We start from the raw sequence: 57,103 nt of genomic DNA on the forward strand, positions 1-57,103 counted from the left end.
GGGGGCCGTCGCGACCGTCGTCATGACCCGCGGAGACCGTTGTTGCAGAAGCGGCCCGAAGCGGCGGAAGTCCGCGGGCGTGAACTGGATGTCCGCACCGCCGTCGCGCAGCATTCGCTCGAGCGGACCGAAGAATCCCGACAGATAACGGACTCCGTTCCGCGAGAACAGTTCTGTGCCGACACCGAGCAGCGCCCCGTACACCCGCAAGTCTGTCCAATCCGTGCGTTCGCCGAGCGCACGCAGAAACGCCGGCGGTTGGCCGGGGCCGAGCGGCATGCCCAGCGTGTCGGCGGTATCGAGCCGCGCGGCGGCCTCCTCGGGCGTCAACTCCACTGGCATAGCCGACACCCTGCCACGTGAGCCGGGGCGTTCAGTCGAGTTCGGCGACCGGCGCGCAGCGTGGCCGCCGTCGTCGATACGCCGGACCGCGGGTGCTGGCAGAATCGACACTCACCTGCAATATTCCGTTGAATCGTCCGCTGACCACCCCACATGGTTTACTGAGTTGCATAGCTGAGGTACAGGGAGTCGACCGTCAGGGAGGTGCAGTGGCTCGCAATACACCCTTGGCCCCGATGATCGGGCCCGACGCGATCACGCCGCACGCTCCGGTTCGTTCCCCCAAGACCGCGGAGCTCGTCGCAGGCACATTACGACGCATGGTTGTCGACGGGCAGCTCAAAGAGGGCGACTTCCTGCCCAACGAAGCCGAGCTCATGGAGCACTTCGGGGTCAGCAGGCCCACCCTGCGCGAGGCCGTGCGGGTACTGGAGTCCGAGCGTCTGGTCGAGGTCCGCCGCGGCTCCCGCACCGGCGCCCGGGTCCGGGTGCCCGGTCCGGAGATCGTCGCCCGCCCGGCGGGCCTGCTGCTCGAACTGTCCGGTGCCGACATCGCCGACCTCCTGGTGGGCCGCGCGGCGATCGAGCCGATGGCCGCCCGCCTGCTGGCCGAAAAGGGCGACGAGGCAGCGTTCGCCGAGCTGGAACGGATGCTCGACGAACACATCCCCACGGACTACCAGTCAGACCGACTGGCCGAGACCACCGGCGACTTTCACCGCCGCGTCGTCGAGCTGTCGGGCAATGCCACTCTCGGCATCATCGCCGGCATGCTGCACGAGATCACCGTGCGCCACCACGCCTTCCTGTTCAAGGAGCGCAGGCCGGTCTCGAAGTCCGATTACGACAAGCTGATGCGGTCCTACCGCAAGCTGATCCACCTGGTCCGCTCCGGCGACGGAGATGCCGCGGAAGCGCACTGGCGCAAGCACCTTGACACTGCTCGAATCCTCATGCTGCAGGACATCGAGAGCGTCAAGGTGCGCGACGTCATGCGCTGAGCCCGCCGCGACCGGCTCAGGTGACTGCGGCACCCCGCTGGACGTGGACCGGGAGCTCGTCGTCCCAGGGCTGCCGCGTCACCATGTCGGCCACCTCGACGTGTCCGCGCTCGAACTCTCCGGTGGCGGCGTCGACGAGGCGGTACTGCTGGGTCTGACGCTGGATCGGCTGGGCGTCGAGCATGACGATGCGCACCTCCCCCGGCTCGAAATGGCACCGCTTCTGCAGGGCCGCCACCAACTGCTCATTGCTCATGTGCCCGTCACCGAAGTTCCAGCCGATGGCCGTGGACACGATGCGCTCGCCGTCCGTCAGCACGTAGTCGTCCTCGTTCTGCCCGGCCATGGCGCGGTGCGCCAGGGTGAACAGCGCGCGGCCGTGAGAATTGAAGCCCCGGAACGCATATCCCATGTAGAGGTACATCTGGGCGGTTTCCGGACTGCCGTAGTACCGCTCCATCTGGGAGGCAGGCATGCTGGCGATCGCCACGATGTGCTTCTCGATCTTCTCGGCGGCCGACGGCTTGACGCACCACAGCGAGGTGTCCCAGTTCCCGGCGTAGTACCGCATGCCGGGCAGGAAGGAGATCTTGCGCGGGAACAGGTTTCCCAGCACCACGGTGCCCGCCGACACGGCGAACAACACGATCGGCCACGGGCTGCCGAGATCCGTCAGGCCCACCTCGGCATGCCCGACGAACAGCGCCAGTACCGAGAACATCATGAAGACGTTCCATTCCAGCGGCACGCCCATCGGGATGGAACTCAGGATGCCGAAGTGGAAGCACAGCATCACGAAAGCAGCGATCGCTGTCGGCCAGCCACCGTGGGAGAAGAACAGCACCAACGGCACCAAACCCTCGATGGCAGTGGAGAAGTGCGCCAGGAAGCGAGACGGCCGGCCGGGCCGGAGGTCATCGGGGAAGCGCTCGAAGAACCTCCGTTTGATCCAGCGCGGCCGGATCACCGGATTGTTGCTCATCATCGTCGAGATGACGAACGGGAAGTGCTTGGTCAGCTTGGAGGACGCCGCGCCGATCCAGATGGTCAGGCAGACGAGCTTGGCGGCGATGACGATATCGGCGCCGCTGAACAGGAAGCACACCGCCAACGCGCCGTACACCTCACCGCGGGCGGCCAGGAAGATCACCTTGTCCCGCAGGCCCATCACCGCCAGCAGGCCGACGATCGCCGCGGTCTGCCACACCGGCAGCACGCCGATCTGGCTGCCGAGAGCCGGGATGGGGCCGGTGCCCTGCGACGCCAGCGCCACCACGAGCATCACCAGCAGTGCCCCGTACAGCACGACATCGACGGCGCCGCGGCTGTCGCCCTTGGTCAGCGGCACCCGGTCCGGCCACGGTGGCAGCCGAATCGTCTTGGGCCGCAACCAGTACAGGATCGAACCCATGGGCGGGAAGAACCGGTTGTTGAGCGGGCCGAAGCCGCAGCCGAGGCCGACGACCTCGAACAGCATCGTGTAGAACACGACCTTCTGGTAGACGATCGGCTCGGCGTACCAGGAGGACACATTCGTGAAGCCGTCGATTCCGGTGGTGGTCAGCGCGATCAGCCAGGCACCCAGGATGTAGGCCAGGATCTTGACGACGTAGAACAGGTGCAGCACTACAGGGGTTCCGAAGCCGACCTCGGCCCAGTGCCGCGCCATCGGCCGGATCTTCTCGGCTCGATTGCCCTTGCTCCACTGCTCGAAGTCGATCTGGGGAGATTCTTGTTTGAGAAAACCCATGCCGGTCAGATTAGAACGTGTTCTAGTCGAGCTTCACGCGAACAGACACATATGTACCTGACACGCCGTGGCGAAAGGTACATATGCGTCTGCTCGGCGGGAAGTCAGGACTTCACCGGCGGCCGGTAGAAGATCACCAGTTGGCCGATGCCACCCGCCAGGCCGAGCACGATCGCGATCGCCATGCCGCACCAGCCGTGCAGCAGGTGGTAGAAGCTGCAATTGGAGAACAGCAGGTGATCCAGGCTGAAGCGGCCGGCCCCGGTCCCGGCGATCGCCACCGCGGACGCCGCCAGGATCAGGTTGTACTCCCAGCCTTCCTTGACGATGAAGAAGCCGTTGGCCCGGTGCACGGTCCAGGCCGCCACCAGCATCAGCGCCACGAATCCCGCGGCGGGCACCGGCGTGAGCAGGCCGAGGGCCAACCCGAGACCGGCGGCGATCTCGGTGCTGGCCGCCACCCGGGCGTGGAACATGCCCGGCTTCATGCCGATGCTGTCGAACCAACCCGCGGTGCCCGGGATGCGCCCGCCACCGAAGAACTTGTTGTAGCCATGGGCGGCCATGGTCAGGCCGAGCACCACGCGCAGGAGCAGGATCGCAGTGTCGTAAGCAGAGGAAGCCATGTAACAGAATGTAGGACATCTGTTAAGCCGCCGCCCAGCCCCCATCCACACTGAGGATCACCCCGTGGATGTTGCCTGCGTCCTCACCGGCCAGGAATGTCACCGCTGCGGCGACCTCTTCGGGTGTGCTCATGCGGCGGGACGGGATGCGGGCGAGCACCGGGGCGACGTGCTCAGCGGCCTCCAGCGCCCGTTCCGTGGCAATCGGCCCTGGTGCCACCGCGTTGACCCGTACCCCGCGCGGGCCGTACTCGACCGCCCACGACTTGGTCAGCGAGTGCACGGCCGCCTTGGTCGACGAGTACAGCGCCGACTGGTCCCCGCCGATCAATCCGGTGATCGACCCGACGTTCACCACCGCGCCGTGGCCACGCTCGGCCATGGCGGGCACCAGGGCGCCGGTCAGCAGAAAGGGTGCGACGACGTTGGTCTGGTACGACTCGAGCAGCGCCGGCTCGGACACCTCCCCGCTGGGTTCCGGCATCCCCCACACTCCGGCGTTGTTCACCAGGATGTCGATCTGCCCGCCGGCTGCTGCCGTGGCTTCTCGCGCCAGCCGTCGCACTTCGTCACCCCCGGCACCCAGGTCGGCGGCGACGAACTCGGCCCGCCCTCCGGCAGTACGGATCTCGTCGACGACGGCATCGCCGCGTTCCTTGTTGCGGCCGCTGACGATGACGAGGGCGCCCTGGGCCGCCAGCGCCTTGGCGATGGCGACACCCAGGCCGCCGGTGGATCCTGTGACAAGTGCAGTGCGGCCCTTCAGAAGGGTACTGCGCGTAATGTTTGGACTCATGAGTCCAGGTATAGGCAGATGAAAATGGACCTGCAAGTCCAGAAACTGACTGCCAAGGGTGAGGCCACCCGGCGCCGGATCATCGAGGGCGCCGCCGCCGTGATCCGCAGCCACGGCGTGGCCGCCACCACGCTCGACGACATCCGCGCCCACACCCAGACCTCCAAGAGCCAGCTTTTCCACTACTTCCCCGACGGCAAGGATCAGCTGTTGCTCGCCGTCGCCGAACACGAGGCCCAGATGGTGCTCGAGGATCAGCAGCCCTACCTCGGCGAGCTGACCTCGTGGGCAGCCTGGCAGCGCTGGCGCGACGCGGTGGTTGAGCGTTATCGCCGCCAAGGCCAGAGCTGCCCGCTGAGCCTGCTGATGTCAGAGATCGGCCGCACAACTCCCGGCGCCCAGGCGGTCACCAAAGCCCTACTGCAGCAATGGCATGACGAGATCGCCGCGGGCATCCGGCACATGCAGGCGCAGGGAAAGATGGCCGCCGACCTCGATGCCGACCGGACGGCCGCCGCTCTGCTGGCCGGAATCCAGGGCGGGGTCAGCGTGATGCTGGCTTCCGGCGACCTGAGCTACCTGGAGTCCGCGCTGGACGTCGGCATCGCCATGCTGCGCCGCGGTTAGCCTGCCAGCGCCACATCAAGCCGGGCGAGGTAGGCGTCGATGTCGCCCACCGCCGACTGCGCCGCATGCACGCTGACCGCGACGGTGTCACCGATGCCGTGTACCCCGTGGGTGAGACCCATCATGAGCGACAGCGAGGGATATCCGGCCGTCAGCACCACGTGCGCGGCGCCGAGCCTCAGGTCGGTCCCGCCCCGGTTGACGCTGGACACCACCGTGTTGCCGGTCACCATGGGAGCGCGCACCGTCGGATCGAATTGCTCTATCCCCCAACGCAGCAACGGAGCCGGCGTGGCGGCGAACGCCCGGCTGGACGCCAACATCGCCGGGTGTGCGGCGCGGCGGCGCCGGTCTGCGAAATCGGCGACGATGCACGCGACGCGGTCGGTGCCGGCAAGTTCCGGATACAGGCCGATACCGACGTTGCCGAAGTGGTTGTGCGCGTGGCGCACACCCGGATTGGCCATCGGCACCTCGGCGCCGAGCGCCGTCGTGTCATCCCCGAGCTCGCGCAGATGCTCGCCCAGCGCCGACGAGATGGCGGCCAGCACCCCGACAGTCACGGTCGGACCCGGTATCTGGGCACGGTGCCGCACTATCGTGCGCACCCAGCGCTGCCCGCTCGGTGCGGCATTGCTGTGCAGCACCGGGCGCGACGGCGCAGGCGGAGGGACCGCCCCAGATACGGTGTCGCGCACCAACTGCCGGTGAGTGCGCGCGGCCGCCACTGCACGCCACGGCAGCCGCGCGGCGCGAAGTCGCTGAGAGGACACCGGGGCGATCTCACCGGGCCGCCCCAGCAGCCAGGCGGCCAGCGCCGAGGCCCGAGTGCCGTCGGCAAGGGCGTGGGACATCTGCAGCACGACGACGGCGCCGGTGCCGGCTCCGGGTATCTCACGGACCCGGCCGAACACGTGCAGCCGCCAGGGCGTGACGGTGGCGTCGACCTGGTGGTCGGCCAGGCCGGCGACGCCGTCCAGGCATTCGTTCCAGCCCAATTCGTTGTCGTGCCTGACGAACTGGTCATCGCCCACTTGCCGCGGGACCCACGCCGGATACGTCAGCCGGCAGTCGTCACGGACCTGTACGGACAAATCGGGGCAGCGTTGAGCACGGGCGCGGACCTCGTCCAGAGCTGCGTCCAGATCGTCGGGCACACCGCCGAACGCGTACAGCAGGAACTGATCGTTGGGAAACTTGGCCGACATCCACCAGTTCTGGGCGTCGATCGCGGCCAGCCGGCGCACCGGTCAGCTCCTCGCAGGGCTGCCGATGAAATCGACGATGTGCTCGGCCACCACGTCGGGTTGCTCGAGCTGCAGAAAGTGGCCGGCCCGCTCGACGATGTTCACCGCGCTGTCCTCCGGCAGGATCTTCTGCACCCAGTGACCGTAATCCGCTGTGGCGCAGCCATCGTCGGTGCCGTGCAGGTACAACGTCGGGACCCTCGGTGGCGACAGCCAGTACTGGTGCAGCTCGGCGTACTGCGGCGGCGGCTTGCTGAGGCGAATCGTGGCCCGGTAGTACCCGAGCGCCGCGCGCCAGCGATCCCGCGCCCCGATCGCCGCGTCGACATGGCGCACGTCCTCGGCCGCGTCGTATCCCGGTGACCACAGCTTCCACAGCCGGGGCACCACCCAGGATGCGGAACGGTCCGGTAGCCAAGGCAATTGGAAGTACATCATGTACCAGCTGCGCAGCATCTGACGCGGCAACCGGGCCATCAGCTTGCCCGCCTCGGGTACCCGGCCCAGCGGCTGGAACGACGCAGGAGGGGGCACCGACATGATCACGGTCTTGGCGAACGCGTTGTCCGGCATGGCGGCCAGGCCCGCTGCGGCGATCGCCCCCCAATCGTGCCCGATGAGGACGTCGCGGCCGGTCGGCCCCGCGGCCTGCAGCACGCGCAACGCATCGTCCATCAATGCGCCGATGTGGTAACTCCCGTCGGCAGGTATCGACGAGGGCACGTAGCCGCGCATGAACGGCGCCACCACTTTCCAGCCCGCCTCTGCCAGCGCCGGCGCCACCTTGCGCCAACCGTAGGCGGTGTCGGGAAAGCCGTGGAGGCACAATGCGACCGGCCCGTCATCCGGGCCCCACACCAATGCCCGCAGTTGCACCGCGGGCGTGGCGACATCGATCCAGCGCGGCCCGGTCACAGCGGCACCGGCTCGTACTCGGACATCAGCCATTCGTCACCGACTTTGACCATGGTGACCCGTGCGACCGACGGAGTCTTCTGCGGCATGTTGTCGCCGACCTGAACGCTCTGGTTGACGAACAACACCAGTTCGGCGCGATCAGACTTCGCGCTCACCACGCCGGCACGCAACACCTCGGCGAAGGCCGCGATCCGCTGAGCATGTGCCGCCGGGATGACCTCGTTGGTCATCGCGGTGTAGGTACCGAGGAACTCCCCGGTCATCCGGTCGCGGGCGGCAGTGAGCTGCTGTTCAACGGTTTCGGTCTCGTACGAGAGCATCTGGCCGGTGATCTCCTTGGCCGCCTGCACCGATTCGTCTCTGGCCGTGGCGCTTTGATCCTGCGACACCGTCAGCCACCGCAGCACACCGCAGGTCAGTGCCAGCACCAGCGCGACGGCCGCCAGCACGATGCCCAGGCTGACCCGCGACCTGGCGGGCGATGGCGAGGCTTCGTCAGGCTCGGCGGCCTCGTCCGCAGCGTCGTCGGCTGCGTCATCCACCGCCGTCTCATCGGCTTCGTCGTCGGCGCTTTCCGTGTCCGCATCGACGTCGGTCCTGACGTCCGCGTCGACCGACTCGGGCTCGACCACCGACTCGGGCTCGGCCGGCGCCGTCGTTTCGACAGGTTCCGCGACGGGTTCCGCAGCCTCGACGGTCTCCGGCGCGGGGCTGATCTGCTCGGCGCTCTGGACGGGATCGGCCGCGGCCTTACGACGCCCGGCCGGCGGCATCTTGTGCCGGCCGCTCACTGGATGAACTCCACGTTCGAGACCTTCGCCTTGCCTTCAATTTCCTGCACTGTCAACACCATTCGCCACACCTGGGGCGCCTGCTCCGGCACGCCCGCATTCGTCGACCGAACGGTCACCGACACGAGAACATCCGCCTTGTCCTCCGAGTAGGACTCCAGCCCCGATGAGGTGACGGTGCCCACCGACTTCGACTTGATCTGCTTGACCACCTCGAGGAACGACTTCGAACGCTTGTCGAAGTCGTCGTAGAACCGTCCCGTCGAATTGTCGAGCACTCGCTGGACGTCGTCTTCGGCGTGCTCCCAGTCGATGCTGGTGAGGTTGATCGCGCCCTCCCGCGCGGTGTCCATGAACATCGAACGGCGCTGCTGATCGTCATGAACCTGATAGAAGCTGTAGCCCAGCCAACCGGTCAGCGCCACCAGCGCGACGACCAGCACGCCGCCGACGAGAGCTGCCGAAGGCGAGCGTAGGAACCCGCGCCGATTCGGTGCCGCGCCGTCATCCCCTGCGGGCGCGGGCTCTGTGCCCTCGGCCTCGGGTTCGGCGCGGGCGGTCGATTCTTTCTCGGCCTCGGGTTCTGGAACCTCTGCCTGTGGGGCGGACTGGCTCGACTCCGCGGTGTCGGTCGGCTCGACCGCGTCGGCGTCGGCACTGTCGTCTGCCATACATCTGCTCCTCGGTGGCCCTACGTGGTGCGTGCAACGGCACGCGTGCGGTCCAAAGTACGTGGCACCGGTCACACCGTCATCAGCGGTACCGGCAGTCCCGGATAGACCTACTCCGGGTGCGGCGGCTTCCCGTTCCCGGACTCCGCGCAGGTGATTCGTGCTCCCACGGCCCGCAGCGCGAAGTCCACCACCTCGGCCTGGGCGACCTCGCATTCCCCGTCGGAGCACAGTCTGGACATCGAATGGGTGACCACCGCGCCGATGGCGATCGCGTCCTGTTCCGGCTTGGCCATCGGAAACGACCCGTCGTCCAGACCGCGGCGCAGGATCGACGCCAGCGAGCGCTCGCGGTCGTCGTGCCACTGCTCACGGGCCGCGCGATACCCCTTGGCCGCGCGGACCTCGTCCGAATCGAGCACGGTCATGTGCATGCTCAACCGCGCGTCCTGCAGCAGGCCGAAAATCTGGCCGAGCCACACGCGAAGTTGCTCAGTGGAAGACCCGTCGAAATTCTCGGCGATCCGGTCGAGTCGGCGGGCCAGCGAGTCGCCCTCGCCCCGCATCATGGCCAGGAACAACGCATCCTTGGATTCGAAGTGCCGATAGAACGCGCGGGTCGACAAGCCCGCCCTGGCCAGCACGGCGGCCACCGGCACCGCACCGGTGTGGGGCTCGGACAGGCAGCTGAAGGCAGCCTCGATGATGGCGTCGCGCTCGCTGACGTCGGCGACCACCTCATCTGCCGCGGCGCCTCGCTCGATCTGCACGATTGACGATTCTAGGAACGGCACGCGGTGCGGGTCGCAGATGTGGAGAAAATGCACGTGGGTAACGTGACCTCCCGGGGCCTGCCGAGAGGAAAGTCCGTGAACACCGGGAAAACCGAGCACAGCGAATCGCGTACTGTCACGTTCCGCGGGGTCGATGACCTGAACCTGGTCGGCGACGAGTGGAACCGGGGCGCCCCGTCCGCCGCTGACCGGCCCACTGTCCTGCTGCTGCACGGCGGCGGGCAGAACCGGTTCTCCTGGAAGAACACCGGGCAGATCCTCGCCGATGGTGGTTTGCATGTGATTGCGCTCGATGCCCGAGGTCACGGCGACAGCGACCGCTCACCGAGCGCGAACTACTCGGTGGAAGCGCTTTCCGCGGATGTGCAGCACGTGCTGTACCAAATCGGACGCCCGGTGGTGCTGATCGGCGCCAGCATGGGCGGGCTCACCGGCATCCTGGCCGCGCACGAGGCCGGCCCGGAACTGGTCACCAAGCTGGTGCTGGTCGATGTGGTCCCGCGGTTCGAGAAGAGCGGGAGTGCCCGCATCCGCGACTTCATGTTCACCAACGTCGACGGTTTCGACTCCCTCGAAGAGGCCGCCGAGGCCGTCGCGGCCTATCTGCCCTACCGCACCAAGCCCCGCAGCCCCGAGGGTCTGAAGAAGAATCTGCGGCTGCGCGACGGACGCTGGTATTGGCACTGGGATCCGGCCTTCCTCACCAAACCCGAGGATGACCCGTTCGTGCGGGTGGAGAAGCTCGAACAAGCCGCGATGAACCTGACCGTCCCGATCCTGCTGATCCGCGGCAAGCTGTCCGACGTAGTCAGCCCCGAAGGTGTGCAGGACTTCTTGGACAAGGTTCCCGCCGCCGAGTTCGTCGAGTTGTCCGATGCGGGGCACACCGCCGCCGGTGACGACAACGACGCGTTCTCCCAGGTCGTCGTGGAGTTCGTCGCACGGTGAACGCCGCGCGTGACACTGTTGGCTTCAATTTCCTGCGCGAACCCGAACTGCCCGCCCCGCAGATCACCGATACGCAGGCCCGCGACATCCTGGCCGCCCACTTCGATCTGCACGGGAACGTCAAATCGCTTGGCAGTCAACAGGACAAGAACTTCCTCGTCAGCGCTGACGCCGGCATCGCCGGGGTGCTGAAGATCGCCAACCCGGCGTTCAACGAGACCGAACTGACCGCCCAGGAGCTGGCCGCAGAGCTGATCGCAACGGCCGAGCCGGATCTGCGGGTGGCACAGTCGTTGGCCAACCGGAACGGCGAGAAGCTCACTGCGGTAACCGGTCTGGGACCGTCCGACGGCACCGCCCATGTCCGGCTGCTGCGGCACCTGCCCGGCGGAACGCTCATCGAAACCGGGTATCTGCCGCCGGCCACGGTCGGCGAGCTCGGCGCGTTGGCCGGCCGCGTCAGCCGGGCGTTGGCCGGCTTCAGCCATCCCGGGCTGGACCGCGTCCTGCAGTGGGACCTGCGCTACGGGGCCGATGTGGTGCGCAGGCTGGTTTCCCACGTCGACGACGACGAGGCGCGCGCCCGTCTGCAGGCCGCCGCCGATGAGGCCTGGGCACACATCGAGCCGCTGGCAGAGACGTTGCCCGTACAGGCCGTGCACATGGACCTCACCGACGCGAATGTCGTTGTGTCCCATGACAGTGGCGGTGTGGTGCATCCCGACGGGATCATCGACTTCGGCGATCTCGCCGACAGCTGGGCGGTCAGTGAACTGGCCATCACGCTGTCCTGCGTACTGCAACATCCGGGCGGCGAGCCCAGCGCCGTGCTGCCGGGCATCCGCGCCTTCCACGCCATCCGGCCGCTCAGCGTTGCCGAGGCAGAAGCGTTGTGGCCGTTGCTGGTTCTGCGTACCGCGGTCCTGATCGTCAGCGGTGCACATCAGGCCGGATTCGATCCGGACAACGACTACCTCACCGAACAGGCCGACGGAGAGTGGCAGATGTTCGAGCGCGCCACCTCGGTGCCGATCGAGGTGATGACCGCCCTGATCAAGGCGGACCTCGGGCTGGCCGCGCCTCCCACGCCGGTGCACGTCGACCGGCCGATGATCGCTGCGCCCGGGGCAGTGGTGACGCTGGACCTCAGCGCGACGTCTGATGCCCTGGACGACGCGTTCGTTCCCGGCGGCTGGCTGAAAGCCGACGTCGAGGACGAGTTGGCCAGGGCCGCGGTCGGCGAGGGCGCGGACTTGGTGGTCACCCGGTTCGGGCAAGCTCGGATCTCGCGGGCTCCGGCATTGAGCCAGGACGAGCCGGCGGTGGTCTCGACCGGGGTCGGTGTGTGGCCGGCGGACCGGCTGGAGTTGGCCGCGCCGTTCGCCGGTGAGGTCATCGACCGTTCGGCGGATTCAGTGACATTCCGCGGTGCCGAGTACGAGCTGACCCTCACCGGGATCAGACATGTTCCACACGTCTCGGGCGCTCCGGGCGACGTTCTGGGCACGGCCGAGCCTGGCCGTTGGACCCACGTCACCCTGCGCCCCGTGGGTGCCCCTCACGCCCCTGAACTGGCCACGCCCGGCCTGGCGCCGGGCTGGCTGACCTGCGTGCGTGATCCGCGGCCGCTGCTGGGGCTCGCTCCGCTCGAAACCGAGCAGGCAGAGGCCGATCTGATGGCCCGGCGGGACCGGACGTTCGCGCCCGTCCAGGAGCACTACTACCGGCGGCCCCCGCGCATCGAACGGGGCTGGCGGCACTTCCTGATGTCCACCAGCGGGCGCTGCTACCTGGACATGGTCAACAACGTCACGGTGTTGGGGCATGCGCACCCCCGCGTCGCGGCGGCCGCGGCCCGTCAGCTCCGCAAGCTGAACACCAACTCGCGGTTCAACTACGCCTCCGTCGTCGAATTCAGCGAACGCCTCGCCGGGCTACTGCCGGATCCGCTCGACACGGTGTTTCTGGTCAACTCCGGATCCGAGGCCAGCGACCTGGCGCTGCGGTTGGCGATCGCGGCAGCGGGCCGGCCCGACGTCGTGGCGATGCGGGAGGCGTATCACGGCTGGACGTACGGCACCGACGCCGTGTCGACCTCCACCGCGGATAACCCGAATGCGCTCACCACCCGGCCGGATTGGGTGCACACCGTCGAATCGCCGAACAGCTTCCGCGGCAAGTACCGCGGCAGCGAGGTGAGCCGCTATGCCGCGGACGCGGTGGAACAGATCGAGGCTTTGATCGCGGACGGGCGGGCTCCGGCGGCGTTCATCTGCGAGACGGTCTACGGCAACGCCGGCGGCATGGCCCTACCCGACGGATACCTGCCGCAGGTCTACGCGGCGGTGCGCAGGGCGGGCGGATACGCGGTCGCGGATGAAGTGCAGGTCGGCTACGGCCGCCTCGGTGAGTGGTTTTGGGGTTTCCAGCAGCAGGGCGTGGTCCCCGACATCGTGTCGATGGCGAAATCGGTCGGAAACGGCTACCCCTTGGGCGCGGTGGTCACCACCCGCGAGGTGGCCGAGGCGTTCCGCAGCCAGGGTTACTTCTTCTCCTCCACCGGCGGCAGTCCCCTGTCGTGCACGATCGGGATGACGGTGCTCGATGTGTTGAACGACGAAGGGCTGCAGGCCAACGCGGCCCGCGTGGGCGCCCACCTGAAGTCACGGCTTGAGGAGCTGGCTGCGCGCCACCCGATCATCGGCACCGTTCATGGTGCCGGCCTGTATCTGGGTGTCGAGATGATCCGCGATCCCGACACTCTCGAGCCGGCCACCGAGGAAACGGCCCTCATCTGTGACCGGATGCTCGAACTCGGAGTGATCATCCAGCCGACCGGCGACCACCAGAACATCCTGAAAACCAAGCCGCCATTGTGCATCGACATCGAAGCGGCCGATTTCTACGCCGACACCCTGGAGCGGGTACTTACCGAAGGCTGGTGAGCGAGGCTGTCCGACATGCCCCGAAGTTGCCGACGAGAGGTAACCGAGAGCTTGACGAACACTTTCCGCAGGTGCCACTCGACGGTGTGGGTGCTGATGAACAGCTGCTCTCCGATCGCAGCGTTGGTCAGTCCGGCTGCTGCGAGCCGCGCGATCTGTGCCTCCTGAGCCGTCAGAACATCGCCGCCGGCAACCGGCTGTCGGCCCGCCCGCTCCCCCTTCGCGATCAACTCGCGCCCGGCACGATCGGCGAAAGCCCGGGCACCAAAGGCACAGAACATGTCGTGCGCGATGGTGAGCTGCTCCTTGGCCGCCGACCGGCGCTTCCGACGGCGCAGCCATTCCCCGTAGCGCAGATGGGCCCGGGCCAGGTGGACCCTGATGCGGGTACGTCCCAACCGGTCGATCGCCTCACGGTAGTGAGCCTCGGCGTCTCCATCGCCGGCCACCAGAGCCCGTGCGCTCGCCAAAGTCCCTAGGGCCCAATCCGTGTCGCGAACCGATATACGCTCGGTGAGGCGCCCGCAGGCCTCCTGCGCAGCGTCGATGTTGCCGATGCGGGTCGCCGCCTCGATCAGTTCGACCAGATACCATCCGTACAGTCCGAGGTCCTCATACTCGGCAGCCTGCCGGGCCGCGGCGAACGCCTCCTCATAGCGGCCCAGACCATTGCAGAGCACAGCGGTCGCATATCGGGCCAGACCCAGCACCCGGCCTTCCCCAGAGGCAGATGCCGTCTCGGCACCAGCCTTGAGCGCATCGAGATGGTCCGGATCACCCTTCCACGCATCCAGCGCAAGCGAGTGATAGCGCAGCGGTGAGTAGTAGCGGGTCGACAGGGAGGTCGAATCAGCCTCCGTCAGAAGGTCTTCGGCGGCAACGAGCTCGCCGGCCAACATGTGCACGACGGCCCGGTAGGCCAGGGTCTCCGGAAGCAGTGCCAACGCGTCGGACGCCCGGACTCGTCGCACTGCCGCCGTGGAGAGCCGGTGCACCAACCTGTCATCCCATAGTTCATAGGCCGTGGACTGCTGGATGAGAGGCAGCGCGGGCACCATCCACCGCGACGCCTGGGAATCGGCATCACGACGATGCGCACCCAGCTCCTCCACCGCCGCCGGCAATCCCTCCCCGGCATACGGAACACCGATGATCTGAGCCGTCATGCCCCGCAACACGGTGACCACCGGCCCAGAACCGGTGGATAGGCTTTCGATACCGCACCGCGCGGTCTCGGCCGTCCGCGCCACGTCCGGGATATCTCCGAGCCGGCCTGCGTACATCGCCGCAGCGAGAGCTTCAAGATGCGTCTCAAGGCTCACCTCAGCGTCGAAGTGCTCGAATTCGACTGCAGCATCACTCATCCGGGATGCGATCTCACTCAACGAAGCCGCCCTGCCGTCGCCGCTGCGCCGCTTGGCGAACTCCATCTGCGCGGACAACCGCGCGGCTCGCGCCCGCTGCAGGCCGGTCATCGTTGCGAGGCCCGCCATGGCGAGCAACTCGTCGGCATCGGAAAAGGCGCCGGCATCGAGCTTGGCCCGCGCTGCGGCCAGCGCGCGGTCACAGCGAAGTTCCGGAACCGATGTCAGGACCGCGGCCCGCTCGAGAAATGTTGCGGCAACCGCCACACCGTTCCTCGCGTACGCATGACCGGCAGCGACTTCCAGTTGCGCTGCCACCTCATCGTCGGGCCACGTCGCGGCGTTGGCGATATGCCAGATCCGGCGGTCCGGATCGATCTCGACATCGGTGACTTCGGCCAGTACACGGTGCATCTCGCGGCGTACGGACGGGGCGGCAGCGTGGTAAGCGGCCGACCGCGCGAGGGGGTGCAGAAACCGCACATCGGAGTCTATTTCGACCACTCGGGCGGCTACCGCGGGCGCCAGCACGTCGGCAGTGATTCCCAGGCTGTCCGCGACGCGACCCAACACAGCGGCATCGCCGACCGGCTCGGCCGCAGCGGCGAGGAGCAGCTGCCGAGTCGATCCGGGAAGCGCGCGGATCAACTCGACATAGTCGAGTTCGATTCTTTTGGCCCCCGAAGGGGTGTCGCCGGGGCGCAGCGCCCCGGCAAGTTCTGCGGCGGCACGATCACGCGGAAGTGAAACCAAAGCAAGCGGATTACCGTGGGTCTCGGCGATGATCCGATCGCTGACGCGCGGGTCGAGACGGGTCATCATCACCGTGCCCAGCAGGACTCGCGCGTGCTCATCCGACAACGGGCCGATCATGCGTTCGGGCAATCCGCTCAACACGTCTGCCCCGAGGTCACGAGTCGCGAACACCAACCCGGCCCGTTCGGTGGTCAATCGCCTCGCCACAGCAGCCAGAACCGCCAGCGTCACGGGGTCCAGCCAATGTGCGTCATCGACGACCCAGACCAGCGGCTCATCGCGGCAGGCAGCGGTCAGCAAATTCAAAACGGCTGAGTGCACCAATTTTTCGGTCGGCGGCGCACCGGATCCCAGTCCCAGAATCACCACCAGTGCGTCGCGTTGGGCAGTCGGCAGTTCGGCGAGGTGGCCGAGCAGCGGTCGGCACAACTGCTGTAGGCCGGCGAAGTCGAGATCCATGTCGAATGGCACTCCGGTCACCCGTACCGACCGGTAGTGCCCGACCCGCTCGAGAAGATGGTTCAGCAACTCGGTCTTCCCGACACCGACCTCCCCGCGCATCACCAGAACCCTGCCCCCGCTTCGCACTCCCGTGACCAGATCCTCCAGAACCCGGCATTCGGTATCGCGTCCGATCAGCACGCGCGCACCGGCATCGTGAAAAGTTCTCCGCCACATACACATATCGACCGCGCGGCAGCCGATTCTGTGACAGCCTCTAGTTCCCCAGCTTCGACGCGATATGCCGACGGGAACGGATACCCAACTTGCCGAACACTTTTCGCAGGTGCCACTCGACGGTGTGAGCGCTGATGAACAGTTGCGCGCCGATCTCCGAATTGGTCAGTCCGTCGGCGGCGAGCCGGGCGATCTGCATCTCCTGCGCGGTGAGCGACGCGGCGTCGACCGCCCGCCGGCCCGTTGCCCTGGCCGACGTCGCTGCCCCTGCGGCGGCGAGTTCTCGGCGGGCCCGCTCAGCGAACCCGTCGGCGCCCAAGTCGCTCAGCAGGGCGTATGCCTGGCGGAGGCGTTGCCGGGCTTCGTCCCGTCGCTGTTCGCTCCGCAGCCACTCGCCGTACACCAAATAGGCTCGTGCGGTGAGCATTCGGACGTCCGTACGCTCAAGGAACTCGATCGCCTCCCGATAGCGTTGTTCGGCGACGGGACCGTCAGCCACCAGCGCGCCGACGTAGGCCGCCGTGCCGCGCGCCCAGTCGGTCCCGCTCACCGCAGCCATGTTCTCGATATGTCGCACCGCCTCGGTCGCCTCGGCCGGCACCCCCGATCGTGCTGCCGCCTCGACCAATTCGACCATCGACCATGTCGACAGTCCAAGCTCCCGTGGATATGCCGATCCACGCCGAGCAGCCAGGAGCGCCTCGTCATACCGGCCGAGTCCGTTGTACAGTACCGCGGCTGCCCACTCCGTCGCCGTCAGTGCCTTGCCCTCGCCGCGCAACAACGGGTCGGAGGTGATCAGATCGATCGCTTGCATCGTGCGCGTCTCGTCGCCTCGCCACGGTTCGACGACCATGGCGCCGTAGTGCGCGAAGAAACTGCTTCCGGTGACCTCGCCCAACGTTGCGGCCTGAGCGACCAGCGCGTCGGACGCGGCCAGGTCGCCCGCATAAACGCGGTTCGACAACCGCAGCAGCAGCGCCGACGGCAGGACGGCAAGTGCGCCGGCGTCCACAGCAAGCTCGACCAACCTGGCCGACAGCGTGGACCAGGCGTCGAATTCCCAAGTGTTGTGCGCCAATCGGCACGCCAAGGGCAGCCAGCCCAACCCATCCGCTGGGGAGAACCCTCCTGTTCGATAGGCCGCGAGGGCACGGTGAACCAGCGGCGCCCCCTGCGCGTAACCCGCAACCGTGATCCGGGAAACGCCTTCCAGGAGCAGATCTGAGCAAGCCGGGTCCGCGGGCCGCCGCATCGCGAGGATCGCAGCCGCCACCTGCTCCACCCCGACCTCGTCAGGCAATCTGCCGGCGGTGAGGGCGGCGTAGAGGGCATCACGATAGGTCTCGGTTGCCAACGCCGAGTCAAGTGGCTCAAGCTGTTTGGCCGCGCCGAGGAGTGAGGGCAGACCCGCGCTCGCGCTCCGGAACGAGAAGAGACTTCGCCCACGCACGAGTTCGGCGAGGGCATGCTCACGCTTGGTCAACGGCAGCGCCGCGAGGTCGTCGAGAAGTTCGAGAGCCTCACCGAACTCGCCTGCCTCGCTCTTGGCCTGCGCTGCTGCCAGCGACCGGGAGCCACGACGACGCGGATCAGGCGTGAGTTCGGCGGAACGGTCGAGAAATGCGGCCGCCGCGGCAGCACCACCGCGTGCGCGGGCGCGGGCAGCCGCCAGCTCGAGGCCTGCGGCCACACCTTCATCGGGCTGACCTGCCGCACTTGCCAAGTGCCACGCACGTCGATCGGGGTCGTGTTCGGGGTCCGTCGCCTCAGCCAACGCCCGGTGCACCTGCCGGCGCTGCAGTGTCGTCGCCGATTTGTATACCGCCGAGCGCACCAGCGGATGCCGGAACCGGACCATCGTGCCGATGGTGAGTAGCTCGCCCGCCTGAGCTTCGGAGCCGGCGGCGACGGTGTCGATGTTCAACTCCACGGCCGCGCGGCGCAACAACGCAGCATCTCCCACCGGATCAGCCGCGGCGAGCAGCACCAGAAGCTGGGCCCCCGGTGACAACGAACGAAGGCGACGCAAGAAACCCTTCTCGATCTGGCCGGCCAGCGGTTGGTCGTCGATCCGGTCGGTCCACACGGCCACCTGCGCAGCCGTCACCTCACGTGGAAGTTCCAGGAGCGCAAGTGGATTCCCCCGGGATTCGGCCAGAATACGATCGAGCACCCGGTCGTCGACGCGGCCCGGGCAGCCCCGTGCCAGCAGAGTCCGGGCGTCGTGATCGCTCAGGCCCTCGATCCGCAGCGCGGGTAGATCCGCCAGGGCATCGCCCACTACGGGCTCGCGTACTGCGAAGAGCAGCACCACCCGCTCGGCCAGCAGCCGGCGACCGACAAACGACAAGGTCTGAGCGGAAATCCGGTCCAACCATTGCGCATCGTCGATCAAACACACCACGGGCTGCCGCGCCGCCGCTTCCGCCAACAGGCTCAGGACTGCCAGTCCGACGAGGAACCGGTCCGCGGGAGTGCCCGCGCTGAGCCCGAACGCCGTTTCGAGCGCCGACCGCTGTGGGACAGGTAGCCGGTCGAAATGTTTCCGGAAGGGCTCGCACAGCCGGTTCAACCCGCCGAAAGCCAGCTCTGCCTCCGCCTCGATCCCCGCGACGCGCACCACCTGGCATGCGGGCGCGTGGTCGCCCACGTAGTCGAGCAACGCGGTCTTGCCGATGCCGGCTTCTCCCCGCAGGACCAGTGCTGCACTGCGACCGCCCGCCACCGCCGTGACCATGTCGTCGAGGGCCGTGCGCTCCCATCGCCGGCCGACAAGCCGTCCCCGCGTTCCGTCGAGTCGCGCCATCTCCTCGACACGAGGCGTCTGGACGGTCCAGGCCAACCGGCCTGAGGTATCGGGACTCATGCGGCTCGGGAGGCGGCGTAGCCGCCGGCGAGGATGTGCTCCAGATCCCGCCGATCACCGGTGCGCGCGGCCTGCAGGAACGCGGTGGCAACACGGCGGTGCGCGGCAATCCGGACTGCTGAGACGCGCTCACCGGTGTCGAGGCGGGTCTGGGCCCGGCGAACCAGTTGCCGCGCGTTGGCGACACTGGTTCGCAGCAACGCGGCGATGTCCACATACGCATAGTCGAACCCTCTGCGCAGCACGTAGGCGCCCAGCTCCCCTGGCGTCAACCTGGCCATCAGCAGCGCCAGCAGCTCCTCGACCAGAGCGGTCTGTTCGGTCCGCGACACGGGCTCGTCGGCGCCGGTGTCGACCAGGTAGTCCAATGGCGACGCGGTCGGTGCTTCGTAGCGGTGCCGGGCCGACTGGATGACGTTGATCGCGAGGTTCGTCGTGGTGGTGGTCAGAAATGCGGCCGGGTTCTCCACGATCGCGCGGTCCGTGCGCTGCCACCGCAGCCAGGCCTCCTGGACCAGGTCTTCGGCGCCACAGGTCTCTCCGGTAACTCCGTAGGCGATACCGAACAGCCGCGTGCGATGGGTGAGAAAGGTGTCGAGAGCCAGGCCCAGTTCATCCGGTGTCGACATACCTCCACCCTGGATGCCACGGGGCCTCCGTCGCGCCACGGAACTGCGTGGTCGAGTCCGTGGGCTGTGCACCACGGGACTACGCGGGCCGGCTACGTAGCGGGGCTAGCCCGAAGGTGCCAGGGCACCCGGCAGCTCGCGGCGGGAGCTGATGCCGAGCTTCGTGTACACCTTGCGCAGGTGCCATTCCACGGTGTGTGGGCTGAGGAAGAGCTCCGCGCCGATCTTCGGGTTGGTCATTCCGGCGGCGGCCAACGCGGCGATCTGCGCCTCCTGCGGGGTCAGGCTGGTCGTCGGCCCGGCTTCCCGGCTTCGCACGTGCTCACCGGTGGCCAGCAGTTCGCGCCGCGCCCGTTCGGCGAACGCCGTGGCTCCCATGCCATCGAACATCTCGTGTGCGGTGCGGAGGTGTTCCCGCGCCAGTGCCCGCCGACGGTTCCGGCGCAACCACTCGCCGTAGAGCAGGTGGGTGCGTGCCACCTCGACGACCACGCGGTCGCGGGCAAGTTCCTCGATGGCCGTGCGGTACAGCGCGTCCGCCTCGTCATCGTCGGCGAGCAGGGCTCGGCTGCGCGCGCTGACGCCACGTGCCCAGCCGGAACCGGCCGCGCGCGTCAGTTCAACCAGACGATCGAGCGATGTCTGGGCCGCCCCGAGCTCGCCACACCGAACCGCGGCCTCGACATGCTCGACCAACGACAGCCCGGTGAAGTTGTAGCCGTCGTGCTCGATGCCCGCCCGGGCCACCGCGAGTGCCTCGTCGTACCGCGCCAGGCCGTTGTACAGCACTCCCTGGACATAGCCGGTGACCCCCAGGAGCGAGACCTCGCCGTGTTGGGCAGCACGGGCTTTGGCCTCCGCGATCGGGCCGGCAGCGGCATCCTCCTCACCGCGCCACGCGGCCAGCACCAGCGAGGCGTAGGCGTGTGGGGTTTGTCCGGTCGCGGTGGAGATCGCGTCGGCCTCGTCGATCATGCGGGCGGCCGTGGCGAAGTCGCCATGGTGGATGTAGACGCCACCCAGGTAGATCAGCGCCGGCGGCAACGCCCCGAGCGCACCGATGTCACGGGCGAGCCTCACCGCCCGGGTGGCGAAGGTGTCCCACGCGGGCAGATCCCACCCGTAGTGGATGAACGATTCCAGCGCGACCGGCACGAGCAGCAGCCATCGCATCGTCGCCTCACGGCTGTGCAGGTCCTCCTGCGCGAACGGTTCGAAGGCCCGGCGCAATGCCGGCACACCGGTCTCATAGCCGTCGGCCAGCAGGGTGGCGACGCCGTCCAACAGCAGGTCGGCGGCCTCGGAGTTCGACGGCGGAGCGCCGGAAGCCCGGGCGGCGACCGCCGCGGCCTTGGCGCCGGCGGCTCCGTGGACCCGGCCGGCGAAGACTGTCGCGCTGATCGCCTCCAGATAGGTCTCGCGGGCCAGTGGCGACCCGGCGGCCGTGAATTGCGCGGCGGCGTCGAGCAGCAATGGAGCCGCTTCGTCACTGCGACTGCGGCCGAACAGGATTCGGGCCCGCAGACGTGCCAGCCGGGCCTGGTCCAACGGGTCGAGCGGACACAAGCTGGCCAGGGTGGCCAACTCGGTCGCGCGATCCGGGGAGGCGGCCGAGAAATGTGCTTCGGCCGCCGCCAGCGCCCGGCGCCCGCGCTGCCAGAGGTCCGGGGTCAGCTCGGTGGCGCGCTCCAGCAGGACCGCCTCGGCCGCCATCCCACCGCGCTGCCGCGCCCGGCCCGCCGCGTGGTCCAAGCCCGCCGCGACCTCCTCGTCGGGCCCATCGGCGGCCTCCGCCGCGTGCCAGGCGCAGCGGTCCGGATCGAGAACCGGGTCGGTGACGGCCGCCAGGGCCCGGTGGACTGCCCGGCGCTCCTCGGGATCGGCCTGCCGGTACACCGCCGAGCGCACCAGCGGGTGGCGGAACCGGACGGACTCGCCGAATTCGATCAGACCGGCCGCCTTGGCGGGCGCGGCATCGGGCGCGATGTCCATCGCCTCGGCCGCGCGCACCAACAGCCGGGCCTCCCCGATCGGCTCTGCCGCCGCGATCAAAAGCAGCGTTCGGGTCGGCGCCGGCAGCATCTGGATCCGGTCGGCGAAGCCCTGTTCTATGCGACTCGACACCGATTCGCGGGCCGTCGCACTCCCCGCCTCCACGCCGTAGGCGAGCTCAGCGGCACTGCGGCCGCGGTAGAGCTCCAGCAGCGCGAGCGGATTGCCGGAGGTCTCGGCGACCAGCCGATCGCGTACGCGCTCCTCGAGCCGCCCCTCCACCGCGGCCTCCAGCAGTTCACCGGCCGCTGCCGGCTCGAGACCTCCCAGCCGCAGTTCAGGCAGGTTCTTGAGGACCGCCTGGCCCTCTGGATCGCGCACGGAGTAGACCATCGCGACGGCCTCGGCCAACAGCCGGCGCGCCACGAACTCCAACGTCAGCACGGACACCTGATCCAGCCACTGGGCGTCGTCGACGATGACCAGTACGGGCTTTGTCTCTGAGGCCCGGGTGAGCAGGGTCAGAACCGCCAGGCCGACCAGGAACCGATCCGGCGGATCACCGGCGGCCAACCCGAAGGCGACCCGCAGCGCATCCCGCTGCGGCTCGGGCAGCGCATCGACCGTGCCGAGGAACGGTGCGCACAGTTGGTGCAGGCCGGCATAGGCGAGTTCCATGTCCGCCTCGATCCCGCGGGCGGTGGTCACGGTCATCCCCGAGGCCTGGGCCGCCACGAACTCCAACAACACCGATTTCCCGATGCCGGCCTCGCCCCGGATCACCGCTACCGCCGATTCACCCCGGCGCAGCCCGCTGAGCAGGTCGGTCAACTGCGTGCACTCGCGTTGCCTGCCAACCAGGTTGGGCAACGGGCTGGCACTCATGCGTACGGCTCCTGGCAGGGCTGGGCGGCACGGATGTGCACGGCTGGCGAGAAATCTACCGGGATTGTCACAAACCGTGACGCCGCCCGGTCGGTACTTATAACCGGTCGTCTGCCCCAGGAGATTCCATGTCACCCCGCGAACATCAGCTCGCCACGTCTGTCCTGGTGGTGGGGGTCGGGGGTGCCGGGTTGCGAGTGGCCATCGAACTCGCCGAGGCCGGCGTGGCGGTCACGGCAGTGAGCAAGCACACACCGGATGACGATCACACCGGTCTGACCCTCAGCGGGATCAACGCGGCGCTGGACACCGGCAACGGCTGGGAACAGCACGCGGCCGACACCCTGCTGGAAAGCCGCCTGCTGGCCGATCCACGCACCGTGCAGCGGGTCGCCCAGGGCGCCGCCCAAGGCATCCACGACCTGGAGCGCTTCGGCATGCGCTTCGAGCGTCACGACGCAGGACGGGCCACCGGGACCCATCCATACCGGCGCAAGGCCGACGCCGGCGAAGTGCAACGCGTCCTGCGTGAACACGCGGTCCGGCTCGGGATCCCGATCCTCCCGACGGTTTATGTGACTCAGATCCTGGTGAACGACGGAGCGGTCTTCGGCGCCTACGGCTTCGATCTCGTCGACGGCGCACGGTATCTCGTGCATGCCGACGCGGTGGTCCTGGCGACAGGTGGCCACACCCGGATCTGGCGCCGGACATCGGCCCGCCGGGACGAGAACACCGGCGACTCGTTCCGCCTCGCCGCCGAGGCGGGCGCCGGATTGCGAGACGCCGAACTCGTGCAGTTCCGGCCATTCGGCTTACTCGGTCCCGAAAACGCGGCAGGGACACTGATCAGCGATTCGGTGTGCGAAGAGGGCGGTTTACTACTGAACACCGTCGGCGAACGGTTCATGACCCGATACGACCCCGAACACATGGAGCGCACCAGTCGGGACCGGGCCGCGATGGCGTCCTACGCCGAGATCACGGCGGGTCGCGGTACCCGGACCGGCGGGGTCTGGCTGGACCTGTCGCATCTGCCTGCCGAGAAGGTCATGACCCGACTGCCGCAGGTGTACCAGACCGTGTTGGAGCTCCAGGGGCGCGACGTCACCCGGGACCCGATCGAGGTGGCCCCGACCGCGCACTACTCATTGGGCGGGGTCGCGGTCCGGCCCCAGGACCACGGCACCGAGGTCGACGGGCTGTTCGTCACCGGCGAAGCCACCACCGGATTGCACGGCGCGGGGCTGCTGGACGGAAACTCCTTGATCGCGGTGATGGTCTACGGCCGGCTGACCGGGCAAGCCGCAGCCGACTACTCGGCGCGGCTCACCGCCCAGCGTCGCTCACTGGCGGCGGTCCGTGAAGCTGAGGCGCAAGTCGACCGACTGCTGGCCGCCGATGGCGGTGAGAACATCCGCGGGTTGCAGCGTGCGGTGCGCAACCTGATGACCGAGCACGCCGGAGTGGTCCGAGACGAGACCGGCCTGCTCTCCGGATTGGCAGCGCTCGGGGAGATCGAGGCGCGCATCGCCGACGTGGGTGTGCACACCGACATCAGCGGCTTCCTGGACCTGGCGCACGCCTTCGACCTCCGGTCCGCAGTGCTTTCCGCCCGCGCCACGCTCGAGTGTGCGCTGGAACGACGTGAGACCCGGGGCTGCCACATCCGTTCCGACTACCCCGATCTCGACCCGGCGCTGCGGGTGAACCTGGTGTGGTCACCGCACCACGGCGTGCGCCGCGAGCCGGTCGCACCGATACCCACCGACATTGCCGAGTTGATGCAGTAGGAGTCAGCGCTTCGGTTCGCCGTGCTCGGCCTCGGCCAACCGTTGGTGCAGCCGTTCCCGGATGTCCTGCGGGGTGTAGGCGTTGCGACGGCGTTGATCACGCGCCACCATCACGCCACCCGCGACTACACCGGCGACACCGGCCAGCCCGACCCACTTCCAGATACTGCGCATGCTCAGAGTGTGCCTAAGCTTCGGTGGTGAAAGCGAACACGGTGTCGTTGACCAAGGCGCTGGAGGAGACCCGTACCGGTGACATCTGGCTGTTTCGCGGCGGCTCCGGACCGGATCGGGCGATCCAGACGCTGACCAACAGTCCCGTCAACCATGTCGGGATGACCGTGGCGATCGACGATCTGCCACCGCTGATCTGGCACGCCGAGCTCGGCGACAAGCTGCTCGACATGTGGACCGCCACCAACCACCGCGGCGTGCAGCTCAACGATGCCCGCCAGGCCGTCGAACGCTGGGCGCACAGCTACGGGCAGCGCTGCTGGATCCGTCAGCTCACCCCGTTCGCGTCCCGCGAGCAGGAGGACAACCTCCTCAAGGTGATCGCCCGGATGGACGGCACGGCCTTCCCCACCACCGCGCGGCTCACCGGCCGCTGGCTTCGCGGGCGCATACCAGGCGTCGGCGATTTCACCCGCGGAATTCCCTTTGTGCACAGCAAGGTTCGCCAGTCGACCGAGCGCAAAAAGGCGCGCACCCGTCAGGTCGGGCTCGAGACCGCCTACTGTGCTGAAACCGTGGCCATCACCTATGAGGAGATGGGCCTGCTGAGCACCGAGAAGCACTACAACTGGTTCGATCCGGGCTCGTTCTGGAGCGGTGACGAGCTGCCGCTGGCCACCGGTTACCGGTTGGGCGACGAGATCTCAGTGATCGTCGACTAGGGGGCAGCCCGTCGGTCTCTGACGCCGTCACCTTCTGAGCCATGAACCAATCTGGCCCATAGCCACCCTCAGGTGTCAGCGATGTCCCGAGACATACACCTGTCAGCGATGTCCCGGATCAGAACATGTCAGTATTGAGCAGCAATCCTCGGTGTAGTGCTTCCCTCGATCGTTCAGCCGTGCAAATGCCTTCGAGGCACGACTCCGTCTAACTGGGCGGGGGCGGGCATTCGAGAACCGCGATCGAGTTGCCGGGGAACAGCCGGAGTTGCGGATGTTCGGCGAAGATCTTCACCGCCTCGTCATGTGAGTCCGCTTCCACGATCATGTACGCCGTCATGCTGTCGGTGAAGTCTTCGGTGCCCTGCGCTGTCACCGACTTCTTGGCGTTCAGCGGAGCGCCGGCGTCGACAATCGCGCTCTGGTGTGACTGCGCCCATGAGGCCCAAGCGCTCATGAACTCCGACTGCTGTTGCGCTGTGATTGAGGCTTTGTCCGCTTCACCTGCCGCGCCGTTGAAGATCGCGAGGAATCTGCCCATAGCCGAACCATAGTGGCGCACCACGTTGTGCGGCCTGCCGTGCCTTCCTGGGCCGCTGCGCGCGATCGGCGGACCGCTAGACCCCGAACTTGGCGCGTGCCTGGTCGGTGACCGGCGTGAACAGGTTGACGAGGTTTCCGTCGGGATCGCGGAACAACAGCGCCCGATTGCCCCACGGCATCGTTGTCGGCTCCGTGACGACGTCATGCAATCGGCCCCTGAGCCGCTCATAGTCTGCGTCCACGTCGTCGACGATGAACTCGACGATCGCGCTCCGATTGGCTGCGGCCTCGGCCGCCCCAACGCCGAAAAGCGGAACTGTCTTCTCGCTACCGATCGCCAACGTGCCTGCGGGCGTGGGAATCTCCGCGAAAAGTTCGTTGGCCCAGACAGCGTCGGCGGCGGTGACCACCTCGTAGAACGAGACGAGGCGCTTCACGTCGGCGGTGATGAGCCGGATCGAAACAAGCTTCATCCCGCACACGCTAGACACGGGCACCGACATCTTCGCGTCAGCGCATCAACTGCGGTTGACCCTGACAGCCTCTTGAATCAGTGCTTTGAACGCGTCCGCGTCCAACTCGTCGTCTTCGCGCAGGTCAATGGAACGCCCGACCGGCGCCTCGAGACTCGCGTTGAACAAATGGTCTGGATCCTTCACCGACGAGCCTTTGGCGAAATTCACCTTGACCTTGCCCTTGTACATCTCCAGCGTGCAGATCAGGCCGTCCAGTGAGAACGCCGGCACGCCATCGGGGTTCGATGGCTTGCGCCACTTGATCTCCTCGACGACGTCAGGTTCGGCTTGTTTGATCAACGACCGGATCTCATCGACCCGATCGACGCGCCAATCCTCACTCACAGCCGTCAATGTACTCCGCTCTGCGGCCCTTAGATGCGCGGCTTGAGTTCCGGCGCGGCAGCGACGATCACGTCGTGCATGCGTCGCATGACAGCCCGCGCAGGCTCATCCATTCCCGCGATCCTCTCGAGGACCTGCTTGAGGTTCTTGTCGTCCTTGGCAACCACTGCCATGTCCTTTCGCCTGCCGGTATCGATCCACCGGCACAATGGAATTGGCGCGCCAGAAGGCGCAGCACCCCATTCGGACATGTCCTGATCAGCTCAGGCCTCTCCGCAATGATTCAGGTGATCGTTCACCTGGAAGCGCAGAAAGTGGCGGCAGACATCGCCGCCACGCCAGGCACGTTAACACGCAGTTCCCACCTCCATAGGGAACTCCAGTGCATTCCGGCACCGATCAACGTCAGCCATCACTGCCAGTCAAAACGTCGGTGCGGTGGGATGCTCAATCGGAGTTCCGTGAAGCCTGGGAGAAACGATGCCAAACCGCTGGTCTGGAGTAACCATCGATTGCGTCGATCCCATTCGGATGTCGACTTTCTGGGCCGCGTTGCTCGGTATTCCAGCGTCGAGCGAGCATGGGGATGATCCCAACTGGGCGACTGTGGGCTCGCGCTCGGGACCGTTTCCCCGCCTCACCTTCCAGCGCGTACCCGAACCGAAGGCCACAAAGGTACGCATTCATCTGGACGTGCAAGTCGACGACATCGCCGAGGGTCTCGTTCAGGTCGAGGCCCTCGGCGGACGGTGGGCGGGCATCCGCAACGACTACGACGAGGGCGTGGTCGTTGTCATGCTCGATCCCGAAGGGCACGAATTCTGCTTGGTCCAATACTTCGAGGACCACGCATCAGAGGTTGACCAGGAATCGGTCAGACGTTGAACCGGAACTCCACCACGTCCCCGTCGGCCATGACGTAGTCCTTGCCCTCCATCCGGACCTTGCCCGCGGCCTTGGCCGCGGCCATCGACCCGGCCTCGACGAGGTCGTCGAACGACACCACCTCGGCTTTGATGAAGCCCTTCTCGAAGTCGGTGTGGATCACGCCGGCCGCCTTGGGCGCGGTGTCGCCCTGATGAATCGTCCAGGCCCGTGATTCCTTGGGCCCGGCCGTCAGATAGGTCTGCAACCGCAACGTGTGGAAACCGGCCCGGGCCAAGGCGTCCAGGCCGCGCTCGCTCTGCCCGATCGACTCCAACAGCTCGGCGGCCGACTCGTCGTCGAGCTCGATCAGCTCCGACTCGATCTTGGCGTCCAGGAACACCGCGTCGGCCGGGGCCACCAGCTCCCGCAACTCAGCCTGCTTGGCTTCATCAGTCAGCACCGACTCATCGGCGTTGAACACGTACAGGAACGGCTTGGTGGTCATCAGGTTCAGCTCGCGGAGCACCGACCAGTCCTTGCCGGTCGAGAACAGCGTTTTTCCGTCATCGAAAACCGCCTGCGCTGCGACCGCCGCTTCCAGCACCGGCTTGCGTTCTTTGTTGTTGCGGGCTTCCTTCTCCAGGCGCGGCACCGCCTTCTCCAGGGTCTGCATGTCGGCCAGGATCAGCTCGGTCTCGATCACCTCGATGTCCGAGCGCGGGTCCACCCGGCCGTCGACGTGGACCACGTCGTCGTCGGCGAACACGCGCACCACCTGACAGATGGCGTCGCATTCGCGGATGTTGGCGAGGAACTTGTTGCCAAGGCCTGCGCCCTCCGAGGCGCCTTTGACGATGCCTGCGATGTCGACGAAGGTCACCGGCGCCGGCACGGTCTTCTCCGAGCCGAAGATCTCGGCGAGCTTGTCGAGCCGGGGATCGGGCAGCGGAACCACGCCCTCGTTGGGCTCGATGGTCGCAAACGGATAGTTGGCCGCCAACACGTCGTTACGCGTCAGGGCGTTGAAGAGAGTCGACTTTCCGACGTTGGGCAAACCGACGATTCCCAGGTTCAGGCTCACAGGGACCACAGTCTAAGCCGGTGTGACGGGCACGCCAGCGCGAGCTGGCAGCACGCGGCCAGACAGAGCCGGTACGGTCTACGTGTGTCAGGACAGCGCGCACAGCCGGCAGTGCCGGCTGACCATCGCTCTGTACACCCGCGATTCGCCGGTGTGCCGTGGTGGGGTGCTGTGTTGGTCGCCGTCACGGCTACCGCGATCGGCTTTGCTTTCGACGCAGGTTCGGGTAGTCGCGAGCTCAGCGCGGTGTTCGGGTTCTGCTATTCCCTCGGTTGCATCGTGGCTGTTCTGCTGGTTCAGCAGGCCGGGCTGTTCACCGCGGTGATCCAGCCCCCACTCATCCTTTTCGTCGCTGTTCCCGGGTCCTATTTCCTGTTTCACGGTGGCCAGCTGGCAGGCGTGAAGGACCTGGCGATCAACTGCGGTTATCCCCTGATCGAACGCTTCCCGCTGATGCTGTTCCTCTCGGCGGCGGTACTGCTGATCGGACTGGGCCGGTGGTACGTCGGTCTGACGTCACATCGCGGAACCGACTCGGCGGAGGCATCCGATTCCGGAGCGGCCAAAACCGCCAAGGCATCGCCCGTGGCGGGAATTGTGTCATCTGTCACAGCCAAACTTTCCGGGCTGGTTCTCCGCAAACCCGCTACGGCGTCGACCCGCAGGGGTCGGACGGCCGCGCCGGAAGGCGCGACAGACGCCCCGCCGCGGCGGCGCCCCTCCGAACGGCCTCCCCGACGACGCCCGGCCGGCGCCGAGCCCGGCACGGCCGCAGCAGCGGCCTCCGGGCGACCCCGCGGCGAACGCAGGCCGACCAAGCGCACCGCGGCCGACCGGCCCCGCCCCGGCCGCGCCACCGACGCCGATCTCGGCAGCGAACTCGACGGCGCGATGCCCGAGCGGCCTCGTCGCCCCAGGCCTCCACGTTCTGCCGAGCCCGGAACCGGCGAGCCCCGCCGGCGGGTGCGGACCCAGCCGCGTAAACAGCCGCCGCCGGAGCGCCGCGACACAGGTGCGTTCGAGGCCCCACGCGAGCGCCCACAGCGGCCACGCCGACGATTCGACGACTATCAGCCGTTCGAGGAACCATTCGACCCGCCGACCGGCTCCGGCCGCTCTACGCACCATCCGGTGTCGCGGGTGCGCTACCGCGGCTCCGACGATGAGGACCACCGCGTGGAGCACCGGACCAAGCCCCGCTCACCCAAGGGTGCGGGCGCCAGGGGACGTCACTCGTGGGATTACGACGACTGAGCAGCCACTGACGAGCAGACGCCAAACCCCCCTTTTCACCATGGAAAAGGGGGGTTTGGCGTCTGCTCAGGAAACCTGGGAGCGCGGCGGGCGGATCTCACGCGGCAGCGCGAACACCAACGTCTCGTTGGCCGTGGTCACCGGCTGCACGGTGCCGTAGCCGTAGTCTGCAAGCCGCTCGAGCACACCGCGGACCAGCACCTCCGGCACCGATGCCCCGGACGTGACGCCGACTGTGGTGACGCCCTCCAACCAGGCCGGGTCGATGTCCTCGGCGTAGTCCACCAGGTGTGAAGCCTGCGAGCCGGCGCCGAGCGCCACTTCGACCAGCCGCACCGAGTTCGACGAGTTGCGCGAGCCCACCACGATCACCAGCTCGCATTCGGGAGCCATCGCCTTGACCGCCACCTGACGGTTCTGCGTCGCGTAGCAGATGTCGTCGCTCGGCGGATCCTGCAATGTCGGGAACTTGTCGCGGAGCCGACGCACCGTCTCCATGGTCTCGTCGACGCTCAGCGTCGTCTGCGAAAGCCAGATCACCTTGTTCGGGTCACGCACCGTGACCTTGTCGACCGCGTCCGGATTGTCGACCACCTGGACGTGGTCGGGCGCCTCACCGGCGGTGCCGACCACCTCTTCGTGGCCTTCGTGACCGATCAGCAGGATGTCGTAATCGTCACGGGCGAATCGCTTGGCCTCGTTGTGCACCTTGGTGACCAGGGGGCAGGTGGCGTCGATGACCTGCAGGCTGCGCTCGGCAGCGGTCTCGTGGACGGTCGGAGCGACGCCGTGCGCCGAGAACACCACGATGGCCCCTTCGGGAACCTCATCGGTCTCGTCGACGAAGACGGCGCCGGCCTTGGCCAGCGTCTCCACCACGTGCTTGTTGTGCACGATCTCGTGCCGCACGTAGACCGGCGCGCCGTGCTTCTCCAGGGCGCGCTCCACGGTCTCGACGGCGCGGTCCACCCCGGCGCAATATCCGCGGGGCTCGGCCAGCAGGACCCGTTTGCCCGAAGCTTGCGAACCACCGCCTGACCTCACCGAGCTGGTGGCACCCGGGATACCCATGTTGATTGTCGGCGGCATGTCTCCAGGGTACGGGGCGACAACGCAACGGAGCCAACCGTGGCTGTGGCTAGTCTGTGCACATGGGAACTGCACCGTATGGGGTCCGGCTGCTGGTTGGTGCGGCAGCGACCGCCCTGGAAGAAACCCGCAAGTTGCCTCAGACGATCCTGACCTATCCCATGACGATGGCCAGCCAGGCGGCCAACCTCGTCATGCACGTCCAGCAGAATTTGGCTGAGCTGGTGGTCAAGGGCGACGAGACACTCGAGCAGCTGTTTCCGCCCAAGGACGAGCAGCCCGAATGGGCCACGTTCGACGAAGATCTCGAGGCAGATGCCGGTGAGGACGCCGCGCCCGGCGCCGGTGACGGCGAGCGGCGCACCGAGGGACGGTTCGCGCTGTACAGCACCGGGGAACCCGAGGGGGCCGGCCCGACGAACGGCAAGGCCGGACGTACCACCACCGCAGGCGCCGCACCGGACATCGCCGCCGAGCTCGGCTACGACACGCTGACACTTGCGCAGCTGCGCGCCCGGTTGACCTCCCTGCGGGTGGCCGACCTTGAGGCGCTGCTGGCCTATGAAGAAGCCGGCCGGGCCCGTGCACCGTTCGTCACGCTGCTCGCCAACAGGATCACCCGCGCGACCGCGAAGTGACCGAACCGGGTCAGTCACCGGAGAACCCCTGGCCGGTCCGTGCCGTGGCGACCCGCGTCGCCAAATGGATCGACCGCCTCGGCACGGTCTGGGTCGAGGGGCAGCTGACCGAACTCAAGGTCCGCCCGGATTCCAAGACCGTGTTCATGGTGCTGCGGGATCCGGCTGCCGACATGTCGCTGACGCTGACCTGCCCGCGCGACCTGGTGCGCAACGCCCCGGTCAAGCTGACCGAGGGCACCCAGGTGATCATCTGCGGCAAACCGAATTTCTACACCGGTCGCGGCACATTCTCTTTGCGGGTCAACGAGATTCGCGCGGTCGGCATCGGTGAACTGCTGGCCCGGATCGAGCGGCTGCGTCGACTGCTGGAGGCCGAAGGGCTGTTCGATCCGCGGCTCAAGCGGCCAATCCCGTTCCTGCCCAACACTATCGGGCTCATCACGGGCCGCGCATCCGCCGCCGAGCGCGATGTGACCACAGTGGCCGGCAGCCGCTGGCCGGCGGTGCGTTTCGAGATCCGCAACACCATCGTGCAGGGACCCAACGCGGTGCCGCAGATCGTGGAAGCTATTGCAGCCCTGGATGCCATGCCCGAGGTCGACGTCATCGTCCTGGCCCGGGGCGGCGGCAGCGTCGAGGACCTGCTGCCGTTTTCCGACGAGACCCTGTGCCGGGCGATCGCCGCATGCCGGACCCCGGTGGTCAGCGCGATCGGCCACGAACCCGACACTCCCCTGTCCGATCTCGTCGCCGACGTGCGCGCAGCCACCCCGACCGACGCGGCCAAGCGCATCGTGCCCGACGCGGCCGCCGAGCAGGCGCTGATCAACGATCTGCATCGGCGCAGCGCCCGTGCGCTCCGCAACTGGGTGCACCGCGAGCAACACCACCTGCAGCAGTTGCGCAGCCGCCCGGTATTGGCGCAGCCCCTGGCGGCGCTGACCGCGCGGGCCGATGAGATCGCGCGGGCCCGTGCCACCGCCGAACGGGACATCACCCGCAAGATCGCCGCGGAGTCCGACACCGTCGGACACCTGGCGGCGCGACTGACCTCGCTCGGCCCGGCGGCGACACTGGCGCGCGGGTATGCGGTGGTCCAGGCGGTCCCGGCATCCGGCGCGCCGACAGTTCTCCGTACGGTGGCCGACGCACCGAACGGCACCCGATTGCGGGTCCGGGTGTCCGACGGAGTGATCTCGGCTGTCAGCGATGGCAGCGAGTAGAGGGGTGTGAGGACCGTGAGCATTAAGCCTATTAGTGAACTGGGCTATGAAGAGGCCCGGGACGAACTGATCGCCGTCGTGCAGCAGTTGGAGCAGGGCGGGCTGGATCTCGATGCTTCGCTGAACCTCTGGGAACGTGGCGAGAAACTGGCACAACGCTGCGAAGAGCACTTAGCTGGAGCGCGGCAGCGCGTTGAGCAGGCCCTCGCGGCGCGCGAGTCTGACGAAAGTTGACCCAGCAATTATTTTTGTCGATGACGTTCGAAACTGGAACCTGTTTCAGTTAAGCTGCCGGGCATGGGTGACGCATCTTTGACCACTGAACTCGGCCGCGTCCTGGTGACCGGTGGCTCCGGCTTCGTCGGCGCCAACCTGGTGACCGAGCTGCTCGACCGCGGATACGCGGTGCGCTCGTTCGACCGTGCGCCGTCCCCGCTGGGCGATCACGCCGGCCTGGAGGTCATCGAGGGCGACATCTGCGACAAGGAGACCGTCGCCGCAGCCGTCGAGAACGTCGACACGGTCATCCACACCGCCGCCATCATCGATCTGATGGGCGGCGCCTCGGTCACCGACGAGTACCGGCAGCGCAGCTTCGCCGTCAACGTCGAGGGCACCAAGAACCTGGTGCACGCCGCACAACAGGCGGGGGTCAAGCGCTTCGTCTACACCGCTTCCAACAGCGTCGTGATGGGCGGGCAGGACATCGTCAGTGGTGACGAGACCATGCCGTACACCGGCCGGTTCAACGATCTCTACACCGAGACCAAGGTGGTCGCCGAGAAGTTCGTGCTCGCCGAGAACGGCAAGCACGACATGCTGACCTGCTCGATCCGGCCCAGCGGCATCTGGGGTCGCGGCGACCAAACCATGTTCCGCAAGGTGTTCGAGAACGTGCTCGCCGGGCACGTCAAGGTGCTCGTCGGCAACAAGAACATCAAGCTGGACAACTCCTACGTGCACAACCTGATCCACGGTTTCATCTTGGCCGCCCAGCATCTGGTTCCCGGTGGCACCGCACCCGGTCAGGCCTACTTCATCAACGACGGCGAGCCGATCAACATGTTCGAGTTCGCCCGCCCGGTGATCGCGGCGTGCGGCCGCAAGCTGCCCAACTTCCGCGTCTCAGGGCGTCTGGTGCACAAGGCGATGATGGCCTGGCAGTGGCTGCACTTCAAATTCGGCATTCCGGCTCCGCTGATCGAACCCCTTGCGGTGGAACGGCTTTACCTCAACAACTACTTCTCGATCGCCAAGGCCAAACGCGACCTGGGGTATGAGCCGTTGTTCACCACCGAGAAGGCCATGGCCGAATGCATGCCGTACTACACGGACCTGTTCCATCAGATGGAGTCCGACGCGGCCAGGCAACCGGTCACCGCGTAGGCCGAGGCCGCCCGGCGGTCAGCGGTACAGATGCACCGGATGGTGCGTGGACTGTTCGATGCGCGCCGACGCCGCGTGCAGTAGTTCGGTCCCGAGCGTGATGAGCGCGCGTGCCGCCGCGATCTCTTCACCGATCATCGGCGCACCGGGGTCTCTGGGGTTGCGGTAGGCATCCCCGGTGGTGGACATCGTGTCGTCGCGCAGCTGCGCGCGCGCTGAGGCGTGGGTATGGATGTCGTCCTCGGAGAACTCGATCTCGACGAGCCATTTGTTGGTCAGATCCTTGTCGTACATGTCAATCACCCTCCACCTCTAGGGTGCGCCGGATATGTCCCTGACACCAGGGCGCAGCGTGACGAACAGGTGGCGAACCATGGCCAGGAACGTCACCGCCCACACCGCCAGCGCGATCCAGCTCTCGACGTATCCGATGCGCTCCACGATGGGTAACTGATCGGCCTGGCCGAGGTAGTGGCCGCCGACGCCGTACATGCCGAGGGGGAAGACCACGCTCCACAAGGTGGGGTCATAACGCAACGGGATGCGATGGACGTAGTGGCGCCAGATGCCTGCGGCGATCAACGGTGGAATCAGCCAGGTACCGAAGGCCCAGAAGAACACGGACGTTCCCGCGATCAGCCCACGGGTGGCCGCGACCATGGGCGCGTCGGCCATCTCCACGATCCGGGCCCCGGCGACCACGGTGATGGCGGTGGCCCCCATCGCCACCCAGTACGGCGGGGTGAGATCGGTAGGCCGCAGTGGATACACCAGTAACCGGACCGCGACGAAGATGCCCGCCGCGCCGTACAGAAAAATCCCGACGGACCACGAGAACACCGCCAGCAACGCCAATTCCGAACGGCCGGCGGCTATTTCGGGCTGCAACGCCGCGGCCAGCACCGCGACGGACTGACTGGCCACCACCCAGATGAACCAGGTGCCGTTCGCGTGCTGCAGCACCGGCCGGGCCGCCTGACCGAGAACCGCCGTCCACGGCACCACGTAGCCCAGCACCATCCACGCCACCCAGCCGATCGCCAGGAGCGTGAAGGCAAGCCCGTAATGGCTGTCCGCGGCCAGCCGGGTACCGACCACACAGGTTGCGGCCACGAACGTGAACATGGCAAAGCCACGGCTCGGGTCGGTCAGATCGGCGATGAACTCACGGCGGTACCGGGCGGTGCGCGCGATGGTCAGAACGACCAGGGCCACATAGGCGATCGCCGCCACCCACAGCAATGCCACCGAAAGTGCATGTGCATGGTGGTAATTCATCGCGATGGACATGATTCCGGTGGCCATGACGAGTGCGAAGTAACCGGGATGCAAGGTACGCACTGCCTCGCGTGCGGTCGGCTCACTCATGGCTCCGGTCATACCACCGCATTCACAGGCTGATGCGCAAATTTCCGACGACAGGCGGGCACAGCAGCGACGATGCCGAGCGTTTGGCGGATCAGTGGCCGAGCAGGGACAGCGCATACCCCCGACGAAGCTTGCCCGACGGTGTTTTCGGGATCGCTCCCGGCGGTAGGACGACGACGGAGCGTGGCCGTGCGTCGACCTCTGTGACCACATGGTGGGCGACGTCATGCTGGATACGGCGGACCTCGCCATGGTCATCGAACGCGTGCGATTCCACTGCGACGGCGAAGGACTCCGTCGAACGGCCGGAATGCAGTCGCACCGCGACGGCGCAACCGGGTCGCACGCCGTCGACGCGACCGGCAGCGCGCTCGATGTCGGTCGGATGGATGTTGCGACCGGCCATGATGATGACGTCCTTGACCCGGCCACAGACCACGATGTGGCCGTTCTCGGTCAAGTAGCCCAGGTCGCCGGTGTCGTACCAGCCCCGCTCGTCCTGCGCCGGGACAAATCCCGCCGCCGTGGTGTAACCGCGGGTCAATGATTCACCGCGAACCTGGATCACTCCGACACCGCGGGCCGGAAGCAGTGTGCCGTCCTCGTCGACGACGCGGGCTTCCAGCCCACTCAGCAGCGGACCCAGTGTCGCCAATCGGCGGCGATTGCCGCTCTTCGCCGGCACCGCACGTCGCAGGGTCGCAAGAATGTCAGCATCCACGTCATCGACCACCAGGCCCGTGTTGCACTCCGAGAACGAAACCGCGACCGTGGTCTCGGCCATGCCGTAGGCCGGCAGAATCGCTTCTGGTCGCAACCCGAACGGCTTGCCCGCCGCACACAGATCCTCGACGTCGGCCGGCTCGACCTGCTCGGCACCCGACAGCGCCCATCGCAACGTCGACAGGTCGAACTCGCCGGGTTTGGCCTGCCTACGCAACCGCTTGGCCAACAGTGCGTAGGCGAAGTTCGGCGCGGCGGTCATCGTGCCCTTGTACTTGTCGATGAGCCTCGCCCACAGCAATGAGTCCCGCAGGAAATCCATTGGCGTGATCTTGACCAGCTCCGCGCCGAAGTACATCGGGACTGTCAGGAACCCGGTCATCCCCATGTCGTGGAACAGCGGCAGCCAGCTGATGATCACGTCGGTTTCCAGGTCGAACTCGGCACCGACGAACATCGCCTCAGCGTTGGAACACAGGTTGCGGTGGGTGATTTGGACCGCTTTGGGAGGGCCCGTGGAGCCCGACGTCAGCTGCAACAACGCCAGGTCATCGTCGTCGACGTGCACCGGTTCGACGGGCTCCGCGGCGAGCAATTGCTCGATGGTGACAACCGCAAGCCGGCGCTCGGCCAGCGCGGGCGCGGCAGCCAGAAACGGCTCGGATATCACAACTGTGCCGGCGTCGATGGCTTCGACCACTTCGGTCGTTTCAGCAGCCCATTGCACGAGGTCGGTGCGAGGGGTGGGCTGGTGCAGCATGGTCAGGCTGGCGCCACGCATCCACACGGCCTGGGCGGCAGGCGCGACCTCGACCGGAAGTCCGGCCAGCACCGCGATCGCGTCACCGTGGCCTACGCCCGCAGCGGCGAGGCCACCCGCGATCCGAAGCGCGCGCTGATGTACCTGCTCCCAGGTATGCCGCACCGGCGCGTGTGGTTCACCGGTCACCATCCCCCTGGTGCTTGCGTGCGCGTTTGCGTACATCGTCTCGGTGAATCTGCTCATGGATCCCCCCTGAACCCATTACGCCGCGTTTCCGCGAATGATTCGTCCACGAATGACGCATGTGGCCACCGGCGATGCTCCCACCCAGAGCAATCGCAGACGGCGGCCGGACAGCCTGCACTGGACGAACCTACGATTTCGACAGAATAACCAGCCCGGGCCAGGATTCGAGGCGATCTGGCGGCCAACCGATGGCCGTGTCGTCGCTGATCGATGGATATTTGCTTGGACAACAAGGCAATACACACGCCGGACAACGAGAACGTCGACGGCGACGGCACATTCGAGCGACCATGAAACCTGAGCGAGGCCGCGGTCCAAAGTGAACGCCCCGGTAAATATCTGCTGAGAAGCGTGGCGAAGTCCACCGGCGGCCCACGAAACCACATACCGTCGGTCAGAGACCGACAGGTCGGGGATAAACAGGAGGACCGCACCATGCCCAACGGCAAGCCGAACATCCTGGTGATCTGGGGCGACGACATCGGCATCAGCAATCTCAGTTGCTACAGCGACGGATTGATGGGATACCGCACCCCGAACATCGACCGCATCGCCAACGAGGGCATGCGTTTCACCGACTCATACGGCGAGCAAAGCTGCACTGCCGGGCGCGCCGCCTTCATCAGCGGGCAGAGCGTGTACCGCACCGGAATGAGCAAAGTCGGCATACCCGGCGCCGACATCGGCTGGGCCGCCGAGGACCCGACGATCGCCGAACTGCTGAAGCCATTGGGTTACGCCACCGGACAATTCGGCAAAAATCACTTCGGCGACCTAAACAAGTATCTGCCGACGGTGCACGGCTTCGATGAGTTCTTCGGCAACCTCTACCACCTCAATGCCGAGGAAGAACCCGAGAACTACGACTATCCCCACGAGGACCGATATCCCAGGCTCTACAAGCTGGCCAAACCCAGAGGCGTACTGAAATGCAAGGCCACCACCGAGATATCCACGGAACCCGATGACCCGAAGTACGGGCCGGTGGGTAAGCAGACCATCGAGGACACCGGTCCCCTGACCACCAAACGGATGGAGACCATCGACGAGGACATCGCCGATGCGACCGTCGACTACATCAAACGCCAGCACGCGGCGGACAACCCGTTCTTCGTGTGGTGCAACTTCACCCACATGCACCTGTACACCCACACCAAACCGGAAAGCCGTGGGCAGGCCGGGCTGTGGCAGTCGCCGTACCACGACACGATGATCGACCATGACCGCAACGTCGGCACCGTGCTCGACGTGCTCGACGAACTCGGTATCGCCGACGACACCATCGTCATCTACTCGACCGACAACGGGCCGCACCGCAACACCTGGCCCGACGCAGGCACGACACCGTTCCGCAGCGAGAAGGACACCAACTGGGAGGGCGCTTTCCGGGTGCCCGAGCTCATTCGCTGGCCCGGAAAGATCAAGGCCGGCACCGTCTCCAACGAAATCGTCCAACATCACGACTGGCTGCCGACACTGCTGGCCGCGGCTGGTGACCCGGACATCAGCGAGAAGCTGAAGAAAGGTCACAAGGCCGGCGCCGACGGAAACACCGAATACAAGGTGCACATCGACGGGTTCAACCTACTGCCCTACCTCACCGGCGAGGTCGACACGAGCCCACGGCGCGGGTTCTTCTACTTCTCCGACGACGGCGACCTGGTGGCCATGCGGTTCGAGAACTGGAAGGTCGTGTTCGCCGAACAGCGCTGCCAGGGGACACTGCGGATCTGGGCCGAACCGTTCACGCCGTTGCGCGTACCCAAGCTGTTCAATCTGCGTACCGACCCCTACGAGTACGCCGACATCACGTCGAACACGTACTACGAGTGGCTGTTGCGGCACGATTTCTTCGTGTTCTACGCGACCGCCATGGCGACGAAGTTCCTCGAGACGTTCGAGGAATTCAAACCGCGGCACCCACCGGCGAGCTTCAGCATCGACCATGCCGTCGAGAAACTGCACGAATTCCTGGCCAAGGACTGAGGGGAGATCGAAACATGCCGAACGGAAAACCCAACATCCTGGTCATCTGGGGCGACGACATCGGAATCTGGAACCTGAGTTGCTATAGCCGCGGCATGATGGGCTACCAGACGCCGAACATCGACCGGATCGCCAATGAGGGCATGCTTTTCACCGACTCCTACGGTGAGCAGAGTTGCACCGCGGGCCGCGCGTCGTTCATCACCGGACAAAGTGTCTACCGCACCGGGATGAGCAAGGTGGGTATGCCCGGCGTCGACGTGGGGCTCCAGAAGGAGGATCCGACGATCGCTGAGCTGCTGAAACCATTGGGTTATGCCACCGGGCAATTCGGCAAGAACCACCTCGGCGACCTCAACAAGTTCCTGCCGACCGCTCACGGCTTCGACGAGTTCTTCGGGAATCTCTACCACCTCAACGCCGAAGAGGAACCCGAGCACGAGGACTACCCCACCGCGGAGGAGGCACCGCTGCTGCGGAAGGCGCTACTGCCTCGCGGCGTGATCCATTCCTGGGCCACCGACGAGGATTCCGGCGAAGTCGACCCCCGGTACGGCCCCGTCGGCAAGCAGCGCATCGAAGACACGGGGCCGCTGACGAAGAAGCGGATGGAAACCGTGGACGACGAGACGACGTCTGCGTGTGCCGATTTCATCAAACGCCAGCACGAGTCGGACACCCCGTTCTTCGTCTGGATGAACCTGACCCACATGCACTTCCGGACCCACACCAAGCCGGAGAGCCGGGGGCAGGCCGGCCGCTGGCAGTCGCCCTACCACGACACCATGATCGATCACGATCGCAACGTCGGCACGCTGCTGGATCTGGTGGATGAACTCGGCATCGCCGAGGACACCATCGTCATTTACAGCACGGACAACGGACCGCATGCGAACTCGTGGCCGGACGGTGCGACGACCCCGTTCCGCAGCGAGAAGGCCACCAACTGGGAGGGCGCTTTCCGGATTCCCGAGATGATCCGCTGGCCCGGCAAGATCAAGCCGGGGGCTATCTCCAATGAGATTGTGCAACACCATGACTGGCTGCCCACATTTCTCGCTGCCGCGGGTGATCCGGACATCGTGGACAAGCTGAAGGCCGGCCACAAGGCCGGAGCCGACGGCGAGACGGAATACAAGGTGCACATCGACGGGTACAACCTGCTGCCCTATCTCACCGGGGAGGTGGAGAAGAGCCCCAGGCGCGGCATGATCTACTTCTCCGACGACGGTGACGTGTTGGGCATCCGGGCAGACAACTGGAAAATCGTGTTCATGGAGCAGCGGTGCCCTGGCACGCTGCAGGTCTGGTTCGAGCCGTTCACGAAGTTGCGTGCTCCGAAGCTGTTCAACCTGCGCACCGATCCGTTCGAGCATGCAGATGTCACGTCGAACACGTACTGGGACTGGATGATCGACCGCCTCTTCCTCATGTTCTATGGCTCGGCGATCGTGACGCAGTTCCTGGAGACCTTCAAAGAGTTTCCGCCGCGCCAGGAACCCGCGTCCTTCACCATCAATCACGCGGTGGAAGAACTCCAGAAGTTCCTCGCCAGCCGGGGAGGCTGAGCGTGGCAGTGCTCGACTCCTGGCATGACGGCCCCACGAAGTCGGCGATCGTCGACTTCGTGGGTCACGTCACCACCGAGGTGCCGCCCGAGGAGCGCGTCGCGGTGTTCGACAACGACGGCACGCTGTGGTGTGAGAAGCCGGCCTACATCCAGCTGGACTTCCTGGTGCGTCGCCTGGCCGAGCAGGCGGCCGCCGACCCGTCGCTGGCCACCAAGCAGCCCTACCAGGCTGCTGCCGCCGGGGATCTTGCCTGGTTCGGGGACGCCGTCACCAAGCACTACAACGGTGACGATTCGGCTCTCAAAATCCTTGCCGGAGGCATACTTTCGGCATATGCCGGACTGTCGGTCGAGGAGCATGCCGCCCGGATCAAGGAGTTCTTCGCCGAGGCGCAGCATCCGACGCTGGGCCGTCCGTACACCACGTGCGCCTACCTGCCGATGGTGGAACTGCTGCGGTATCTGGAAGCGAACGGCTTCACCAACTACATAGTCTCCGGTGGCGGCCGTGATTTCATGCGCCCGGTGACCGTGTCGATGTACGGCGTTCCCCCGGAGCGGGTGATCGGCAGTTCGGTGGGGTTGGATTTCGTGGACGGCCAACTCAGGACAACGGCCACACCGGAGTTCCTCAACGACGGCCCGGTCAAGGCGGTGCGGATCTGGGGGCGGACGGGCCGCCGCCCGATCTTCGCCGCAGGCAACTCCAACGGCGACATCGAAATGCTCGAGTACACCAGGGCCGGCATCGGTCCATCGTTGAGCATGCTGGTGCGTCACGACGACGCCGAGCGCGAATTCGATTACACCGCAGGGGCAGAGAAGGCATTGGGTCTGGCCGCCGACCGCGGCTGGACGGTGGCGAGCATGCGTGATGATTGGACCACGGTCTTTGACTGAGTTCGCGCGCAGCTCATCGACTCCGCGTCCAGGGCGCAGAAGTGCGAGAGACTCGGGCCCTCAGCGCAGAGTCGACGCATGACATCGGCTGATCTGGTCTGGATTCCGCCGCAGACGGCAACCCTCGGCTCGGACACGCACTACCCGGAGGAAGCGCCGGCGCGGGAGGTTGCCACGGCGGGGTTCTGGATCCAACGTCATCAGGTGACCAACGCCGACTATGCCCAATTCGTGGACGCCACGGGCTATGTCACGGTCGCCGAGCGTCCCGTCGACCCGGATGACTTCCCGGGGGCCCCACCGGAGAACCTGGTGCCCGGCTCGATGGTGTTCCAGCGCACCGCCGGCCCGGTGGATCTCAAGCACATCAACCTGTGGTGGGCGTGGACACCGGGCGCGTGCTGGAATCACCCCCGCGGACCGCGCTCGACGTTGAAGGGCCGTGAGCAGCATCCCGTGGTGCACATCGCCTTTGACGATGCCGCGGCGTATGCGGACTGGGCCGGGCTCGCACTGCCCACCGAGGCGGAGTGGGAGACCGCGGCACGGGGCGGGTTGGCGGGAGCCGCGTACACCTGGGGCGACGAACCCGAGCAGCCCGGCCGGCAGCTGGCCAACTACTGGCACGGCGAGTTCCCGTATCTCCCCGAAACCGGTTACGGCACAACCAAGCCGGTCGGCAGCTTCGAGCCCAACGGGTACGGCCTGTTCGACATGGCGGGCAATGCCTGGGAGTGGACCACCGACTGGTACGGGGATGACCGGACGGCCACGCCGTGCTGCGCCGCAGACACCTATGACCCGAACCAGCCGCAGTTCCAGATCGCGCGCAAGGTGATCAAAGGCGGCTCGTTCCTGTGCGCCGACAGCTATTGCATGCGGTACCGTCCGGCTGCGCGGCGACCGCAGATGGTGGATACCGGCATGAGCCACATCAGCTTCCGCTGCGTCAAGCGGCCCTAGCCGAACGCCGGGGCGACGAATCGCCGCAACATCTCCTGCTCCGCAGCGTCATCGGCACCGGGCCAGACCAACAGTGAGAGCACCAAACGGACGATCCACGCCGCGGCCGCCGGGTCGTCCTCGCCCAGCCCGGTGAGTTCGGTGGCGAAGGCAGCCGGTACCGGCGATCGCGTCAGGTCCGCCATCCCACCCCCACCGCGCAGTGCGCTGCGCAAGATGTCGAACATCGGGTCGGCACGAATACGGTGAAGGGCAACGGTGACCGCGGTCAACACCCGCTGCGCCCCGCTCAGGCCGTCGACCGAGCGACGCACCTCCGCCACGATCGACGCGGCCAGCCGAGCCAGTACCGCGTCACGGATCTGCGCCTTGCCGCCCGCATGCCGGTACACCGTCGCGCGCGAGCAGTGCACCCGTGCCGCCAGTGCATCGATGTCCAGTGAATCAAGCCCGTCGCGGGCCGCCATCTCGGCAGCCGCTGCGTAGATGCGCTCGGCAGCCTCGACACGGCGGTCGCCCCCGACCAACCAGTCCGCGCGCTTGGGAGACATACCTGCGAGATTATCTCAGCTTGAGACAAAATTTCCCGATAATCTCAGTGGGTCCGCAGGTCACCGTGCCGCCTTGAGACGCGTCCTCGCCTCAGGCCCCGGCGTCGCATATCAACATGTCGGAGCACCGTTGACTGCCCCTGAATGGACAGCCAACCTGGGCAAATGCTCCTGGCACACGAAATGTTCGAACCGGCCTGTCTGCAGGATCCATATCCGCTGTACGACCGGCTCCGGGCCGGCGCACCGGTGGCCCAGGTGGGTGACTCCCCGTTCTTCGTGGTGACGTCATTCGACGCCGTCATCGAGGCCACCGCGCGCACGCAGGAGTTCTCGTCGAACCTCACCGCAACCATGTGGTCCCAGCCCGACGGCACCGTGTCCCCGTTCGACATGGCTGAGCCGGACAGCCCCGTGCATGTGCTGGCCACGGCCGACGATCCGGCCCACGCCGCCCACCGCAAGATGGTGCTGCCCCGGATGGCGGCCAAGCGGATCGCCGAACTGGAACCCTTCGTCGCGGCCATCACCGCCGAGCTGCTTGCCGAGGCGACCGGAGAATTCGAGTGGATGTCCACACTGGCTGACCGGCTACCCATGCTGGTGGTCGCGCAGCTGCTGGGGCTACCGGCCGCGGATGTCGATCGGCTGGTGGCGTGGGCCTACGCCAGCACGCAGCTGCTCGACGGTTTGGTCGACACCGAACAACTCACGGCGTCGGGGATCGCAGCGGTCGAGCTCGGGGGCTACCTCAACGAACGGTTCGGTGAAGCGTCAGCGAACCCGGGAGAAAACCTCCTGGGCGACCTGGCCGGCTACTGCGCGGCCGAGCGGGTTGCCCCGGAGGTGGCCGTGTTGATGCTGATCCAGCTGGTCGGCGCAGGCGCGGAATCGACTGCAGCGTTGATCGGCAGCGCGGTCTGGATCCTCAGCCGGCGACCCGCGCTGGCCGAGCGCCTGCGCCGCGATTCCGCGCTGATCGCGCCATTTCTGGAGGAGGTGCTGCGGTTCGAGTCCCCGTTCAGGGGGCACTACCGGCATGTGCGGGCGGATTCTGAACTGGCAGGGGTCCCGGTGCCCGCCGGCAGCCGGCTATTGCTGATGTGGGGTGCGGCCAATCGGGATGGGGAGGTGTTCGACGCCCCGAGCGAGTTCCGGCCTGAGCGGCCGAACGTCAAGGCGCACTTGGCGTTCGGCAAGGGCGGACACTTCTGCCTCGGAGCCGCGCTGGCCCGCCTCGAGGCCCGAATCGTGATCTCGTCGCTGCTGTCGGCGCGCACCGACATCCGCCCGGCCGGCGATGCCGAATGGCAACCCAGCTTGCTGGTACGACGCTTACGACAGCTTCCGCTGAGCGCGCGGTGAACTAGCGAGGAGTCAGGCGGCCTGCGCCGCGAGCGCGATGCTGTCGTCGTCGACGAACACCAGGCCACCATCGTCGAGGTTGACGGCCCACCGGCGGGCCGGTTCGACGATGCGCTCTCCAGCGACCTCGACCGCGGTTCCGGCCAAGTCGGCGAAATCTTCGACGACAACGCCGTGCAGTTCTTCGTCAGTTCCCGGATACACAACTACCGAGGACCCGACAGCAACCTCTTCGGCAATTTCGCCGGAGTCACTGTCGTTAACCCCCGTCACGACCTCTTCGGACATCACACACCTCCCCAATTGCTGACGCGTGCAACCGAGTACATCACAAACGCCTGCGATTGGCTCACTTTCGCCGATACCTACAGCCACACCTTGCATAGGTGCTGGGCAAATTTCCAAATCCGACGACGACGACCATTCCGGCAAACACGTCACATAGCGATACCGAGCGTGTCCCCGGTCACACTTATCCCCTCATTGCGCCATTGACCAATGCTTTTGAGGCAACCGCAGCAACATTCGCCTGACGTGGCACTCCCCCAGTTCGACCCTGGTCGGCCGGTTGCTGGGCAGACAGGGGCGAACAGCCCGCCCGGAACCTGCCGCGACTGGGCGGATCGCGGTGACACACACCACACCGACGTTCGCTAGTGTTGCAACACGTTCTAGCGAGGAGGCATATGTCCGACGCTGTTTTGGTTACCGGAGCGTTCGGTTTGGTGGGCTCCGCCGTGGTGAAGACGCTGGCCGCCGGCGGGCGCAACGTCGTCGCGACCGACCTCGACGTACCCGCCAACCGCAAGGCCGCCGCCGCGCTCCCGGCATCCGTACAGGTGCGCTGGGCTGACCTGACCGACCCCACCGCCGTCGACGCGCTGGTGTCGGCGGTCGCACCGGCCGCCATCATCCACCTTGCCGCGATCATCCCGCCGTTCTGCTACATGCGCCGTGGGCTGGCCCGCAAGGTCAACGTCGAGGCCACCGCATCGCTGCTGCGTGCCGCAGAGGCCCAGCCGACGCCGCCCCGGTTCGTGCAGGCATCCAGCATCGCCGTCTACGGCGCCCGCAACCCGCACCACATCGACGATGTGCTCGGGCCCGATACCCCGGTCAACCCGTCCGACATCTACGGGGCCCACAAGGTCGAGGCCGAAGCCTTGGTCCGCGCCTCGAAGCTGGACTGGCTGATCCTGCGGCTCGGTGGCGTGATGAGCTGCGAGTTCAGCTTGGACATCGACGTCGATCTCATCTCATTCGAAAGTGTGCTGCCCGCCGACGGGCGACTGCAGACCGTCGACGTGCGTGATGTCGCGGCGGCGTTCGCGGCCGCCACCACGGTCCCCACCGAAACCGCCAACCACGAGGTGCTGCTGATCGGCGGGGATTCGGCCACCCACCGGCACACACAGTCCGCGGTCGGGTCGCAGGCGGCCGCCGCGATGGGAATCAAGGGCGGTCTGCCGATCGGGCGGCCGGGCAACCCCGACGACGACGCCGCGTGGTTCGCCACCGACTGGATGGACACCATCCGCTCGCAGGAAGTGCTGGGCTTCCAACACCATTCGTGGCCCCAACTGCTGGCCGACACCCGCGCGAACGCCGGATTGAAGCGTTTCCCGATCGGCCTGGCCGCACCGTTCATCCGCGCGTTCCTGCGGTCGAAGTCTGCCTACAAGGACTATCCCGGGCAGTTGGCCGACCCGTGGAACGCGATCGACAAGAAGTGGGGCGACCACCAACCGGATCGGGCGCCCGACGAGCGCTCGCGCGAGGAGAAGTAATGAGCAGCATGAGCACCCAGCGCGTCGCGATCGTCATCGGTGGGGCCTCGGGGATCGGGTGGGCCAGTGCCCAGGCCCTGGCCGCCGACGGCTGCCGCGTCGTCGTGGCCGACCGTGACGCCGAGGGCGCGGCCGCCCGGGCCGCTCAGCTCGACGCGCCACACACCAGCTTCTACGTCGACGTCACCGACGAAGATGCGGTCCAGAAACTCTTCGACGACGTTGCGGCGGCCGGCCCGATCGATGTGGTGGTCAACTGCGCTGGTTTCAGCAATGTCGGCCTGATCACCGACATGCCGGTCGAGGATTTCCGCTCGGTCGTCGACGTCTGCCTCAACGGCGGGTTCATCGTCGCCAAACACGCCGGCCGCAACCTGCCCGAAGGTGGTGTGCTGGTTTCGATTTCATCGCTGAACGGACGTCAGCCCGCCGCCGGGATGAGCGCGTACTGTGCCGCCAAGGCCGGGTTGTCGATGCTCACGCAGGTGGCCGCACTTGAGCTGGGGCCGCGCGGCATCCGGGTCAACGCGATCGCGCCGGGCTTCGTGAAGACCCCGCTGACCGATCCCGCCGCGATGATCCCCGGTGTGGTCGAGGAGTACGTCGAGAACACCGCGCTGGGCCGCAGCGGAACGCCCGAGGACATCGCCGCAGCCGTGGTGTTCCTGTGTTCACCGCAGGCGTCGTGGCTGACGGGCGAGGTGCTCGATCTCAACGGCGGCGCACATCTCAAGCGCTACCCGGACGTGCTCGGTCACGTCATGAAACTGGCCCAGGCGTGAAACCAGACCTCTCCGGCAAGCAGGCGATCGTCACCGGCGCCGGATCGGGTATCGGCGCGGCACTGTGCCGCGCGCTGGTGAGCGCCGGCGCCGAGGTGCTCTGCACCGACATCGACGAGGGTGCGGCGGCGCGTACCGCGGCACCGCTCGGTGCCCGGTCGGCGCGCCTCGACGTCACCGATGCCGCCGCCGTGCAGGCCGCGGTCGACGACGTCGTCGAACGGACGGGGCGGCTCGATCTGATGTTCAACAACGCCGGCATCGTCTGGGGCGGGGACACCGAGCTGCTCACCTTGGACCAGTGGAACGCCATCATCGACGTCAACGTGCGCGGCGTCGTCCACGGCGTCGCCGCGGCATACCCGCAGATGATCCGGCAGGGCCACGGCCACATCGTCAACACCGCGTCGATGGCGGGGCTGGCCGCCGCGGGTCAGCTCACCAGTTATGTGATGACCAAGCACGCCGTCGTCGGGCTGTCGTTGGCGCTGCGCTCGGAGGCGGCCGCCCACGGCGTGGGCGTCCTGGCGGTGTGTCCGGCGGCAGTCGAGACCCCGATCCTCGACAAGGGCGCGGTCGGTGGATTCGTCGGCCGCGACTACTTTCTGCAGGGCCAAGGGGTCAAGACCGCCTACGACGCCGACCGGCTGGCCGCCGACACCCTGCGCGCCATCACCGGGAACAAGGCCATCCTGGTCAAACCCCGTCGCGCCCATGCCTCCTGGCTGATCGCCCGCCTGGCGCCCGGGCTCATGCAGCGGCTCTCGATGCGCTTCGTCGCCTCACAACGCGCCGGGCAGGCCGCCCAGCGCACAGCATCGGGCTCCGACGTCACGCCTGCGTAACGCTCAATGCCGACCGTCACGCCGGCGTGGCGATAGGGTCAGCCCAACGGCGGGAAGGGCCGGAGATGAAAGACCAGTTCACCCTCACCCAGAAGCGGGCCTTGGCGGTCTTCACCGTGCTCGCCCTGTTGCTCGGGGTCTATTTCCTGCGCAGCTTCTTCGTCCTGATCGTGATGGCCGCGGTCGGTGCCTATCTGTTCACCCCCCTCTATCAACGGTTTCAACGCCGGCTCGGCACTGGCCTGTCGGCCACGCTGACACTGCTGGTCGCCATCCTCATGGTGATCATCCCGGTGGCTCTCGTGGTGTTCATGGCCATCGTCCAGGTCACGCAGCTCGTCAACACGGTCAGCACGTGGATTGCCGAGACCGACATCAGCACGCTCGGTGACCGGGCGCTGCAACTGATCAACTCGATGCTGGGGCGGGTGCCGTTCCTGGACATCCACCTCACCGCGGATTCGTTGCGCGACACCGTGGTCAAGCTTTCGCAGCACCTCGGAGAATGGCTGCTGGGCATCCTGCAGGGCGCGGTCGGCGGCATGGTGGGCGCCATCACGTCGTCGATCATCTTCCTGTACGTGTTCATCTCGATGCTGGTCAACAGCGCCGAGATGGCCACGCTGATCCGCAGGCTGAACCCGTTGGGCGAGGAGATCACCGACCTCTATCTGGCCAAGACCGGCGCCATGGTGAAGGGAACAGTCAAGGGCCAGTTCGTGATCGCGTTCTGCCAGGGTGTGGCCGGGGCGATCTCGATCTACATCGCAGGCTTCCACAACGGGTTCTTCGTCTTCGCGATCCTGTTGACCGCACTGTCGGTGATCCCGCTCGGCGGCGGCATCGTGACGATCCCGTTCGGCATCGGAATGATGTTCTTCGGCAACATCATCGGCGGCATCTTCGTGGTGGTGTTCCACCTGCTGGTGGTGACCAACATCGACAACCTGCTGCGCCCGTGGCTCGTGCCCAAGGCGGCCCGGCTCGACCCCGCACTGATGCTGCTGGCGGTGTTCGCCGGTATCTCGATGTTCGGCTTCTTCGGTCTGGTGATCGGGCCTGTGCTGATGATCATCATCGTCACGACGGTCAGCGTGTACCTGGCCGTCTACAAGGGCGTCGAGCTCGAAACCGACGAGCCCGACGAACCGGGCCGGCGCCCCTGGCGGCGGTTGTGGGACTGGATCCAGAAACGGCTCGGGGGCGAGAAGACCGCACCCCGAGCCGAAGCGGACGCTACGCCGTCAGACGCTCAGTGAGAAACGCCACCACCCGCTTTCGCGCCTCATAGGCCGGATGCCCGTCGACCTCGCGTACCTGATCGGTCAGCACCGAATGCGCTGACGCCGAGAGGCCGTGGGCGTTGCCCTTCTTGGAGTCGATCTCGATGACCTCGAACGCGTCGCCGAGGCGGGCCTTGAGAGTGGCGAACCGCTCCCCCGGCGCCAACTTGTCCTGGCTGAACCGCAGCGCCAGCGCGCACAGGCCGTCGTTGGCGACGCGCTGTTCGATGACCTTGAGTTCGGCCTCCGACATGCCCGGATCGCGTTTCTGCGCGGCCGTCAGGGCGACCGGCACCGATGGCTGGCTCAGCACCGGGGCCAGCACGCTGTCGTCCACGGCGGCCGCGAGTGCGAAACCACCCGTGAAGCACTGCCCGATGACGCCGACGCCCTTACCGGGCGTGGTGGCGTTGAGATCGCGGGCCAAGGCGCGCAGGTAATGCGCGACGGGCCGGTCGGCATTGGTGGCGAATGCCGAAAACTCCCGTGTCACACAGGCCTTCAGCGTGACCGGGATGGCGCCCGGACGTACCGCGGCTGCGCCGGGGGTGCCGAACAGTGATGGGGCCGCCACGGTGAAACCGTTGTCGACCAGATGGTTGCCGAGTGCGAGCACACCGGGATGCAGGCCGGGAATCTCGGGAATCAAGACCACGCCGGGGCCTTCGCCCTTGCGGTACACGTCATAGGTCTGATCGGCGGCGGTGAAAGGAGTGGCGGTCCACCCGGTGAGATCTGCAACTGGCGACGACAACACGGGCTCCATCCGTTAGAGCGTCACGGCCTCTTGATCGGCAGCGGCGACTGCTTCTGCGTCGCACCCGCCAGCGTACGGTACTCCTCAGTACCACCGGCGCCCGTGATGGCAACCTGCGCCGGTCCGCTCAGCTTCGCCGTCCACACCGGTTCCGGGTCGCTGCTCTCGTAGACCACCCAGGTCACCCCGTCCACGTTCTGGGTGCCCGACGCATACGAATCCGGCTTGATCGAGGCAATCAGGGCCGCCTCGTCGGCGTTGCTCTGGGTCAGGCTCAGGTAGTGGCCGCTCGGTGACAGGTAGCCGATGCGGGAGGACACCGCGCGGCCATGCTGGCCGTCGGGCAGCGTCAGCCCGCCGTCGATGCCGTGGCGGCTGCCGGAGTTGGGCTGCCAGCCCTCGGGCAGCTGGGGCAACCGGATGGGAATCTTCAGAGCGTCGGCGTCGGCCTGCAGTGCGGCCGGAGCATCGAATTCCGGAGCCGGGCCCGCCTCGGGCCCGCCCGCCTGGAACGAGCACATACCCAGCATTCCGGCGAGGACGATGCAGGCCACCACCAGCGGGGCCATCGACCAGAACATGTCCCGGCCGTCCTGCAGTAACCGGGACTTGGCAGGCTTGGGAGCCGGGGTGGGCTGGGAGGTCGGCTCGGAGGACATGCTCGCCAGTATCCCAGCTCCCAAACGCTGACCACGTTCTGGGACAATCTGGGCCATGAGTCCCACGCGGGGAGAAGCCCCGGATCGTAACCTTGCCCTCGAACTCGTCCGGGTGACCGAGGCCGGCGCCATGGCCGCAGGCCGCTGGGTCGGCCGCGGCGACAAGGAGGGCGGGGACGGGGCCGCCGTCGACGCCATGCGTGAGCTGGTCAATTCCGTGTCGATGCGCGGCGTCGTGGTGATCGGCGAGGGCGAAAAAGACGAAGCACCGATGCTGTTCAACGGTGAAGAGGTCGGCAACGGCGACGGGCCGGAGTGCGACTTCGCCGTCGACCCGGTCGACGGCACCACGCTGATGAGCAAGGGCATGCCCAATGCCATCTCGGTGCTCGCGGTCGCCGAGCGGGGCGCGATGTTCGACCCGTCGGCGGTGTTCTACATGAACAAGATCGCCGTCGGGCCGGAGTGCGCCGACGCCATCGACATCACCGCCCCGATCGGCGAGAACATCCGGCGAGTGGCCAAGGTGCGCGGTGCGTCGGTCAGCGATCTGACCGTGTGCATCCTGGACCGGCCCCGGCACGCCCAGCTGATCGACGATGCCCGTGCCGCGGGTGCCCGCATCCGGCTGATCACCGACGGCGACGTCGCCGGGGCGATTTCGGCCTGCCGCCCCAACTCCGGAACCGACATCCTGGCCGGCATCGGCGGGACGCCCGAGGGCATCATCGCCGCGGCCGCGATCCGCTGTATGGGCGGCGCGATCCAGGCCCAGCTGGCGCCCACCGACGACGCCGAACGCCAGAAGGCCATCGACGCCGGGTACGACCTGGACCAGGTGCTGTCGACGGACGACCTCGTCTCGGGTGAGAACGTATTCTTCTGCGCGACCGGCGTCACCGACGGTGACCTGCTCAAGGGCGTCCAGTACTACCCGGGCGGCTGCACCACCCAGTCCATCGTGATGCGCTCCAAGTCCGGCACCGTGCGGATGATCGAGGCCTACCACCGGCTGACGAAACTCAACGAGTACTCCGCCATCGACTTCACCGGCGACAAGACCGCCGCCTACCCGCTCCCGTAATCCGCCAGAAAGGGCAACATGAGCACCGATACCGACGGAGCTGTCGAGTACCGCATCGAGCACGACACCATGGGCGAGGTCCGGGTGCCGGTCAACGCCCTGTGGCGGGCACAGACCCAGCGCGCCGTGGAGAACTTCCCGATCTCCTTCCGCGGGCTGGAGCGCACCCAGATCCGCGCGCTCGGCCTGCTGAAGGCCGCCTGCGCGCAGGTCAACAAGGACCTGGGCCTGCTGGCCGGCGACAAGGCCGACGCCATCATCGCCGCGGCCGGTGAGATCGCCGACGGCCTGCACGACGACCAGTTCCCGATCGACGTGTTCCAGACCGGGTCGGGCACCAGCTCGAATATGAACGCCAACGAGGTGATCGCCTCGATCGCCGCCCGCAACGGCGTGACCGTGCATCCGAATGACGACGTGAACATGTCGCAGAGCTCCAATGACACGTTCCCGACGGCCACCCACATCGCGGCCACCGAAGCCGCTGTGCGCCATCTGATTCCGGCGCTCGAGGTGCTCCACGAGTCGCTGGCCGCCAAGTCCAAGCAGTGGAAGACCGTGGTGAAGTCCGGCCGCACCCACCTGATGGACGCGGTGCCGGTGACGCTGGGCCAGGAGTTCGGTGGCTACGCCCGCCAGATCGAGGCCGGCATCGAAAGGGTCAAGGCCACGCTGCCCCGCCTCGGTGAGCTCGCCATCGGCGGCACCGCCGTGGGCACCGGACTCAACGCCCCCGACGGCTTCGGCGCCAAGGTGGTCGAGGTTCTGGTCAACCAGACCGGCCTGGCCGAATTGCGTACCGCCGCAGACTCGTTCGAGGCTCAGGCGGCCCGCGACGGGCTGGTCGAGGCATCGGGTGCGCTGAAGACCATCGCGGCCTCGCTGACCAAGATCGCCAACGATGTGCGCTGGATGGGCTCGGGCCCGCTGACCGGCCTGGGCGAGATCCAGCTGCCGGACCTGCAGCCGGGCAGCTCGATCATGCCGGGCAAGGTCAATCCCGTTCTGCCCGAAGCGGTTACCCAGGTTGCCGCCCAGGTCATCGGCAACGACGCCGCCGTCACCGTCGGCGGCCTGTCGGGCGCGTTCGAGCTCAATGTCTACATCCCGATGATGGCTCGCAACGTGCTGGAGTCGTTCACCCTGCTGAGCAATGTCTCCCGGTTGTTCGCCGAGAAGTGCATCGACGGCCTGGTGGCCAACGAGGAGCACCTGCGTACCCTCGCCGAGTCCTCGCCGTCGATCGTGACGCCGCTGAACTCGGCGATCGGCTACGAGGAGGCCGCCAAGGTCGCCAAGCAGGCGCTCAAGGAGAAGAAGACCATCCGCCAGACCGTGATCGACCGCGGCCTGCTCGGCGACAAGCTGTCGGAGGCCGAGCTGGACAAGCGCCTCGACGTGCTGGCCATGGCGAAGGTCAAGCCGGGCGAGTAGCCCTCACCTTTCCCGCGAGCAGACACAGAATCGCACTATTTCCTCGGAAATAGTGCGATTTTGTTCGGGGCCTCCCGCTTGCGGGGGACTGTTGGGCATTACTCGGGAAGCGGTGCGGCCCAACGCAACACGGTGCCGCCGCCGGGCCGGTCGGTGACGGTGAACGTGCCGCCCGCACTCAACGCGCGGGCCCGCAGGTTGCCCAGCCCGCTCTCGGTCACGTCGGCGGCGATCCCGCAACCGTTGTCGGACACCTCGATGGACAGGTCGTCGGCAACCTCCACGACGACAGTGAGTTCGCTTGCCCCCGAATGGCGTACCGCGTTGCTGATCGCCTCGCGCAGCACCGCCTCGGCATGGTCGGCCAGGGTCGCATCGACCACCGACAGCGGACCGACCAAGCGTGTGCCGATGTGCACCGGCGCGTCGGCGAACTGGGCGATCACCTCATCGAGCCGCTGTCGCAGCCGCGTCGTACCGGCCTGTGCGCCATGCAGATCGAAGATCGCGGTCCGGATCTCCTGGATGACCGCCTGCAGGTCATCGACAGTGCCGCTGAGCCGCTGCCGAACCTCCGGAGATTGCGCCCGCGGGATCGTGCCCTGCAGTGACAGGCCCACTGCGAACAGCCGCTGGATCACGTGGTCGTGCAGGTCGCGGGCGATCCGGTCGCGATCGGCGAGGATCTCCAGCTCACGCACACTGCGCTGCGAGCTGGCCAATTGCCAGGCCACGGCAGCCTGGTCGGCGAACGCCGCGGCCATGTCGAGCTGTTCGGCGGTGAAGGTCCGCGCCCCGTCGGCGCGGACGGCCACCAGCACCCCGGCGACGGTGTCTACCGTGCGCAGCGGCAGCACCAGCGCCGGACCACCTGAGCCGTCCAGCTCGAGGCGGTCCAGCCGGTGCGGAGTGCCGTCACGGAACGCCGCACCCACCGCGTCGTCAGCTGCCGGGCCCAGCGGAAGCGAGTCGATCGCGGTCGCGCTGCCCGCGGTGGCGGCCACCACCAGGGTGTCGGTCTCATCGGCCAGAGCCTCACCTGGCACCGCGACCACGATGCGGTCGGCACCGGTCAGCTTGAGCGCCTCGTCGGCGACCATCCGGAACACCGTGGCCGGATCGGTGCCGGCCAGTAGTTCGGTACCGATGTCGCGCGTAGCCGTGATCCAGGCCTGACGGTCGCGGGACAGTTGGTACAGCCGGGCGTTCTCCACCGCGACACCCGCGGCCGCGGCCAGCGCTTCGACGAGCACCTCGTCGTCCTCGCTGAACGGCTGCCCGTTGGTCTTGTCGGTCAGGTAGAGGTTGCCGAACACCTCGTCACGGATTCGGACCGGCACACCGAGAAAGGTCCGCATCGGCGGGTGATTCGGCGGGAACCCGACCGAGGAAGGGTGCCTGTGAATGTCGTCGAGCCGGATCGGTTTCGGATCGTCGATCAACACGCCGAGCACGCCGCGCCCTTCGGGCAGATGTCCGATCAGGGCCCGGGTTTCGTCGTCGATGCCCTGATAGACGAACTCGGTGAGCTCATGATCATCGCCACGTACACCCAGTGCGCCGTAGCGGGCGTCGACCAGCTCGATCGCGGTCCGCACGATGGTGCTCAGCGTGACTTCGAGATCCAGTCCCGAGGTGACGGCGAGCATGGCCTCGACGAGGCCGTCGATCCGGTCACGGCCGGTGATGATCTCCTCGACCCGATCCTGGACCTCGGTGAGCAATTCGCGTAACCGCAGCTGCGACAGAGTGTTCCGCAACGACGAGTTGGGCGCGTCGTCGTCGGGACCCGCGCCGTGTCCGGTCACCTCCGCCATACCCGCATCATCGCCGATGATCGCGACGCTCGAGCGTGGAGGCGAACACCGCGGCCTGCGTGCGGCGTTCCATGCCCAGCTTGGCCAGCAATCGCGACACATAGTTCTTGACGGTCTTCTCGGCGAGGAACATCCGGGCCGCGATCTGCCGGTTGGTCAGCCCCTCCCCCAGCAGGTCCAGCAGCACCCGCTCCTGTTGGGTCAGCCCGGCCAGCGGGTCGGAGCGCTCGGCGTCGCCGCGCAGTTTGGCCATCAGTGCGGTGGCGGCACGGTTGTCCAGCAGGGATTTCCCGGCCCCGACGTCCTTGATCGCCTGGGCCAGTTCCATGCCCTTGATGTCCTTGACCACGTAGCCGCTGGCCCCTGCCAAGATGGCATCCAGCATGGCCTCGTCGGAGGTGAACGACGTCAGCATCAGGCACCGCAGATCGGGCATCCGAGACAACAGATCCCGGCACAGCTCGATGCCGTTGCCGTCGGGCAGGCGCACATCGAGTACCGCGACGTCTGGCGCCAGCGCAGGCACCCGGGCCAGCGCCTGGGCCACCGAGTCGGCCTCACCGATCACGTCCAGCTCGGGGTCGGCGCTGAGCAGATCGATCAGCCCGCGGCGAACCACCTCATGGTCGTCGACCAGAAAGACTCTGATCATCACCCGAGTCTCACAACCGGCGGCGCCGATCGCAAGTGAGCACCCCACAACCGGAGGCCGCCAACGCCGTCCGCAGCTCGGCCGAATCCGGATGGTCGGCACCGAGCACCAGCACCTGAGCCGAGTCCGGATGTGCCGCAAGGTATTCCGCAGCTCCATCGTAGCCGTCGATGCTCTGCACATCGAGATCCGGAGACCGTTTCAGCGCACGGGCCAGGCGACGCTCAAGTTGCGCCGCTGACAGCCGGTCTCGCTCGGCGACGGCACTGGCGTCATACATCTCGCGGTGCCGGGCTCCCCAGGTGGTCAGCACCCGCAGCGGTGCGCCGCGCCGCAGCGCCTCCTCGATCGCGGTGTGCAGGGCGTCATTGCTCGTGGCGCGGCCATCGGCCTCGACCACGACGGCAGCGGTCGCGGTGATGGTGGCAGCGGGCTCGATCAGGGTGTCGGTCATGGTCATCTCCTATTCCGAGGTCTCGATGGTCAGGACAGTGTCGACGGGCCGGCGCGGCGTGGGCGGCGGTACATCGGTGATCGTCGGGGCGATGCCGATCCGTACGAGCAGTTGCGGGCAGGCATCGCGACCGATCAGGGAGGCGATGATGTCGCGGCTGGCGTGCAACTCGGTCACGTGACTCACCGGACAGGTGCTCAGACCCGAGAGCGTGCACTCCAGGAGCAGCGACGAGAGGGCCTCGCCCGCGTCGAGGGCGTCCGCACGGCTGTACCCGTCAGTGGAGAGCACGACGAGCGTGGCCGAATCGTCGCGAACCGTCGGCCGCCGATCGCTGTGTGTGGTGACCGGGAAAGTGCGCGCCACCGCGACCCGTTCACTTTCGGCAGCCGACACCAGCGAGCTCTGCGGGATGCCATCTTCGGTCGCGAACGGTGTTGTCCACCAAGCCAGCTCGGCGTGGTAACCGGAATCGTAGAGCCGCAGTGACTCGGTCAGCTCAGCCGCCTCGGCCACCGCTGAGCGCTGGTCCTCGGCCAGCACGTCCAGATGTGCCGGGCCGTCGTCCAGCCGCGCCCGCAACAACGTTTCGAAGGAATCCCAGTCCACGTACCGGCTCATCGGCAGGCGGTCGGTGCGCCGGGCCATGATCGCATCGGCGCGCCGGCGGTGGGCCTCGGTGACGAAGTCCATCGGCGAAAACTGAAGCGTCGCCAGATGATCCAGATCGTTCGGGTTGGGAAAGCGATCGACGGCGGTGGCCCACCCCGCCGCCGCCATGGCGACCCGCAGGTGGTCCAGCAGCACACCGCAGCTGATGACCGCTTCTCGCGAGGACCGGTCGGTCACGGT

General features: G+C 67.0%; 54 protein-coding genes (2 of these 54 running past the window's edge). 23 read left to right on the forward strand and 31 right to left on the reverse strand.

The features are described from left to right. Positions 1–342: the start of an acetyl-CoA hydrolase/transferase family protein gene (locus QQ25_RS23955; RefSeq protein WP_039381459.1), read on the reverse strand. The gene continues 987 nt to the left of window position 1, outside the view; only the first 342 of its 1,329 coding nucleotides appear in the window; its start codon is at positions 340–342; its stop codon lies beyond the left edge, outside the window. Between the two features lie 209 nt (positions 343–551). Between QQ25_RS23955 and QQ25_RS23960 the strand changes: the two genes are divergently transcribed. Next, on the forward strand, positions 552–1,343 hold the full coding sequence (locus QQ25_RS23960; protein WP_039323867.1) for a FadR/GntR family transcriptional regulator: 792 nt from the start codon (positions 552–554) through the stop codon (positions 1,341–1,343). A gap of 16 nt (positions 1,344–1,359) precedes the next feature. Here QQ25_RS23960 and QQ25_RS23965 read toward each other — a convergent pair whose 3' ends face one another. The 3 genes from QQ25_RS23965 to QQ25_RS23975 all read right to left on the reverse strand — a co-directional run bounded on the left by QQ25_RS23965 (position 1,360) and on the right by QQ25_RS23975 (position 4,515). Then, on the reverse strand, positions 1,360–3,093 hold the full coding sequence (locus QQ25_RS23965) for a DUF3556 domain-containing protein (protein ID WP_039381460.1): 1,734 nt from the start codon (positions 3,091–3,093) through the stop codon (positions 1,360–1,362). Between the two features lie 104 nt (positions 3,094–3,197). Then, a complete protein-coding gene (locus tag QQ25_RS23970; protein ID WP_039323870.1) occupies positions 3,198–3,719 on the reverse strand; it encodes a DoxX family protein in 522 nt (173 codons plus the stop codon). A 22-nt stretch (positions 3,720–3,741) separates the two neighbouring features. Beyond that, a complete protein-coding gene (locus QQ25_RS23975; RefSeq protein ID WP_039381463.1) occupies positions 3,742–4,515 on the reverse strand; it encodes an SDR family NAD(P)-dependent oxidoreductase in 774 nt (257 codons plus the stop codon). A 24-nt stretch (positions 4,516–4,539) separates the two neighbouring features. On the opposite strand from QQ25_RS23975, the gene QQ25_RS23980 reads away from it, so the two are divergent. After that, a complete protein-coding gene (locus QQ25_RS23980; RefSeq protein WP_039323874.1) occupies positions 4,540–5,142 on the forward strand; it encodes a TetR/AcrR family transcriptional regulator in 603 nt (200 codons plus the stop codon). On the opposite strand, the gene QQ25_RS23985 is transcribed toward QQ25_RS23980, so the two are convergent. The 5 genes from QQ25_RS23985 to QQ25_RS24005 form a co-directional block, all read right to left on the reverse strand. After that, positions 5,139–6,389: a WS/DGAT/MGAT family O-acyltransferase gene (locus tag QQ25_RS23985; protein WP_039381464.1), complete on the reverse strand. Its 1,251-nt coding sequence runs from the start codon at positions 6,387–6,389 to the stop codon at positions 5,139–5,141. The two genes, QQ25_RS23980 and QQ25_RS23985, sit on opposite strands and share 4 nt — an antisense overlap. A 3-nt stretch (positions 6,390–6,392) precedes the next feature. Then, on the reverse strand, positions 6,393–7,304 hold the full coding sequence (locus QQ25_RS23990; protein ID WP_039381466.1) for an alpha/beta fold hydrolase: 912 nt from the start codon (positions 7,302–7,304) through the stop codon (positions 6,393–6,395). Further along, positions 7,301–8,098 (reverse strand): hypothetical protein, encoded by a 798-nt coding sequence (locus QQ25_RS23995; RefSeq protein WP_052236024.1) that lies wholly within the window; start codon positions 8,096–8,098, stop codon positions 7,301–7,303. The genes QQ25_RS23990 and QQ25_RS23995 overlap by 4 nt, the downstream gene beginning before the upstream one ends. Next, a complete protein-coding gene (locus tag QQ25_RS24000; protein ID WP_039323882.1) occupies positions 8,095–8,769 on the reverse strand; it encodes an Rv1363c family protein in 675 nt (224 codons plus the stop codon). Before QQ25_RS24000 ends, QQ25_RS23995 begins: the two co-directional genes overlap by 4 nt. Before the next feature lie 110 nt (positions 8,770–8,879). After that, positions 8,880–9,539, reverse strand: a complete 660-nt coding sequence (locus QQ25_RS24005; protein WP_308205436.1) for a TetR/AcrR family transcriptional regulator — start codon at positions 9,537–9,539, stop codon at positions 8,880–8,882. 99 nt (positions 9,540–9,638) lie between these two features. On the opposite strand from QQ25_RS24005, the gene QQ25_RS24010 reads away from it, so the two are divergent. Further along, positions 9,639–10,511 carry an alpha/beta fold hydrolase gene (locus QQ25_RS24010; protein ID WP_039324487.1) on the forward strand — a complete coding sequence of 291 codons (873 nt, stop codon included), beginning with the start codon at positions 9,639–9,641 and terminating at the stop codon, positions 10,509–10,511. Continuing rightward, the gene (locus QQ25_RS24015; RefSeq protein ID WP_039323884.1) at positions 10,508–13,456 is read left to right on the forward strand and encodes an aminotransferase; all 2,949 of its coding nucleotides are present in this window, start codon (positions 10,508–10,510) and stop codon (positions 13,454–13,456) included. The genes QQ25_RS24010 and QQ25_RS24015 overlap by 4 nt, the downstream gene beginning before the upstream one ends. Here QQ25_RS24015 and QQ25_RS24020 read toward each other — a convergent pair. The 4 genes from QQ25_RS24020 to QQ25_RS24035 all read right to left on the reverse strand — a co-directional run bounded on the left by QQ25_RS24020 (position 13,414) and on the right by QQ25_RS24035 (position 22,629). Next, positions 13,414–16,254, reverse strand: a complete 2,841-nt coding sequence (locus QQ25_RS24020) for a helix-turn-helix transcriptional regulator (RefSeq protein WP_039323887.1) — start codon at positions 16,252–16,254, stop codon at positions 13,414–13,416. The genes QQ25_RS24015 and QQ25_RS24020 overlap by 43 nt on opposite strands. 40 nt (positions 16,255–16,294) lie before the next feature. Continuing rightward, positions 16,295–19,123, reverse strand: coding sequence for a LuxR C-terminal-related transcriptional regulator (locus QQ25_RS24025; protein ID WP_234706184.1), 2,829 nt, complete (start codon positions 19,121–19,123; stop codon positions 16,295–16,297). Then, positions 19,120–19,752 carry a sigma factor gene (locus QQ25_RS24030; protein ID WP_052236025.1) on the reverse strand — a complete coding sequence of 211 codons (633 nt, stop codon included), beginning with the start codon at positions 19,750–19,752 and terminating at the stop codon, positions 19,120–19,122. Before QQ25_RS24030 ends, QQ25_RS24025 begins: the two co-directional genes overlap by 4 nt. Positions 19,753–19,857: 105 nt before the next feature. After that, the gene (locus QQ25_RS24035) at positions 19,858–22,629 is read right to left on the reverse strand and encodes a helix-turn-helix transcriptional regulator (protein ID WP_039323893.1); all 2,772 of its coding nucleotides are present in this window, start codon (positions 22,627–22,629) and stop codon (positions 19,858–19,860) included. A gap of 128 nt (positions 22,630–22,757) precedes the next feature. On the opposite strand from QQ25_RS24035, the gene QQ25_RS24040 reads away from it, so the two are divergent. Further along, complete coding sequence (locus QQ25_RS24040) at positions 22,758–24,422, forward strand: FAD-binding protein (protein ID WP_039381468.1); 1,665 nt, start codon at positions 22,758–22,760, stop codon at positions 24,420–24,422. A 3-nt stretch (positions 24,423–24,425) separates the two neighbouring features. On the opposite strand, the gene QQ25_RS30665 is transcribed toward QQ25_RS24040, so the two are convergent. After that, positions 24,426–24,596 carry a hypothetical protein gene (locus QQ25_RS30665; protein ID WP_101906485.1) on the reverse strand — a complete coding sequence of 57 codons (171 nt, stop codon included), beginning with the start codon at positions 24,594–24,596 and terminating at the stop codon, positions 24,426–24,428. Between the two features lie 41 nt (positions 24,597–24,637). Between QQ25_RS30665 and QQ25_RS24045 the strand changes: the two genes are divergently transcribed. After that, entirely contained in the window at positions 24,638–25,318 is a 681-nt protein-coding gene (locus QQ25_RS24045; protein ID WP_082017675.1) for a guanylate cyclase, read from the forward strand. Between the two features lie 208 nt (positions 25,319–25,526). Here QQ25_RS24045 and QQ25_RS24050 read toward each other — a convergent pair whose 3' ends face one another. The 4 genes from QQ25_RS24050 to QQ25_RS30670 form a co-directional block, all read right to left on the reverse strand. After that, on the reverse strand, positions 25,527–25,859 hold the full coding sequence (locus QQ25_RS24050) for a YciI family protein (protein ID WP_039323901.1): 333 nt from the start codon (positions 25,857–25,859) through the stop codon (positions 25,527–25,529). A 76-nt stretch (positions 25,860–25,935) separates the two neighbouring features. Then, positions 25,936–26,334, reverse strand: coding sequence for a VOC family protein (locus tag QQ25_RS24055; RefSeq protein ID WP_039324036.1), 399 nt, complete (start codon positions 26,332–26,334; stop codon positions 25,936–25,938). A 45-nt stretch (positions 26,335–26,379) separates the two neighbouring features. Next, positions 26,380–26,721: a DUF1801 domain-containing protein gene (locus QQ25_RS24060; RefSeq protein ID WP_052236026.1), complete on the reverse strand. Its 342-nt coding sequence runs from the start codon at positions 26,719–26,721 to the stop codon at positions 26,380–26,382. Positions 26,722–26,750: 29 nt separating this feature from the next. After that, positions 26,751–26,894, reverse strand: a complete 144-nt coding sequence (locus QQ25_RS30670; RefSeq protein ID WP_201774265.1) for a hypothetical protein — start codon at positions 26,892–26,894, stop codon at positions 26,751–26,753. A gap of 307 nt (positions 26,895–27,201) precedes the next feature. Here QQ25_RS30670 and QQ25_RS24065 point away from each other — a divergent pair, with 307 nt between their 5' ends. Next, positions 27,202–27,606: a VOC family protein gene (locus tag QQ25_RS24065; protein ID WP_052236027.1), complete on the forward strand. Its 405-nt coding sequence runs from the start codon at positions 27,202–27,204 to the stop codon at positions 27,604–27,606. On the opposite strand, the gene ychF is transcribed toward QQ25_RS24065, so the two are convergent. Continuing rightward, entirely contained in the window at positions 27,596–28,669 is a 1,074-nt protein-coding gene (gene ychF, locus QQ25_RS24070; RefSeq protein ID WP_039324039.1) for a redox-regulated ATPase YchF, read from the reverse strand. The two genes, QQ25_RS24065 and ychF, sit on opposite strands and share 11 nt — an antisense overlap. A gap of 84 nt (positions 28,670–28,753) precedes the next feature. On the opposite strand from ychF, the gene QQ25_RS24075 reads away from it, so the two are divergent. Next, complete coding sequence (locus tag QQ25_RS24075) at positions 28,754–29,923, forward strand: DUF6542 domain-containing protein (protein WP_039381471.1); 1,170 nt, start codon at positions 28,754–28,756, stop codon at positions 29,921–29,923. Positions 29,924–29,989: 66 nt separating this feature from the next. Here the strand turns inward: QQ25_RS24075 and QQ25_RS24080 are convergent, their stop codons facing one another. Further along, positions 29,990–31,012, reverse strand: coding sequence for a 4-hydroxy-3-methylbut-2-enyl diphosphate reductase (locus tag QQ25_RS24080; protein ID WP_039324043.1), 1,023 nt, complete (start codon positions 31,010–31,012; stop codon positions 29,990–29,992). Positions 31,013–31,074: 62 nt separating this feature from the next. On the opposite strand from QQ25_RS24080, the gene QQ25_RS24085 reads away from it, so the two are divergent. From QQ25_RS24085 to QQ25_RS24100, 4 genes are all read left to right on the forward strand, one after another. Next, on the forward strand, positions 31,075–31,650 hold the full coding sequence (locus tag QQ25_RS24085; protein WP_039324045.1) for a lipid droplet-associated protein: 576 nt from the start codon (positions 31,075–31,077) through the stop codon (positions 31,648–31,650). Further along, positions 31,647–32,876: an exodeoxyribonuclease VII large subunit gene (gene xseA, locus QQ25_RS24090; RefSeq protein ID WP_052236028.1), complete on the forward strand. Its 1,230-nt coding sequence runs from the start codon at positions 31,647–31,649 to the stop codon at positions 32,874–32,876. Before QQ25_RS24085 ends, xseA begins: the two co-directional genes overlap by 4 nt. A gap of 21 nt (positions 32,877–32,897) precedes the next feature. After that, positions 32,898–33,110, forward strand: a complete 213-nt coding sequence (locus tag QQ25_RS24095; RefSeq protein WP_039324491.1) for an exodeoxyribonuclease VII small subunit — start codon at positions 32,898–32,900, stop codon at positions 33,108–33,110. Between the two features lie 63 nt (positions 33,111–33,173). Further along, positions 33,174–34,262: a 3-beta-hydroxysteroid dehydrogenase gene (locus QQ25_RS24100; protein ID WP_039324047.1), complete on the forward strand. Its 1,089-nt coding sequence runs from the start codon at positions 33,174–33,176 to the stop codon at positions 34,260–34,262. 18 nt (positions 34,263–34,280) lie between these two features. On the opposite strand, the gene QQ25_RS24105 is transcribed toward QQ25_RS24100, so the two are convergent. From QQ25_RS24105 to QQ25_RS24115, 3 genes are all read right to left on the reverse strand, one after another. Next, on the reverse strand, positions 34,281–34,556 hold the full coding sequence (locus QQ25_RS24105) for a DUF1876 domain-containing protein (protein ID WP_039324048.1): 276 nt from the start codon (positions 34,554–34,556) through the stop codon (positions 34,281–34,283). A gap of 18 nt (positions 34,557–34,574) precedes the next feature. Beyond that, a complete protein-coding gene (locus tag QQ25_RS24110; protein ID WP_039324492.1) occupies positions 34,575–35,630 on the reverse strand; it encodes a tellurite resistance/C4-dicarboxylate transporter family protein in 1,056 nt (351 codons plus the stop codon). 91 nt (positions 35,631–35,721) lie between these two features. Further along, a complete protein-coding gene (locus tag QQ25_RS24115) occupies positions 35,722–37,359 on the reverse strand; it encodes a fatty acyl-AMP ligase (protein ID WP_039381473.1) in 1,638 nt (545 codons plus the stop codon). 438 nt (positions 37,360–37,797) lie between these two features. On the opposite strand from QQ25_RS24115, the gene QQ25_RS24120 reads away from it, so the two are divergent. From QQ25_RS24120 to QQ25_RS24135, 4 genes are all read left to right on the forward strand, one after another. After that, the gene (locus QQ25_RS24120) at positions 37,798–39,348 is read left to right on the forward strand and encodes an arylsulfatase (RefSeq protein ID WP_039381475.1); all 1,551 of its coding nucleotides are present in this window, start codon (positions 37,798–37,800) and stop codon (positions 39,346–39,348) included. 14 nt (positions 39,349–39,362) lie between these two features. After that, positions 39,363–40,916, forward strand: a complete 1,554-nt coding sequence (locus tag QQ25_RS24125) for an arylsulfatase (protein ID WP_039381478.1) — start codon at positions 39,363–39,365, stop codon at positions 40,914–40,916. A gap of 8 nt (positions 40,917–40,924) precedes the next feature. Continuing rightward, entirely contained in the window at positions 40,925–41,818 is an 894-nt protein-coding gene (locus QQ25_RS24130; protein ID WP_039381733.1) for an HAD family hydrolase, read from the forward strand. Positions 41,819–41,896: 78 nt separating this feature from the next. Beyond that, complete coding sequence (locus QQ25_RS24135; protein WP_039381480.1) at positions 41,897–42,781, forward strand: SUMF1/EgtB/PvdO family nonheme iron enzyme; 885 nt, start codon at positions 41,897–41,899, stop codon at positions 42,779–42,781. Here QQ25_RS24135 and QQ25_RS24140 read toward each other — a convergent pair. Continuing rightward, positions 42,778–43,332, reverse strand: coding sequence for a TetR/AcrR family transcriptional regulator (locus tag QQ25_RS24140; RefSeq protein ID WP_039381481.1), 555 nt, complete (start codon positions 43,330–43,332; stop codon positions 42,778–42,780). The two genes, QQ25_RS24135 and QQ25_RS24140, sit on opposite strands and share 4 nt — an antisense overlap. 165 nt (positions 43,333–43,497) lie before the next feature. On the opposite strand from QQ25_RS24140, the gene QQ25_RS24145 reads away from it, so the two are divergent. Then, the gene (locus QQ25_RS24145) at positions 43,498–44,697 is read left to right on the forward strand and encodes a cytochrome P450 (RefSeq protein ID WP_039381483.1); all 1,200 of its coding nucleotides are present in this window, start codon (positions 43,498–43,500) and stop codon (positions 44,695–44,697) included. 12 nt (positions 44,698–44,709) lie between these two features. Here the strand turns inward: QQ25_RS24145 and QQ25_RS24150 are convergent, their stop codons facing one another. Continuing rightward, positions 44,710–44,985, reverse strand: a complete 276-nt coding sequence (locus QQ25_RS24150) for a hypothetical protein (protein WP_201774266.1) — start codon at positions 44,983–44,985, stop codon at positions 44,710–44,712. Positions 44,986–45,383: 398 nt separating this feature from the next. Between QQ25_RS24150 and QQ25_RS24155 the strand changes: the two genes are divergently transcribed. The 4 genes from QQ25_RS24155 to QQ25_RS24170 all read left to right on the forward strand — a co-directional run bounded on the left by QQ25_RS24155 (position 45,384) and on the right by QQ25_RS24170 (position 49,370). Next, positions 45,384–46,484, forward strand: a complete 1,101-nt coding sequence (locus QQ25_RS24155; protein ID WP_039381484.1) for a cholesterol dehydrogenase/isomerase — start codon at positions 45,384–45,386, stop codon at positions 46,482–46,484. Between the two features lie 8 nt (positions 46,485–46,492). After that, positions 46,493–47,266, forward strand: a complete 774-nt coding sequence (locus tag QQ25_RS24160; RefSeq protein WP_039381736.1) for an SDR family NAD(P)-dependent oxidoreductase — start codon at positions 46,493–46,495, stop codon at positions 47,264–47,266. Continuing rightward, complete coding sequence (locus tag QQ25_RS24165) at positions 47,263–48,111, forward strand: SDR family NAD(P)-dependent oxidoreductase (protein WP_039381486.1); 849 nt, start codon at positions 47,263–47,265, stop codon at positions 48,109–48,111. The genes QQ25_RS24160 and QQ25_RS24165 overlap by 4 nt, the downstream gene beginning before the upstream one ends. Before the next feature lie 65 nt (positions 48,112–48,176). Next, entirely contained in the window at positions 48,177–49,370 is a 1,194-nt protein-coding gene (locus tag QQ25_RS24170; RefSeq protein WP_039381487.1) for an AI-2E family transporter, read from the forward strand. Here the strand turns inward: QQ25_RS24170 and QQ25_RS24175 are convergent. Both QQ25_RS24175 and QQ25_RS24180 read right to left on the reverse strand, forming a co-directional pair. Then, positions 49,348–50,148, reverse strand: coding sequence for a dienelactone hydrolase family protein (locus QQ25_RS24175; protein ID WP_039324498.1), 801 nt, complete (start codon positions 50,146–50,148; stop codon positions 49,348–49,350). The two genes, QQ25_RS24170 and QQ25_RS24175, sit on opposite strands and share 23 nt — an antisense overlap. Before the next feature lie 23 nt (positions 50,149–50,171). Further along, entirely contained in the window at positions 50,172–50,810 is a 639-nt protein-coding gene (locus tag QQ25_RS24180) for a DUF4245 domain-containing protein (protein WP_039381488.1), read from the reverse strand. A gap of 55 nt (positions 50,811–50,865) precedes the next feature. Between QQ25_RS24180 and glpX the strand changes: the two genes are divergently transcribed. Together glpX and QQ25_RS24190 are read left to right on the forward strand one after the other, a co-directional pair. Continuing rightward, positions 50,866–51,894 carry a class II fructose-bisphosphatase gene (gene glpX / locus QQ25_RS24185; RefSeq protein ID WP_052236031.1) on the forward strand — a complete coding sequence of 343 codons (1,029 nt, stop codon included), beginning with the start codon at positions 50,866–50,868 and terminating at the stop codon, positions 51,892–51,894. 18 nt (positions 51,895–51,912) lie between these two features. Continuing rightward, entirely contained in the window at positions 51,913–53,328 is a 1,416-nt protein-coding gene (locus QQ25_RS24190) for a class II fumarate hydratase (protein WP_039381490.1), read from the forward strand. Between the two features lie 98 nt (positions 53,329–53,426). Here the strand turns inward: QQ25_RS24190 and QQ25_RS24195 are convergent, their stop codons facing one another. The 4 genes in view from QQ25_RS24195 to QQ25_RS24210 are tightly spaced (at most 10 nt apart) and all read right to left on the reverse strand, a layout consistent with a single transcriptional unit that may run on beyond the window. Further along, entirely contained in the window at positions 53,427–55,145 is a 1,719-nt protein-coding gene (locus QQ25_RS24195; RefSeq protein ID WP_039381491.1) for a sensor histidine kinase, read from the reverse strand. A gap of 7 nt (positions 55,146–55,152) precedes the next feature. Then, positions 55,153–55,797, reverse strand: a complete 645-nt coding sequence (gene dosR / locus QQ25_RS24200) for a hypoxia response regulator transcription factor DosR/DevR (RefSeq protein ID WP_039324061.1) — start codon at positions 55,795–55,797, stop codon at positions 55,153–55,155. A gap of 10 nt (positions 55,798–55,807) precedes the next feature. Beyond that, entirely contained in the window at positions 55,808–56,251 is a 444-nt protein-coding gene (locus QQ25_RS24205; protein WP_157847842.1) for a universal stress protein, read from the reverse strand. Between the two features lie 9 nt (positions 56,252–56,260). Continuing rightward, positions 56,261–57,103, reverse strand: the 3' portion of a protein-coding gene (locus QQ25_RS24210; RefSeq protein WP_039381493.1) for an Acg family FMN-binding oxidoreductase. 147 nt of this gene lie beyond the right edge of the window; only the last 843 of its 990 coding nucleotides appear in the window; its start codon lies off the right edge, out of view — the gene reads right to left on this strand; the stop codon is at positions 56,261–56,263.

The sequence above is a fragment of the Mycolicibacterium setense genome, assembly GCF_000805385.1.
GTDB classification, from domain to species: domain Bacteria; phylum Actinomycetota; class Actinomycetes; order Mycobacteriales; family Mycobacteriaceae; genus Mycobacterium; species Mycobacterium setense.

Bases quoted from the DNA above. Each gene is read 5' to 3' on its own strand.
- QQ25_RS24065 (WP_052236027.1), top strand. From the start codon at position 27,202: ATGCCAAACCGCTGGTCTGGAGTAACCATCGATTGCGTCGATCCCATT.
- QQ25_RS24030 (WP_052236025.1), bottom strand. From the start codon at position 19,752: ATGTCGACACCGGATGAACTGGGCCTGGCTCTCGACACCTTTCTCACC.
- QQ25_RS24085 (WP_039324045.1), top strand. From the start codon at position 31,075: ATGGGAACTGCACCGTATGGGGTCCGGCTGCTGGTTGGTGCGGCAGCG.
- QQ25_RS24135 (WP_039381480.1), top strand. From the start codon at position 41,897: ATGACATCGGCTGATCTGGTCTGGATTCCGCCGCAGACGGCAACCCTC.
- QQ25_RS23965 (WP_039381460.1), bottom strand. From the start codon at position 3,093: ATGGGTTTTCTCAAACAAGAATCTCCCCAGATCGACTTCGAGCAGTGG.
- QQ25_RS24195 (WP_039381491.1), bottom strand. From the start codon at position 55,145: ATGGCGGAGGTGACCGGACACGGCGCGGGTCCCGACGACGACGCGCCC.
- QQ25_RS23975 (WP_039381463.1), bottom strand. From the start codon at position 4,515: ATGAGTCCAAACATTACGCGCAGTACCCTTCTGAAGGGCCGCACTGCA.
- QQ25_RS24050 (WP_039323901.1), bottom strand. From the start codon at position 25,859: ATGGGCAGATTCCTCGCGATCTTCAACGGCGCGGCAGGTGAAGCGGAC.
- QQ25_RS24020 (WP_039323887.1), bottom strand. From the start codon at position 16,254: ATGTGGCGGAGAACTTTTCACGATGCCGGTGCGCGCGTGCTGATCGGA.
- QQ25_RS24180 (WP_039381488.1), bottom strand. From the start codon at position 50,810: ATGTCCTCCGAGCCGACCTCCCAGCCCACCCCGGCTCCCAAGCCTGCC.
- QQ25_RS24160 (WP_039381736.1), top strand. From the start codon at position 46,493: ATGAGCACCCAGCGCGTCGCGATCGTCATCGGTGGGGCCTCGGGGATC.
- QQ25_RS24100 (WP_039324047.1), top strand. From the start codon at position 33,174: ATGGGTGACGCATCTTTGACCACTGAACTCGGCCGCGTCCTGGTGACC.
- QQ25_RS24080 (WP_039324043.1), bottom strand. From the start codon at position 31,012: ATGCCGCCGACAATCAACATGGGTATCCCGGGTGCCACCAGCTCGGTG.
- QQ25_RS30670 (WP_201774265.1), bottom strand. From the start codon at position 26,894: ATGGCAGTGGTTGCCAAGGACGACAAGAACCTCAAGCAGGTCCTCGAG.
- QQ25_RS24120 (WP_039381475.1), top strand. From the start codon at position 37,798: ATGCCCAACGGCAAGCCGAACATCCTGGTGATCTGGGGCGACGACATC.
- glpX (WP_052236031.1), top strand. From the start codon at position 50,866: ATGAGTCCCACGCGGGGAGAAGCCCCGGATCGTAACCTTGCCCTCGAA.
- QQ25_RS23980 (WP_039323874.1), top strand. From the start codon at position 4,540: ATGGACCTGCAAGTCCAGAAACTGACTGCCAAGGGTGAGGCCACCCGG.
- QQ25_RS24170 (WP_039381487.1), top strand. From the start codon at position 48,177: ATGAAAGACCAGTTCACCCTCACCCAGAAGCGGGCCTTGGCGGTCTTC.
- QQ25_RS24055 (WP_039324036.1), bottom strand. From the start codon at position 26,334: ATGAAGCTTGTTTCGATCCGGCTCATCACCGCCGACGTGAAGCGCCTC.
- QQ25_RS24150 (WP_201774266.1), bottom strand. From the start codon at position 44,985: ATGTCCGAAGAGGTCGTGACGGGGGTTAACGACAGTGACTCCGGCGAA.
- dosR (WP_039324061.1), bottom strand. From the start codon at position 55,797: ATGATCAGAGTCTTTCTGGTCGACGACCATGAGGTGGTTCGCCGCGGG.
- QQ25_RS24035 (WP_039323893.1), bottom strand. From the start codon at position 22,629: ATGAGTGCCAGCCCGTTGCCCAACCTGGTTGGCAGGCAACGCGAGTGC.
- QQ25_RS24145 (WP_039381483.1), top strand. From the start codon at position 43,498: ATGCTCCTGGCACACGAAATGTTCGAACCGGCCTGTCTGCAGGATCCA.
- QQ25_RS24115 (WP_039381473.1), bottom strand. From the start codon at position 37,359: ATGAGCAGATTCACCGAGACGATGTACGCAAACGCGCACGCAAGCACC.
- QQ25_RS24190 (WP_039381490.1), top strand. From the start codon at position 51,913: ATGAGCACCGATACCGACGGAGCTGTCGAGTACCGCATCGAGCACGAC.
- QQ25_RS24105 (WP_039324048.1), bottom strand. From the start codon at position 34,556: ATGTACGACAAGGATCTGACCAACAAATGGCTCGTCGAGATCGAGTTC.
- QQ25_RS24025 (WP_234706184.1), bottom strand. From the start codon at position 19,123: ATGAGTCCCGATACCTCAGGCCGGTTGGCCTGGACCGTCCAGACGCCT.
- QQ25_RS24125 (WP_039381478.1), top strand. From the start codon at position 39,363: ATGCCGAACGGAAAACCCAACATCCTGGTCATCTGGGGCGACGACATC.
- QQ25_RS30665 (WP_101906485.1), bottom strand. From the start codon at position 24,596: ATGCGCAGTATCTGGAAGTGGGTCGGGCTGGCCGGTGTCGCCGGTGTA.
- QQ25_RS24040 (WP_039381468.1), top strand. From the start codon at position 22,758: ATGTCACCCCGCGAACATCAGCTCGCCACGTCTGTCCTGGTGGTGGGG.
- QQ25_RS24000 (WP_039323882.1), bottom strand. From the start codon at position 8,769: ATGGCAGACGACAGTGCCGACGCCGACGCGGTCGAGCCGACCGACACC.
- QQ25_RS24110 (WP_039324492.1), bottom strand. From the start codon at position 35,630: ATGAGTGAGCCGACCGCACGCGAGGCAGTGCGTACCTTGCATCCCGGT.
- QQ25_RS24140 (WP_039381481.1), bottom strand. From the start codon at position 43,332: ATGTCTCCCAAGCGCGCGGACTGGTTGGTCGGGGGCGACCGCCGTGTC.
- QQ25_RS24205 (WP_157847842.1), bottom strand. From the start codon at position 56,251: ATGACCGACACCCTGATCGAGCCCGCTGCCACCATCACCGCGACCGCT.
- QQ25_RS24155 (WP_039381484.1), top strand. From the start codon at position 45,384: ATGTCCGACGCTGTTTTGGTTACCGGAGCGTTCGGTTTGGTGGGCTCC.
- QQ25_RS23970 (WP_039323870.1), bottom strand. From the start codon at position 3,719: ATGGCTTCCTCTGCTTACGACACTGCGATCCTGCTCCTGCGCGTGGTG.